Origin of the sequence: Shewanella jiangmenensis, from assembly GCF_018596335.1 — a bacterium.
Taxonomy (GTDB): Bacteria; Pseudomonadota; Gammaproteobacteria; order Enterobacterales; family Shewanellaceae; genus Shewanella; species Shewanella jiangmenensis.
Genome location: NZ_JAHEPS010000002.1, coordinates 230687 through 288357, shown reverse-complemented (window position 1 = coordinate 288357; position 57671 = coordinate 230687). Strand labels below are relative to the sequence as shown.

The window sequence follows — 57671 nt, the reverse complement described above, 5'->3', positions numbered from 1 at the left end:
CATGTTCCCGACTATTTTTACCCTGGCGATTGAAGGCCTTGGTGAGCTCACCAGCCGCGGCTCCGGCCTGCTGTGCCAGGCCATAGTCGGCGGCGCGATATTGCCGATAATTCAAGGCGTAACCGCCGACAGCATCGGCATCCAGCTCAGCTTTGTCGTGCCAACCTTCTGTTATCTTTATATTTGTTGGTATGCCTTTTACGCCCGTAAACAGGCAACCGGAGAGAATGCGTAATGAGTAACCGGGTGCTGTGCTTCGGTGAAGCCCTGATTGATTTTTTAAGTACCGGCAATGCGGAGGATGACGGCCTGAAGCTGCCATCCTTCAGGCAGTATCCGGGCGGCGCCCCCGCCAATGCGGCGGTGGCAGTCGCCAAGCTTGGCGGTGACGCCCGCTTTGCCGGACTGGTTGGAAACGACAAATTCGGCGATTTTCTCGCGGAGGCGCTTGTGCGTTACGGCGTAGACATCAGCCTGCTTGGTCGCCACGAAACCGCCCCCACCTCGCTTGCCTTTGTGCATCTGGATGACACAGGCGATCGCAGCTTCAGCTTTTACCGCGATGGCGGCGCCGACACCCTGTTTGATGCCGCCGCTGTGGATAACAGCTGGTTTGAAAACACCGCCATTTTGCATCTGTGCAGCAACACCCTGACCACGCCCCAAAGCGCCGAGGCCACGCTCGAAATCGCCGACCGGGCACTCGAGGCAAACGTCACTGTGTGTGTGGATGTCAATCTGCGCCACAACCTCTGGCCACAGGGCAAGGCCTGCAAAGAGACTGTGATGTGTCTGGTAAGTAAGGCGCAGGTGCTCAAGTTTGCCAAAGAAGAACTTGAGTATCTGGCAGGTGCAGGCACGGCGCAGTTTATCGACATGCTACTGAATCTTGGCTGCCAGCTGGTGATGGTCACCGACGGCGGCAATCCGGTAACAGCCTATACCGGCAGGCGCAGTCTTACGCTGCAGCCACCCAGAGTCAAAGTGGTCGATACCACTGCCGGCGGCGATGGCTTTATTGGCGGCCTGCTGTACCGGATAGCCAAAAGTGGGCTTGAATCCTTACTCGCCGACGAAGCCTTGCTTAAACAGGCACTTATTTTCGCCATTGCCTGCGGCGCCCTCGCGGTGAGTCGCCCCGGCGCCTTCCCGGCTCTGCCGGTGCTTGCCGAGGCCGAAGACTTCAGCGCGCAGCTTGGCGTGCAGTTTGCCGCCAAGGCGTTTAATGACATTGCGTTTTAAAAAGCTTTCTATTTTCGCCTGAACCCAGGAACACTTATGAATTTTTACAGCCGTGATTTTTTACTGTCCCACTCCCAGAGTATTCTGGATTTTTACGACCCACGGGTAATTGATGCCAGCGGCGGCTATTTCCATAACTATTATGACGACGGCAGCCTGTTTGAGCCCGGCTTTCGTCAGCTGGTAAGCAGCTGTCGCATCATTGTCAACTACGCCCGCGCCGCCGAGGTGCTGAATAAACCTGATTACTTAAACCAGGCCCGCCACGGCCTTAACTACCTGCTGAACGTGCATCTGCAGGCGGGTGAGCGCTTTGCCTGGACACTGAAAAACCATCAGAGCGACGACATGACCCAGCAGGCCTATGGCTACGCCTTTGTGCTGCTGGCTTTTGCTGCCTGTCGCAGAGCCGGGATCCTGAAAGACAACAACAAGCTGCTGTGGATTTACAATCTGCTCGAGCAGCGCTTCTGGCAGCCGGAATATGGCCTTTACGCCGATGAAATCAGTGCCGATGGCGTGCTGTCTGACTATCGCGGCCAGAACGCCAATATGCACCTGTGTGAAGCCATGATTGCGGCCTTTGAAGCCAGTGGCGAAGGCCGCTTCCTCGACCGCGCCATGGAAATTGCCGACAAGATTGCCAACCGCCAGGCGGCGCTGACCGGCGGCATCATCTGGGAACACTTCACCCCCGACTTTGCCATTGACTGGGACTACAACAAGGACGATCCCAAGAACCTCTACCGCCCCTGGGGCTTCCAGGGCGGCCACCAGACCGAGTGGGCCAAGCTGCTGCTGTCGCTTGCCCGCCACAGCCATCAGTCATGGCTGATAAGCCGCGCCAAGACCCTGTTCGACACCGCCTTTGACAAGAGCTGGGATAAAGAGCACGGCGGCATGGTGTATGGCTTCGGCCCGGATGGCAAATGGTGCGACGATGACAAGTACTTCTGGGTGCAGGCAGAGAGCTTTGCCGCAGCCGCCATGCTGTATCAGCAAACCGGCGAGCAAAAGTACCTCGATGCCTACAACGCCCTGTGGGCCTACTCGTGGCAGCATTTTGTCGACCATGAATACGGCGCCTGGTTTAGGGTGCTTTATCGCGATAACCGCAAATACTCCAACGAAAAAAGCGCCGCCGGTGCCAAGTGTGACTACCACACCCTCGGAGCCTGCTTCGACAGCCTGCGGGATTTGGCTTAAGCCCGTTTTATAAAGAGCGCAACAACAGCGCCCACACCGAGCCCAAGTTGAAGCGGTGCACCTCCCGCTTCACTTTTCGCCGCCCCTTTCATCATCTGAGGGGCGGTTTTTTTATGCGGTTATTCGGTAAGGCAAAGTAAATAGCGGGCCGAATTCGAAACGCAGCAACAAAACCAAGAGGCGGTGTGTTGTTAGGGTTTCCAAACCCCAAAAACAAATAAGCCAGCGCTAGGCTGACTTTGAGTTGGTTCCAGAGGTGGGAGCTATAGCAAACCGACGGTGCAGTAGACAGTGGGGCCGACTTTCCAGCCAACACGCGGCGTGTTGGTTTGCGTTTCCAAACACCAAAAAACAAAAAAGCCAGCACTAGGCTGACTTTTGAGTTGGTACCAGAGGTCGGACCGACGGGGCTGGCCTTCCAGCCGACACGCGGCGTGTTGGTTTGCGTTTCCAAACCCCACAAAGCAAAAAAGCCAGCTTTCGCTGACTTTTGAGTTGGTACCAGAGGTCGGACTCGAACCGACACGCTTTTAAGGGCGGGGGATTTTGAATCCCCTGTGTCTACCAATTTCACCACTCTGGCATCAAATTTTGAGGCTGGCAGGCCGTTTGGCTTGCTAACTCTGGGCATGGATTATACCTGCGCCCAATCACTTGGCAAGCCCTTTGACGGGGTTTCAGGTACATAAGTCGTCGTTCGCTTAAAAATCAGCCGCCGGCTGCTAGTCGGCGCCTTTTTGCAGTAAAAACTGGCTGTAGCCACGGTCACTGCCCTGAATATGATCGATAAGCCAGGCCTTGAGGAAGCTCATCAGTTCATCGGAAACATCTTCACCGCGGGCAACTCGCTTTTGAAAATCAAGCACCTGAGTCACCAGCCGAGCATGCTCATCTTTGTGCTCTTTACTGTGGGGATAGCCAAAGCGGGCAAACAGCTCCTCTTCGTAGCTGAAGTGATTGGCGGTGTAATCCACCAACCCCTGTACAATCCGCTTGATAACGTCGAGCCCGTATTGACCTTCCATGGCGCGGTGCAGCTCGTTAATCAGCGAGATAAGCCGCTGATGCTGGCGATTGATTTCAGACATACCAACATCGAGCGAACTGCTCCAGCTGACAAATTCCTTCGCCTCTTTAAGCTGGCGCCTGTCGATGTTAAATCGGTGCAGCAACGAACCGATTTCCTGAGACATATTGAACAGTTTCAGGCTGGCAAGATTGTTGCGGTTGGTGTTGTGGGCATTATCGGCCGCCTGCTGGGATATAGAGGCGATAGAGTCATTGATTTGCTCGGCGACCTGCTGCTGATGGCCGGAGGCTTCAGCAATCTGATGGCTCATCTGGGTCACCTCCGCCACCTGAGTCACTATCACATCAAGCGCCTCGCTGACACCTGACACCAGCTCGCGGGTCTCCTCGGCCAAGGTTACGGACGCCTTCATCACAGACACGCTTTCACGGCTGCCGGCCTGCAGCGCCTGAATTTGTTGCTGAATTTCAACCGTGGCCTCGGAGGTTCGCTTGGCCAGGTTTCGCACTTCATCGGCAACCACGGCAAAGCCGCGACCATGCTCGCCGGCGCGGGCACTTTCGATGGCGGCATTGAGTGCCAGCAGGTTGGTTTGCTCGGCCACCTGGGAAATGGTGTCGATAATACTGCCAATACTGGCGGCATCCGCGGCGAGGCGCTCAATAACCTCTTCGCTGCGGCTGATTTGCTCGGTCATGGCGTTGATGCGGCTAACGGCCTCAGCCACCACCTCCCCGCCCTGGGTGGCACGGCTCTTGGCTTCATCCACCGCGCTGGCGACCCGCGCAGCATTGGCGGAAATATCGTGGACTGTGTGCACCAGCTGCGCCATTGACTGGGCAGCATTTTCGGTGCGCTCCTCCTGCGAAGCCACCCCTTTGGCCGTCAAATCGCTGACAGTTTTAAGCTCGGCCGCCACCAGATGCATCGACTCACTGGTGTCCATTAACGCTGCGACGGTACGGCCCACGTCTTCGGACATGCGGCTAAGGCCACGGGCGGTTTGAGCAAGCTGGCCACAGCGCTCCACCGCCACGCGGTGCGCCAGGTCGCCATCCCCAAGCAGGCCTGCATCCCGCTCAAGCTGCCGAATGCTTGCCTGATGCTGGCGCAGGGCGGCAAAGGTCAGCGCCATCGAAAGCAGTAACAGTGCGCTTTCAAGCCATTGGGCGTGTAAAACCAAACTCAGCAGCACGGCTGCACCAAGCAACCCTGCCACACCGTATACTGCTTTATGTTCCAGTACCGAACTCATGCAAAACCCCTTGAATATCCATGTCCTGAAATAGCTTCACCATTAATATCTGCATCGCAAATGCCTACATCGCAATACCTGCATCAACAGAACTCACGCCAAAAAATACCCATAAAGAGGTATTCTTATTTAATGCACACCGACGCTCCACGTCAAAGTATGGTTCAGACTTCCAAAATTAAGCAAAACTTGATGCACATCAAATTTTTAACACTTGTTTATCAGGGGTGTAATCAACACACGGCTTTATTGATCAAGATCAGTTAATCACCCGCGGAGTCGGGCTACCTTTAGCTCAGACTTCACAGGAAAGAGGATTTCAATCGTGGCATTCTGGTTGGATTTAATGTTTGGTAACCCTATCGGGTTATTGTCGATGATAGTGATCTTCACCACGCTGGGGATTATCTCCTATCTGATGTGGATGTTTTATGTGAAGTCTGCGAAGCCTTAGTTTTTGCTTTCAATGTTCTTAACTGTGCATGTTTCAAGAGTGAATTAGGGGGCCAAATGGCCCCCCTTTTTTTGTCTTGGATTTTTAGCCGGCGTTATGCTCAGGCCGCGCGCTGCGGTGGTTTGCGCTGCGACAGCACATTGCTGACAAAGCCGGGCCTTGCCTTGATAAGGTTTTGCATTTCTTCCGGGCTCAGCTCGCCGTTTGGCAGGCGCAGCACGTTGCGATTCAGGTAGATGCGCGCGAGCATGCTGATTTTGTAATCTGCAGTCGAGCCATGGATGGCGTAGTGTTTTACGTTGCCAAGGCACTCAAGGATATTGGTGTTCTCAAGGCTTTTCACTGCCAGCTCGTCCATTGGCAGAGTCAGAATGGTTTTGCCCTGCAGAAAAAACTCCCGAAGCAGCGCACGCTCGGCTGGGTCAAGCAGCTGTACCTTATGTTCAATAATCTCGCGCTTACGCTTGGCACCAAGATGCCCAATTGCCTCATCCAGCAGAAAGTTAGCCAGCTGCATCACAAAAAAGGCCACCGCCAGGATTAGCCCCAACCCTATCGCCGCCGAATGGTTTGCCGCCCACTGATCAAGGCGTAAAAACGCCAGCCAGTCTGCCGGCGCAAACTTGAGTGCCGCCGTCACGATAAACAGCCACAGCATCACCTTGAATGCCCAGTCGCGGGCAGAAATACGTTTAAGAGCTCCCCAATTTGGCTTGTACATGGCAGACCCCGTCCGTCAAAAAATTGAACTTACGCCGCTATCAAGCAAATAAAATGCCAGCCTGCCACTGCCGACAAAATTACACCCATGCCACAGAAAACAGGTGATTTTTTGCAGCGCACACTATGCTTATACATATTCCGCAATCGCTCAGGACAGACACAAACCAATGCTGGGTTTTTCGCGCCAGGCGGTAAGCAGCAAAATCGGCCGCAAATTGATGCTCTCCATCGTGCTGTTCAGCTCGCTCATTACGCTGATCACCACCTGCTATCAACTTTTCAACGACTATAACGGCGATCTGCATCGTATCGACCGGGCCTTTTCCAATATCGAAAAAGTCAGCCTGGATGTGCTCGCGGCCAGCATCTGGGTGATAGATGAGCGGCTTATCAATACCCAGCTTGAAGGGCTTATTCAGCTGCCCGACATCACCTATATATCCATCGATGATGACAGCGGCCAGCACTGGAGCCGTGGTAAGCCGGTTGAGAAAAACACCATCGAAAAAGTGTTTTCCCTGACCTACAACTCAGGCACTGAGAATATTTCGGTGGGTAAGCTGACCATACAGGCTGATCTTAACGAGGTGTACGACAGGCTGTACGACAAGGCGATATTGATTTTGCTGTCAAACGCCATCAAGACCTTTCTGGTTGCGGGGATGATCCTCATTCTGGTGTGGATAAATATCACCCGCCATCTCAATACCCTGGCGTCGTACTGCCAACATATTGATGTCGATAAAGACTATGTGCCGCTACATTTTCAAAAGCGCGGCTCCCAAAACGAGTTTGATCAGGTGGCGATTGCCATCAATGAAATGCAGGAGCAGCTGCACCGCTCCTTTGGCGCGCTGAAAAAATCCAAAGCCGATTTGCAGCACGCCCTCGAAGACCGCGAACGGCTGCTGGAGCTTGAACGCTCCTACAAGGACGAACTTGCCAAGCAGGTGAAAGAGCGGACTATGGAGCTTGAGCAGTCGCTGATTATTCTGAAACGGGCCCAGGAGGCCCTGGTCGAACAGGAAAAAATGGCGGCGCTGGGTGGGCTTGTGTCCGGTGTGGCCCACGAAATCAACACCCCCATTGGCATTTGCCTCACGGCGGCCAGTGCCCAGCTTGCCCACGTCAATGAGCTTATCAAGCTAATCCACAGCGAAGATGCCACTTTGGATGAAATCAACGGCATCCTTGAGGAGTACCAGCAAAGCTGCGAGCTCATCATCAGCAACATCAACCGCGCCAGTAATCTTATCCAGAAGTTTAAAACCATCGCCGCCGAGCAAAGCCACGATGCCCACGAACCCATACTGATTGGCCAGATGTGCCGGGATATCTATGACGCAACCCAGATAATCTATGCGCCTATGTCGGCACAGATGGAGCTGATAGTGGACGAACGCCTGTGTATCGAAAGCAACTTCAATCTGCTCAATCAAATATTGGGCAATCTGATTTCCAATATTTATGCCCACGCCTTTGCCCCGGAGCGGGACAATCATTTTCGCATTGAAGTGCATCTGGACGAACAGGTGCTGACGGTGCGGCTTGAGGATGATGGCAAAGGGATAAGCGACGATGTGGCCGAGCACATGTTTGAGCCGTTTTTTACCACCAGTCGCGCCAAAGGGGGCACAGGGCTTGGATTGTCAGCCGCCTTCAATGCGGCAACGCTGCTGAAAGGCAGCGTCCGCTATGAGGGTAAATCGGCACTTGGCGGGGCCTGTTTTGTGGTTTGTATTCCCACCAGCGTAGCGGACGATGAAATCCTCTACAGCAAACCAAGCCATGCTCAATATCACATTTGAGCCAGTTGGCGCAGCTTGGCCAGCACCCGGCTCACCGCCATAAAGCCAAAGGTGCCGGTGACCACGGTCACGGCGCCAAATCCGCTCGAACAATCCATGCGCATACTGCCACCCTCGCTGGGTTTGGTCGCGCATACTTCGCCATCGGCGCCGGGGTAGGTCAATGCCTCGGTGGAAAACACCGCATCAATGGCAAACTTTCGCTCAAGGTTACGGGAGAAATTGTACTCACGGCGCAGGATATTACGCACCTTGGCAAGCAGAGGGTCCTGCACTGTGCGGGACAAATCCGTGACCTGAATTTTGGCCGGGTCCATCTGCCCGCCGGCGCCACCCACGGTCACAATGCGGATTTTATTGCGTTTGCACCAGGCAATCAGCGCCGCCTTGGGTTTAACCGCATCGATGCAGTCCACCACGTAATCAATGCCGCAATCTTTCCCCAAATACTCAGCAAGGTTATCGGGGGTGAGGAAGTCTTCGAGCTCATTGACCAGGCACTCGGGGTTGATGTCGCGGATCCGCCCGGCCATCACCGCCACCTTGGACTGACCTATAGTGGAGCTTAAGGCGTGGAGCTGACGATTACTGTTGGTCACGCAAATATCGTCCAAATCCATCAGGCTAATCTGGCCAATACCACTGCGTGCCAGCGACTCGGCCACCCAGGTGCCAACACCGCCAATTCCCACCACCAGCACATGGGCCTGCGAAAAACGCAGCAGCGCCTGCTGGCCGTATAGCCGGCCTATGCCACCAAAGCGATTGAGATAAGCGTCTGAAAGTTGCGGCGCGGCTTTTTGCTCTGAAGCGGTCTGCTCTATAGCGGTCTGCTCTATAGCGGTCTGCTCTGATGGCTGCGCTGCTTGCTGCTCTGGTTGCTGCACTTATGGCTCCCGGGTCGTGAAAACGCCGCATTTTAGCCTAATCCCGCCGCTATCGAAAGCCAAGACCAATCGGGCGCGGGCAGCCACTTTAACCGCACAGCAAAAGGTACGGACGAATAAGGCGCGCACGCAGTTAATAGCCGGGCTTAGATGACAGTCTTGTTACTGATTTTTCGTGAAATCTGTGATTCGGCGCGGCTTTTATGACCTAAATTTGTCAGTTTTATTGCAGCTATATGATGGGCTGCTAAAGTTATCACTGAGATTTCGAGCAATATCTTAACGTTAGCCGCACTGAGCCTGCTCTTGGGCGGTAAAGGCGAGAAGGCGGGAGGCCGGTCAAACCTGTCACATTAATGTCGTAAAGACTTCATACGGGACGCAAAACTTTGATCCGCACCACAACCTTTCCCCGGCAAACCTGCAAGAATTGTCCGGAGTTTTGTTACAGGAAGCGAATCTGTAGCAAAAATAGAGGAAAAACATTTAATTATATAATAATGGAACAGAACCTCGGTTCTAGGGAGCATGTAAACATGAAGAAGACCCTTATCTCTGCATCTGTTGCATCGGTGGTGGCTCTGGCATCTTTTGGCGCGCTGGCCGAAGGTCCACAGTTTTATGGCCGCATCGATCTGGCAGTAACCAACACTGACGCAAGCTCAACCGTTCAGGGCGGCACCAGCGGTGCGACCGTCGGCGAAAGCGGCACCTATTTCGAAAACAACTTCTCCAACGTGGGCGTAAAAGGCAGTGAAAACATCGCCGCCGGTTTCGACGTGGTTTATCAACTGGAATTCCAGGTCGAAAACACCTCTAACAGCGGTGACACCTTCAAGCCACGTAACTCTTACCTGGGTATCAAGACCAACGCCGGTACCTTCCTGGTAGGTCGTAACGACACAGTATTCAAGCAAGCCGAAGGCGGTATTGACCTGTTCGGCAACACCAACGCCGACATCGACCGCATGCTGGCTGCCCAAACCCGTAGCGCCGATGGTCTGTGGTACCACTCTCCAGAAATCGCCGATGTGTTGACCTTCAACGCTCACTACCTGATGGAAGACAATCAGGGCGGTGACGAAAGCCAGTACGGCCTGAGCGTAACTGCCGGTGACAAAGGCCTGAAGAAGCACAACTACTATGTTGCCGGTAGCTATGTAGCCGCCGACAAAGACAAGAAGCTGGGCTACCTCGACGCCTACCGCGCCGTGGCTCAGTTCAAGTTCGGCGAGTTCAAAGTAGGTGGTCTGTATCAGAAAACCGAAAGCACCGAGGGTAACCTGGTTGACGGTAACACCTATCTGGTGAACGTGGCTTACAACCTTAACGGTGTAAACCTGAAGGCCGAGTACATCGTTGATGACTCAGGCACTGGTATCTACTACAAAAACATCGCAGCCGTTCGCGGCGACGATATCAACGTACAGAACCTGATCCTGGGTGCTGACTACCGCATCTCCAAGTCAACTCTGCTGTTCGGTCACTACGCCATGTATGAAGGCGACCACGTAATCGCCGGTAACAAGGTTGATCTGGAAGACGATAACGTATTCACCGTAGGTATCCGTTACGACTTCTAATCTACCCTGAAACGTGCAGTAAAAAAAGGCGACCTCATGGTCGCCTTTTTACTGTCTGAATCCCAGATAAATTGAAACGCTGCAATTGAATCGCTGATAGTTTTAGTCAGCACTAGCTTGAATCACCGTTAGCTTGAATTACTGCTAGCAGCTTGAATGCCTGATAAGCGGCTGAATTTAAATAGGTGATTATTTGCGTACCAGCAAAAATGCCGCTTCAGTGAGCCAGGGCACGGCCTTTTTCACAAAGCGCGGGTTATCAGCAAGCACATCCAAAGACTCGAGCGCCGTTACCTCAAAATGGCGGCCAAGGTGGGTCTGCACCCAATCTGCCGACACCGCAAAGGGCGGGCCGCTTAAGGCTTCCTGAGGATAATCGAGGGTCACCAGCAGCCCCCTGCTGCCGCTTGGGATAAGCGCGGCGAGTTTATTGGCGTAGTCGATGCGCATTTCAGCAGGCCAGGCAATCAGCGCCGCCCGGTCGTAAAAGCCTTTGCAGCTGCCAACAAGCTCAGGGTCGATAGTGAAAAAATCGCCCTGCACCAGTTCGATGCCTTCGGCGGCATAATGGCGATGCTCGCCCTGAGTGGAGACCTTCGGCGTAACGCCGGCTTCGTCAAAAAATTGCTCCACCGCCAGCGCAGACAACTCAGAGCCCAGCACGCCGTGGCCCTTGGCCGCAATAAACTCCATATCGCGGGACTTACCGCACAGCGGCACAAACACCCGTGCATCAGGCGCAAGCCCAAGTGCGTCCCAGTGCCTTACCAGAAACGGATTGATATCCGCCTGATGAAATCCAATCTGCTGTGATTGCCACTTATCGTGCCAGAAACCCGGTTCCATACCTGCCCCCAGAGAAGAAAATTCGCCCTACTCTAGCGGTAATCCCTATCAGCGACAATCAATAGCAGCGACAATCAATTGCAGCGGCAATCCAAGCCAATAGCATCAACCCAGATGCTCAGGAATTTCCAAGCACTTCGTTGACCTGCTTCAGCCACTGGCAGTTTTCGCACTGGCACTTGCGTCTGGTGAGGTGATACGGCGACAGATTGGAATCAACAAAATCCACCGCTATCAGCAGCTGCTGCTTTAAGTCTTCGTCGGACTTTTGCTCCAGCGCCACCAGCTCGTCGTTGTGATTCATCCAGATGCACTCCATCCCCTGATGGCAATACAGGCAGCGCTCATCGACGCTGTTGTAAAAACCCGCGTGCGGGCAGTGGCGCAGTTCCATCGACTGAATAATGCGTTTGCGCGCAAATTCAAATAACTCAATCAGTTTTTCTCTGTTCTGGGCAGTCATTTCGCCCTCCTTGTCAGGCCTTAACCAGCCTTTCAAACCAAGTATTGTCCGATAAAAACACCTTAGCTTTTGCCGGATGACCACAGCTTGATGTGCATCAAAAACCCAACCAAAAAACTTGGGTAGGCACGGGGTAAATTCCTTGCCTGACAAGGGCTGATATGGCTTAAATGGGGGTTAGTCATCAGCACCGGGGATAGCGTTTGTCAGCCCATACGCCGCAACTGCAGCAGTTTTACATTTCCGAAGAACAGTCCATCTACCTGCTCAAGGCCAACGATGCCCGTAAACATAAGGCCTGGGTGCGTTTGTGTAAGCAGCAGCTGTCGAAGCTCGGCTACCGCGATATCGAGTTTATCGGCAAGGGCGCTTACGGATTTGTGTTTGCCGGCGTCAATGAAGATGGCGATGCCCATGTGTTCAAGTTTTCCCGTATCACCTTGCCACAGCACATCCAGGACCGCCTTGAAGAAGAAGCCTTTATGCTGTCGCACTGCCGCCACCCCAATGTGCCCCCACTGATTAAATTCGAGCGGGTCGGCAAACAGGGGATTTTGGTGATGGCTCGCGCCCCCGGTGAAGAGCTTGAGCAGCTGTGCCGCAAACGCGGCGCCCTGCCGGTGCCGATGATCATGAGCATCGCCCGCCAGCTTGCCGATCTGCTGGTGTACCTTCGCACCGGCAGGCCACTGGTGCATGGCGACATCAAGCCATCCAATTTAGTGTTTGATGAGAAAACCGGCCATCTGTCGCTGATTGACTGGGGCTCAGCGGTGTTTGCCCAGCGCGACGAGCATGGCAATCCGGTGGAAGAGCATGTGATGAACCTGCTCTCAAGCGATCAGCAGCACACCAACGCCCGGATGGGGGATGTGTACTTTATCGGCGAAGAGCAGCTCGGCGGCGCCCTTTCAAGCCCCCGCTTTGATGAGCAGGGCGTGGCCGCCACCCTTTATGCACTCGCATCGGGGCAGCCAAGCCGCTTTGGCTCGCGGGTGATTCCGCCCACCGCTATCGGGCTGCCGCTGGAGCTTGCCCGCACCCTTGAAGCCATGCTCAGCGACGACCCGGCCACCCGCAATCGTGGCGGCGACTATTTCCTTCGCAGCATGCGCCACAGCCACCGGCTGCTGCTGCCGCATCTGCCCCGCCCCGAGGCCATGGCCGAAATCCCGGTTTGGGTACAAAATCGCGGCAAAGAAGTCGATACCGTCACCTACAGCTCGCGCAAATCGTTCCTGCGCGAACACAATGCCGACGAACCCATAGCCCGGGTGGACGATGTGCAGCTCGACAAGTATTACCGCAACTTTTTGGCGGGCATGGGAGATACCGAAAAAGGCTTTATCGCCGCCGTGGGCAGACTGGGGCAGTATCCGATTGTGGGGGGACTCGCGATCCACTGGCAAAAAGACGGGGTGTTTATCGATTCAAATCTGGCGCTGCACGACGCCGCGCTCAAGCAGGCGCTGGCACAGGCGGTAAACAACATGGTGACACTGGCGCGGGGCATCGACCGGCTCGGCACCTTTAAGGCCTGCTTCTTTAATGCCCGCGATACTCTGCACATTAGCCGAAACCAAGACCTGGGCACCTTTATCGCAAGCGCCGATCAGCAATTGCCGTTTGAGGTGGGCGATGTGCCCATGCTGGAGGATAAATCTAGGCTGCACTCTTACTTTGAAGACGGCAAAGATCCGGATGAAAACCTGGAACTGCCGGCGGAGATCATGACCGAGCTTGGTTGGCTCAACCAAATCCACCACACCGGCTGCATTATTTTTGAAGCCCTTGGGGATCACCTGAAGATCCACAGCTACCTTAAGCTGCTGAACCCGCGTAAGCAGGCGGCGTTTCGCGCAAGCCTCGACCGGATTTTGCACCATGTGGACAAAATCCATGGCAACGGCGTGTCGGGCTTTATGAAACTGCCCTATAAAAACACCCGCCGCTTTGGCCGCATCGATCAATTGCCGCCGCAGTTTTACCCCAAGGATCCCCGTGAACTGGTGAAAGAAAGTTGATTACAGAGCACTGATTAATCAACCCTTTTTAATCAACCCTCTTTAATTAACGTAGCACCGCCAGTTACTGGCGGTCATTGCCTTGCGGACCGCGTCCGGCATCACCACGTCCAGTATCACCACGTTCAGCATCGCCATCCTCGGAATAAAAGGGTTGGTTATCCAAACGCTTACGCGCATCACGCTCGTCGGTGCGCTCAAAATCACCTTCAAAGGTATTGCCGCCGTCATAGTTATCACGGCCGTGCGGCTTGTGATTAAACGGGTCCTGACCAAAGGGGCCTTGGCCGAACGGCCCCTGCCCGAACGGGCCTTGTCCAAATGGGCCCTGACCGGCGCCATTGACCACCTTCAGCTGCATGCGCTTGAATGCGAGTTTGGCCAGCGGCTTGCGGGTAAAGGGCGACAGTAACAGCAGGCCGATAAAGTCGGTCACAAAGCCCGGAATAAGCAGCAGCACCCCGGCCATGGCAAGCATAATGCCTTCGACCAGCTCGCCGGTCGGTGCCTCACCGCGGGACAGTTTTTCCTGAGCGGCCATCAGGGTCGATACCCCCTGACTGCGCACCAAAGACACCCCGACCACAGCGGTCAGCAATACCAAAGCTACAGTGCTCCAGGTGCCGAGTACTTCGCCAACCCGAATGAGAACCCACAGCTCAACTACGGGTATTACGATAAAAATCAGTACTAAAGGAAAAAACATATCGGCCTCATCGGGGTGGGTATGTAAGATAAATGGGGGCGCGCCGGTCAGTTATCAAGTGTGTGCAGTCTGCGCACAGCGCCTGCGCCGCAACAGGAGCCAAGACGGAAACAACCGGTATCACTATTTCAGTCTTATCCTGATGCAAGCCTTGGCCAAAACACGTAAAGTGTTGCCATCTTTTCTGCCCCCAAGGCTAACGCCGTTGCCTTAAGGGAGTTTTAAACTTTGGGAGAGATCATGGCATCACAGCTTGATGACGCGATTCTGGTTATGACCAGCTGCCCGTCACAGCAGGTCGGGCTCGACATAGGTCGGCGCCTGGTTACCGATGGACTGGCCGCCTGCGTGCAACTTGGCAGCCCGTCGGTATCCCTTTACCGCTGGCAGGGCAAGTTGTGTGAAGACACAGAATTCCCCTTATTCATCAAGACCCGGCAAGCAAGGTACAGCGAGGTCGAGCAGGCTATTTTGGCGCAACATCCCTATGAGTTGCCCGAAATCATCGCCCTGCCCATCAGCCATGCCCTGCCCGGCTATTTGAACTGGATAAAAGATAATACTGAATTATGAAGAAAATCCTTACCCTGATGCTCAGCTTTGTGCTGCTGCTCGCACCAAACGCGTTTGCCAACGATCCTTTCAGTAAAAAATTCGATTTCCTCAAGGGCGAGCCCGATCTGATGCCGGTGAACGAAGCCTTTGTGTTTGATGCTGCCCAGCAGGGCAATCAACTCAGATTATCCTTCGTGATTGCCGATGGTTACTACCTCTACCGCGACAAACTCAAGTTTGAGTTAAGTGGCGGCGAGCTTGGCGAGATTGCCCTGCCCGAAGGCAAGATGCATCAGGATGAGTATTTTGGCGAGCAAATGGTGTACTACACCTTTGTTGAGCTGCCGCTGGCACTGAAGTCCGCCGCAGCCGGCAGCGAACTGACTGTCACCTTTATGGGCTGCGCCGAAGGCAAGCTGTGCTTCCCGCCGACCAAGGTCAGCACCCCGCTCAACGAAGTCGCCGCCAACGACGGCAAGCTCGAAGGTGTGGCCAGCGCCACATCGGCATCGTCCGAAACAGCCACAGCCCCGCTGACACAGCAGGATAGCCTGGCGCAAATGCTCTCTGAGGGCAGCCTCGGCTGGACCTTGTTGATTTTCTTCGGTCTCGGGGTTGGTCTTGCGCTCACTCCCTGCGTGTTTCCCATGTATCCCATCCTCTCCGGCATCATAGTCGGACAGGGTAAAAAGCTGTCCACCGGCCGCGCCTTTACCCTGTCGATGGCCTATGTGCAGGGTATGGCCATCACTTATTCGCTGCTGGGTTTGGTGGTGGCATCCGCTGGGATGAAATACCAGGCCGCGCTGCAACATCCGGCGGTACTGATTGGCCTTGCTATCCTGTTCTTTGTGCTCAGTCTGTCGATGTTTGGCCTGTACGACCTTAAACTGCCCTCCTCCTGGCAGGAGAAGATGAACAGCCTGTCCAACAATCAACAGGGCGGCAGCCTTGCCGGCGTGTTTGTGATGGGCGTGATTTCGGGTTTGGTTGCCTCTCCCTGCACCACGGCGCCATTGTCCGGTGCGCTGATTTATGTGGCCCAGAGCGGCGACTTGCTGCAGGGCTTTGCCGCGCTGTATGTGCTCAGCATGGGTATGGGCCTGCCGCTGCTGCTGATGGGCACTTCAGGTGGTAAGCTGCTGCCCCGCGCCGGCGCCTGGATGGAAGTTATCAAGACCATCTTCGGCTTCCTGCTGATTGCCGTGTCTGTGATGATGATTGGCCGCATCTGGCCGGGTATGGTGTCGGATCTGCTGTGGGCGGTGTGGGGCGTGGCCCTTGCCGGTTATTTGCTGCATCAGAACAAAAAGACCGAATTCAACTGGAAGCAAACCGTGCGCTCTGTGCTGCTGATGCTGGGTCTGCTCGGCGCCGTGTCTTACGGCTTCCAGGCGGTGATGGGTGGCCTTGGCTACCAGACCCCAAGCGTCAGCGCCCAGAAAAAGGCTGAGCTGGTTGAGTTTAAGCGCATCAAGTCCCTTGGCGACCTGAATGCTGAGCTTGCCATTGCCCGCCTTGAGGGCAAGTTTGTGATGCTCGACCTTTACGCCGACTGGTGCGTGGCCTGTAAAGAGTTTGAGCACATCACCTTCCCCGATGCCGAAGTGAAAAAGCGCCTCGACAACATGCTGCTGCTGCAGGCCGACGTGACCAAATCCGATGCGGTGGACGTAGAGCTTCTGGAAAACTTTGGTGTGCTGGGCCTGCCAACCCTGCTGATGTTCGATCCGCAAAGTGGCCTGCGTGACGACCTGCGCGTTACCGGCTTTATGGGGCCGAAGGAATTTGCCGCTCATCTGGATCTGCTGCACAAACCCAAGCAGTAATCCTTTGATCTGAGTCTCAAAACGGGCAAACTGTTGCGACAAAGTTTGCCCTTTTTCATTTTCAGCTAACCCAGATGCTATAAGCTGGTTGATTTGCTGACAAAAGCAGACTTTACCTTCGCCTGAATTCGTGGCGGCACATCGGTGGATGTTGCCGCTGGCACACTATGACAAGGAGTATCATGGAACCGGCCATTCTCATCATCACTCTTGCCTGCGGTTTATTGGTCAACCGCGTAGGCTTGCCGCCGCTGATTGGTTATCTGGTGGCAGGCTTCGTCCTGTTTATGTTTGGCATCGAAGAGTCGAGCCTGCCGCTGCTGCAGCAGTTTGCCGACCTCGGTGTTACCCTGCTGCTGTTCGCCATCGGTCTTAAGCTCGATATCCGCAGCCTGTTCAAGGCCGAAGTCTGGGCCGGTGCCAGCTTGCATCTGGTCGGCACCATGCTGTTTCTGGTGCCTGTGCTCAAGCTCTTTGGCCTGCTTGGCTTAAGTCAGTTGACCGACCTTGACCTGTCGCAGCTGTCGCTGCTGGCCTTTGCCTTAAGCTTCTCGTCCACCGTATTTGCGGTCAAGGTATTGGAAGACAAGGGCGATATGCAGACCCTCTACGGCCGGGTCGCCATCGGTATCCTGATTATGCAGGACATCTTTGCGGTGGCCTTTCTTACCGTCTCCAAGGGCGAAGTGCCATCGGTATGGGCCTTCGGCCTGCTGTTGCTGCCATTTGCCAAACCACTGATTTACCGCGCCTTTGACCGCGTTGGCCATGGCGAACTCTTGGTACTGTTTGGCCTGGTTATGGCACTGGTGCTGGGCGCCTGGCTGTTTGAAGCCGTCGGCCTTAAGCCCGACCTCGGCGCACTGCTCATCGGCGTGCTGCTCGCAGGGCACCCCAAGGCATCCGAGCTTGCCAAGTCGCTGTTTTATTTTAAAGAACTCTTCCTGGTCGCCTTCTTCCTCACCATTGGCCTGAACGGCCTGCCGAGCCTTGAAGATGTGGCACTGGCCGGTCTTTTGGTGGCGCTGCTGCCGTTTAAAGTGTGGCTGTTTGTGGTGCTGCTGACCCGCTTCAAGCTGCGTTCGCGCACCTCGATGCTGGCCTCATTCAACCTTGGCAACTACAGCGAATTCGGTTTGATTGTGGCGGCGGTGGCGGCCTCCAAGGGCTGGTTGCCATCCCAGTGGCTGATTATCATCGCGGTGGCACTGTCGTTCAGCTTTTTGCTGGCGGCGCCGCTTAACAATCTGGTCGGACAGATTTATCAGCGTTATCAAAGCCCGCTCAGACGCATGGAGCGTCCGCCGCTGCACCCTGAAGACAGACCCATTCCCATCGGCAACCCACGCTTTTTGATTCTGGGTATGGGCCGGATTGGCTCCGGCGCCTATGACGAACTGCGCCAGCGCTTCGATGGTGAAATCCTCGGCATCGAGCACAAACAGGAGCTGGTTGAGTACCACCGCGCACAGGGCCGCAACGTGGTGCAGGGTGATGCCTCGGATACCGACTTCTGGGAAAAGCTCGACCGCGCCCCCAATCTGGAGCTGGTGCTGCTTGCCATGCCGCACCACACAGGCAACCTGTTTGCGGTAGAGCAGCTTAAAAAGCAGGACTATCAGGGCAAGATAAGCGCCATTGTCCAGTACGCCGAACACGTTGAATCCCTTAAAGAGTCTGGCGTTCACAGTGTTTACAACCTGTACGAAGCGGCCGGTGCCGGTTTTGTGGATCACGTATCCGAAGAGCTGCTGGCGCCGACGGCAAAATAACGGCCGCCACTGCACCTCGAAACGCCGCCACTGTGCGGCGTTTTTGTTTGTTCGCGTCACGCAAAAATCTCAGTTTTCCACCTCGGTCAGACATGGTATAACTCAGAAAAGTATGGCTTTCGTGCCATACATAAGAATAACCCGGTTATCAATGGGATCAGTGAGCATGTCGAACCCTGCGCAGCGCGCCACCAAGCTGTTTGTTCAAACCTTCGGAACCAAGGCCGATGCCTGCTATCAGGCGCCGGGACGGGTCAATTTGATTGGCGACCACACCGACTACAACGACGGTTTTGTGCTGCCGGCGGCCATTAACTTTCATACCGTGATTGCGGTAAAACGCCGCGATGACTATTTGTTCCGGGTCGTGACCGAAGCCTTTCCGGGTGAGCTGCGCGAATGGGTGTTTGAAGAAGAAGGGGAAGTGACCGCCGGTGGCGACTGGGTTAACTACCTCAAAAGCTTCACTCAGGCATTGGCCCACACCGGACTGACCCCAAAAGGGCTGGATTTGGCCGTGGTCAGCAGCGTGCCCATGGGCGCCGGGCTTTCTTCCTCAGGAGCGCTGGAAATCGCCTTTGGCACCGCCATCAACGACACCAGCCAACTGCACCTGTCACCTATGGCCATAGCCCAGCTTGCCCAACGCGGCGAAAGCCGGGCTCAGGGTTATGCCTGCGGCATTATGGATCACATGACCAGCGCGCTCGCCGAAGCCGACGCGGCGCTGCTTATCGACTGCCTCGACCTTGACTGCGAAGCGGTACCCATTCCTGAAAATTTAAGCCTTATCATTGTGCACTCGCCGCTGGATCCCAAGCAGCTCGAGGGCGCGTTTCGCGATCGCGTCGATGAATGCCGCGCCGCCGCCGACTTTTTCGGTCTTGATTCCCTCAGAGATTTGCAATGGAGCGACCTTGAAGGCGCCAAAGGCACCCTCGCCGAGCCGCTGTTCAAACGAGCCCGCCATGTGGTGACTGAAAATCAACGCACCCAAAGCGCCTGCCGCGCCCTCAAACGGGGTGATGTGGCGCGCCTTTCTGAACTGATGGCCCAATCCCACGCCTCGCTGCGGGACGACTTTGACCTCAAGGTACCGGAAATCGACATTCTGGTGCAGGTTATCGCGAGCGCCGTAGGCGAGCGCGGCGGCGTGCGCATGACCGACAGCTGCAGCGTGGTGGCCCTGGTGGAGCATGATTTGACCGACGCGGTGATCCACGCGGTAGAATCTGAATACCCGCAAAAGACCGGACTTGAGCCGCAGGTGTACATGTGCGCCGCCAGCGAAGGCGCCGGACGCATCGACGCCTGAGCCAGCCTCTGAAACAAAAAGCGCCTGCCGCGAGGCACTGGCGCTGTGACGCTAAGGCGCGGCAGCAGTATTATCGCCGCGCATACGTTTGCACTCACTTCAGCGCCAATGGCCTTTGGGTTATATTGCCAAGCCTTACCCTGACTGGCGTTACGACAGGCTTTAGCGTGTCCTTTAGCGTGTCAGAGTGCGTTGACTTAACGCGCTTTCTCTAAGCCGCTACGCTGACTCTTAAGCCGCTACGCTAAGTCGGCTGTTCACACAACAAGGAAGACAGACATGGTGCGTCATACGGTGCTTGAGCCCTGGCAGGATCCCAGAGGCGGCGAAATCGAACGAATTCAGCTGGATAACGGCCAGCTTGCCATTGAAGTGCTGAGCCTTGGCGGCATCATCCGCTCCCTGTGGGTGCCGGGTGCTGACGGCGAGCGCGCCAACATAGTGCTTGGCTGCGACAGCGCCGAAGACTACCTTGCCCAAAACGCCCACCTTGGCGCCATAGCCGGCCGCTTCGCCAACCGCATCGCCGGCGGCAAACTCACCCACGCAGGCGCGCAGTGGCAGCTCAAGGTGAATCAGGCGGGCAACTGCCTGCACGGCGGCACCGAAGGCTTCAACCGCAAAAACTGGGCTTTGGGACTGCTCAACGACGGCGTGCGCTTAAGCCTGAAGAGTCCCGACGGTGACATGGGCTTTCCCGGCAATTGCTCGGTGCAGCTCGACTACCGCCTCGCAGGCAACAATCTCTATGTTGAAATCATGGCCGTGACCGACAAACCCTGCCCGGTGAGTCTGACACAGCACAGCTATTTCAATCTCGATGGTCGGGAGACCACAGACGATAATCTGGTGTGTATGCACAGTCAGCGCTTCCTGACCATGGACCCCAGCGGCATTCCGACCTCGGTGGCCGATGTCGCAGGCACAGCCCTCGATTTACGTCGCCCGACCCGCCTGGGCGATGGTCGCCACGCGCCGCAAATTGCCGATACCAAAGGGTTCGATCATTGCTATTTGCTGGATAATCCTGGCAATGAACTCATCCTTGCCGCCGAGCTTGCCGCGCCCCACGCAGGTCGGTTAATGCGGCTTTACACCAATCAACCGAGCATTCAGCTCTATGGCGCCAATTTCCTCGAAGGTGAACCCGGACGCCAGGGCAAGCGGCTCAGGTCATATCAGGCCGTGTGCCTCGAGCCGCAGCTTATCCCCGACAGCCCCAATCAACCCCATCTGGGCAAGGGCTGGCTGATGCCGGGCGACATTTACCACCACATCAGCCGCTATCAGTTTGATACGACAGAGTAAGACCAATCGAAAGCCAGGCGCCGTGGCAGCTTAGCGCGGCGCAAAGCCTGACAGATTTGGGCGGAGCTGTTGCTGGCGGAGCTGTTGCTGGCTGGGCTATGTTGGCAGGGTTGTTGTTGATTCAATGCTCAGCGAGCATCAAGGATGAGTGCAATTCGCGGTTAAAAGACCACAGCGGTGGACTGAAGTCCGAATAGCGGGTAATGACAGGGGCCTGCGCTGACAAGCGGCAGAGACCTCATAGGGCAACACGGAGAAAAACAGCGTTTGAGATAAAACGCGTCAAGCGGGAAAAAGCGCGGTTTCAGGCAATGGCCGCGTCGGCCCGGGCGGGCCGACAGCGTCACCGAAGCCAAGCATCAATCGTCGAAATCTTCAGCCCACTCGTCACTAAAGTCTTCGCCGCCTTCGCTCAAGTCTTCATACTCAGGCTCTACATCTGCCTTGGCCTTACTGCGGCCGCCGCCTGAGGTTTCTTTCACGTTGGACAGGTTAACACGTGTTTGATGCTTATCCATGAAAGCAGCGCGAGCGGCCTTCCATTCACCACCGAACTTACCTTCAGCAGACTTGGCTGAAGCATCGTCAAGGTCGTGCAGGTTTGGCTTAACTATGTCTTCGACATACTCAATGATGGTTTTGCGCTCAGTGTTATACAGATAGATACGTCCAGCAGAGGCTTCGGGCAGCTGATTGTCATGAACGACAACAGCAGTGCCGCGGGCCGTTCTTAACTCGCCCCACCAAATCTGTTTCTTCGCCGTGTTATACATATATGCCAATACCTTTTAATCAACACATACAGGAGTTTGCTATCAGAGAAAGTTCGCTTGGGAAGCACACCGCCCCAGCAACAAAGCGTACGAATAGTTCGGACGTTTCAAGTTGGGTATTCTTACAGAATCTTTCCGAGAATCAATGCCAAATTTACCGATTTTTAAGGGTATTTGAGATATTTTTCCATGGGAATTTTTCAATTTTCCGCACAATCCCGACTTTAGTCGAAAAAATCAGCAATTCAACCCGCCTCTGACAGCAATAAACAGACTTTGCCCTGATGGGATTTGGACTCCATCAAACGGTGCGCCTCGGCCACCTCAGCGAGGGGAAAAGTGGCAAAAATCGGCAACCGACATTCACCGCGTTCAAGCAGTGGCCAAACATGGGTAAAAAGCTCGGCCGCAATCGCCGCCTTGGCGGCGTCAGACTGAGGCCGCAACGTCGAGCCGGTCCAGACCAGACGCTTCATCATCAGCCTGAAAATATCCACTTCGGCTTTGGGGCCGGATTGCATCGCCACCGACACCAAGCGGCCATCGTCGGCAAGCAGCTTAAAGTTAGTGTTTATCATGGCGCCGCCGGCCATATCCAGCACCAGATCCACACCGCGGCCATGGGTGGCGGCAAGCACCTTGTCGATGAGCTGATCGTCGCGGTAATCAAACGCGAGCTCAGCCCCCAGGCCAAGGCAATACTCGCGCTTCTCGTCAGTGGAGCAGGTCACCAGCACCCGCGCGCCAAAGGCGCGGGCAAGCAAAATCGCCGTCGAGCCAATGCCACCACTGCCGCCCTGCACCAACAGGGTTTCACCGGCCTTAAGCTTGCCGCGCATAAAGAGATTGCCCCAGACGGTGAAAAAGGTTTCCGGCAAACAGGCAGCTTCGGTCATCGACATACCGCGCGGCAGCGGCAGACAATGGCTGGCATGGGTAAGCACATACTCACCGTAGCCGCCGCCCGGCACCAGGGCGCAGACCTTATCGCCAAGCGCTAAACGCCTCACACCGGCGGCTGTGTCAACATCGGTGCCTAGCGCTACGACCTCACCGGCCACTTCCAGCCCCAAAATCGGCGATGCCCCCGGCGGCGGCGGGTACGCGCCTTTGCGCTGCGCCAAATCCGGGCCATTAACACCGGCAGCGGCAACTCGGATCAGCACCTGTCCGGCTCCCGGGCTTGGCAGCGCACTGCGCTTAAGGGACATCACCTCGGGGCTGCCCGGGGTATCAAAATGAATATGCTCATAAAAAGCAGGTAGTTGGCTCATAGCTGTGCTCCATGCAGATTCAACCCAGCATAGCATTTTAGCCGCCACACTGAAGCAGGCCGATCGATAAGCACTAAACGGGCAAGCATTCCGTATAAAATTTAACCGCACCCCATTTTTTTATCCCGTTGTTTTGGTTTGAGTTCTTGAAAGATAACCCTCCTGCGCTGTCGCATCTGTATCACCGACACATAAATTACATATTGTATATTTTATTTTGCATCTATATTGTTACACGAGTTTAACAATAGACCGGTAATTCAAGCCGGCAAAACCACTCTCTGCCTTACAGACATCTACATTGGAGCAAATATGAAATTGAATTCCCTGGTCATGGCGATGGGGCTTTTTGCCGCGCCATTGGCACTGGCCGCCCACACCGGACTTAATTCCAACACGCCCCCAAGCATGCCACAGGCTGAAACGGGTGCGGCGCAAGTTAAAAAGGACATGCAACGCGCCCAAATGCACATGCAGCACGGCCAAATGCAGCACGGACAAATGCAGCAAGGCCAAATTCAGAACGGCAATGCAGGGCCGCTGGGCATGCCCGGCGCGACAGGCCCAATGGCCGCCGCCGACTGCTCATCCTTTATCGGCTTAAACGGTGCGGCGCTGGTCAGCAAGCTTGCAAGCTCAAGCCCCGAGTGCGTAAGCCCCCTTTATAACCTCAAAGGCAGCGATGCCACCGCGCTGTTTGCCGAAAGCAACATGCGCGCTGTGATGCAGGGCGTTAACAGCCGCGCGGCCAGCTACACAGGCACCGACAGCAGCGGCATCGAGTCGCTGATTTACTTCCTGCGCGCCGGTTTGTACGTGCAGTGGTATAACCCGCAGTTAGTACCCGCTTACTCCAGCGCCTTTGGCATCGATGTAAAGGCAGGTCTTGGTACCCTGTTTAATAACCCAGGCAGCTGGGTTGCGGCCGACAGCAACGCCGGTGTGCTCAAAGAGGCGCTGATCCTGGTTGACTCCGCGGGCCTTGGCGCCCACTTCAACTGGGTCACCATCAAGGTGCTGAACGAATACAACTCGGCCTGGCAGGCAAGCTTTGGCATGAATGCCGCAGCCAATGCGGTGTTCACCACCCTGTTCCGCGCCCAGTGGGACGAGCCGATGAAGACGCTGTTTGCCAGCGATTCGAGCATTCTGGACGCGCTGAACAACTTCCAGAATCGTAACCGCCAGCTGCTTGGCACCAATGCCGAGTATGTGCTGGTTAATGCGGTGCGGGAGATGTCGCGCCTCTACTATATTGAGGCGATGAAGAGCCGTGTCACCTCACTGGTTAAGGGCGTGCTCAGCTCCACCAGCAAGGATGACGCCAGCAAGACCCTGTGGCTTGCCGCCGCCGAAATGGCCGATTATTACGATCGCGCCAACTGCAACGACTACAACATCTGCGGTTTCAAAGCCCTGCTCGAAGCCGAAACCTTAAGCTTCAACCACAAATGTTCCGACACCCTGAAGATGCGCGCCCAGCAGATGTATCTGGATCAGGCCAACTGGGCCTGTGAGGTGCTGACCGCGCAGGAAGACTACTTCCACCAAATCCTGGAAACCGGCCACACCCCGGTCGCCAACGACAACAACGACGACCTCGAACTGGTGGTGTTCAACAGCTCAGAAGACTACGGCTCCTTTGCCGGTACCTTCTTTGGTATCGATACCAACAACGGCGGCATGTACCTCGAAGGCGCGCCGGCCGGCCTCAAAAACCAGGCCCGCTTTATCGCCTACGAGGCCGAGTGGCGCCGCCCGGACTTCCACGTCTGGAACCTGCAGCACGAATACGTGCACTACCTCGATGGCCGCTTCAACCTGCACGGCGACTTTGCCCGCGGCATGTCGGCCAACACAGTATGGTGGGTCGAAGGTCTGGCGGAGTACATCTCTTATCGCAACGGCAACCAGCGCGCCATTGAGCTTGGTGAAACCAAGGCCTATGCCCTGTCCACCATCTTTAAAAACAACTACGAGTCGGGGCAGGATCGCGTCTACCGCTGGGGTTACCTCGCAGTGCGGTTTATGTTTGAAAACCATCGCGACGACGTGCGCACCATACTCAACTACCTGCGAAATGATAAGTACACAGAATATCAAGCATTTATCGACAGCATCGGCACCCGCTACGACAACGAATGGTATGGCTGGCTCAGCAGCGGCCTGTCTTCCACGCCAAACGGCATAGTCGATAAAGGGCCGGACGACAGCGCCGCCGAAGCGAGCGGCAGCAAAGGCAACTGGACTGGCCCCGGCAGCAGCATCAGCACCGATTACAGCCCCTGCCAGGTTTCAAGCGAAGCCTACCGCTACAGCAAAGATGCCCAGCTTGCCATCGAAGTACCGATGGAGTGCATCGACTCGCAAAATGGCCGTGCCAGCTTCGCCTTTGCCAACGACAGCCGCTCAGACGCAGAGCTTTGGATCAAGATTGGCGGCGGCTGGGGCGATGCCGACATTTATTTCAATGCCGGTAACTGGGCCAGCGCAGAAAACAATCAGGGCTTTGGCATAGGCAATGGCAACTACGAAGTCATCAAGGTGCGCCTGAACCCCAACGAGTACTGGCATTATCTGACGCTGGAAGGCGACTTTGGCGGCGTGAAACTGCTGATGTCCAATTCTGAACTGGTGGCCGACAAGGATCCGGCCCAGGGCGGCGGCGATAACGGTGGCGGAGACAATGGCGGTGGCGATAATGGCGGCGGCGACAATGGTGGTGGCACGCCAAGCGACTGCGGCGCAGCCACCAAGGATTACGGCAAGCTCGAATTTGGCCAGAATGAATGCGTCGCCGGCGGTCGCAGCAGCTTCTATTTCTGGGTCGATGAAGACAACACCCAAATCACCGTCAGCACCGCCGGCGGCAGCGGCAATGCCAACCTCTACTTCCACGCCGACAGCTGGCCGGATGCAAGCAATGCGCAAAAGCGCAGTGAAAATGCCGGTAACAGCGAAAGCATCACCACCACAGCCAATCGCGGCTGGCGCTATGTGTCGGTCAATACCGACAGTGAGTACAGCGGCGTGACCTTAAGCCTCAAGCTTGGCGCCGGTAACACTGATGGCGGCAGCACTGATGGCGGCACTTCTGGCAGCCTCATCAACGCCTGCAGCAGCCAAAGCCCGATAAGTTACACCGCGCTGCAGTCCGGTGTGCCTGTGTGCGCCAGTGAAGGCCGCAACGACTATTATGTGTGGGTGCCCGAAGGCAGCAGCAAGCTCACGCTGCGCTCGGCCCACGGCAGCGGTGATATCAGCCTGTATGGCGCGAGCGGTTACTGGCCGACGGCATCTAACTATCAGACGGTGTCGGCCACTCCCGGCAGCAACACCGAAGCCTTCAGCGTCAGTAATCCCGCCAGCGGCTGGTACTACTTTATGGTTCAGGGCGACACAGGCACCAAGGGCGTGACTGTGCAGCTGGATTTACAATAATCGCCGCAGCGCTGGCGCTTTATTTCGCCGACAACAGTAGCTCAGCGACAGCAGTATTTCGGTGAAAACGGTATCGCGCCGACAGCAAAAAGCCCGCAATCGCGGGCTTTTTTACCGGGTAAGGCGGTGAACAGGTCAGAACGGATGATCCACCATCAGCCACAGGTTTGTGCCTTCATCACTTTTGGCCAAATCCGCCCGCACCACCAGCCCGGCGGTGAGCGCCCGCAGCGACAGGCCATAGTCAAACTTCATCTCGTCGGTCAGGGTACTCAATTTGTACTCAGGTGCTACCCTGCCCGCTTCTACAAAGCCCACCAACTGGAACCAGTCCAGACGCAGGAACCTTAACCAGTGCACATCCTCAAGCGGATTGTATTTGAGGGTATAGCGGTACTCGGCGCTGGCGTAGAGCGCGGCCTTGTCGTGGAAACGGTTTAAGTCGTAACCGCGCATGCGGGTAAAGCCGCCGAGGGTCGCGCCTTCGTTGTAAGGCGCGCCGTGACGCACCATGCGCGAGCCATCCGACAGCACCTCAAGCTCCCAGCTCGGCGAATAGCCGGTCCACATATTGAGGGCCAGCACCCGCTGATGGGCATAATCGGACTCACCGAAAGAGAAAAACTTACTCGCCGACAGCTGCCAGAAGTCCCAGTCTGACGCCACGGTGGAGGGAATAGCGCTTGAATAGGAAAACCACTGACGACTGCCGTAACTCGGGTTAGTGGCAAAGTCGGTGTTGTCATACAAAAGCCCAAGCTCCCACGCGCTGAAGTCGCCATCCAGCTTCTGGCTTTCAAATTCAAAGCTTTGATAGCGGGAAAACAGCCTGAGCATTGCCACAGTCACGCCGCTATCAAGGGGGTTCCAGTCGCCGCCACCGGACGGCTCTGACACCAGCAGGCCGTCTTTCAGCTGATACTCGAGCATGCCCCGCTCTTTACCGGCACCAAGCGGCAGGGTGTATTCCACCCGCGAATCAAACCAGTTGGAATTGCCGTCGGCTTCAAAATATTGCTCGGGGGAAGAATCGTTGCTGCCCGGCAGCGGTTTATCCGCAGCAATAGGCACCACAGAGCCACCGGCGTAGGCGCGCTGATCCGGATAATAGGCCCAAAGGCCATGGGCGCTGACAAACCAGCGCTCCGTGCTTGGCAGGCGGTAGTTGAAGACCCCGGCCCAGCCGCCCTTGCTGACATCGCCGCCAAAGGCCGTGGCGCCGAGGGTCATCTGATCCTGATGCCAGCCTTTAATCATGCCGCCGACACCGAGGTTAAGCCCCATGGTTTCGGTGCTGAAGGCGTAAGGCAGAATAAGCGATTCGCGCACCCTGTCCGGGCTCTCGGCGCGGTTGATACTGGCCTTGACCCGTGGACTGGCCGCCAGAGCGCTGGTGCTGGTCACAAGTCCGGCACCCAGCAGGGTAAAAAGTAGCAGGCGCTGCGAAACAGATGTCTTCATTAAGCCTCCGGGAGTTATCAGCAAAAAGCTAACACAAACAGGGCACTGCCTCCACCAACTCCCTACCTGAAGGTCAGAATTCAGTCTTGCGGTCAGTCTGGATACTGACAGGGCGCGGCGGCTTGCGTGTAAATCGTAAGTATCTCCAGCACCGGCTCAGTCGCGGATATCGGCAAACTTGCCACGGCACAGGCTGGCAAGGGCGGCAGGGGCGAGCGACAACTCAAGCCCGCGCCGCCCGGCGCTCACATGGATGCGCGCCAGAGCCTCGGCGCTGGCATCGATTAAGGTCGGCAGCGGCTTTTTTTGCCCAAGCGGGCTGATACCGCCGACCAGATAACCGCTTGAGCGCTCGGCCGCCGCCGCATTTGCCATAACCAGTTTTTTCTGCCCAAGCGCCTTGGCGGCGAGCTTTAAATTGAGCTGACAGGCCACCGGCACCAACGCTACCGCCAGCGGCGCACTCTTTTCATCGGCCGCCACCAGCAGGGTTTTGAAAACAGTTTCAGGCGCGAGGCCCAGCTTGTCGGCCGCTTCGAGGCCGTAGGAAGGTGCGCGGCTGTCGTGTTGATACGACAGCACCTCAAACTCAACGCCGGCTTTTTCAGCCTGTTTAATAGCAGGGGTCATGAAGTTAGCTCCGCTCTCGTAAGCCGCACTCGTAAACCTAAGGCAGCAAATAAATACAGTGTGCCAGCAGCATAAGCGGCGCGAAAGGGATGGAAAAGTACCCTATCGGCAAACGTGCCGGTAATGGGCGGCGGCGCACAAAAGCCCGGGCCTCGCCCCACTGAAAAACACCTTAAAGCGTCGCCCCGGCTAAAAGTTAACCCCGAGTCCTAAGCCATAGGAGATGTCGCGGTTGTGGCTGACACTGGATTTACTTTCATTGATATCATATTTAAACGACAGGTAAATATGCTGCGTCAGCAGATACTTAAGCCCGAAGGTCGCGTCCGACAGGTAATCTATGGTGGGTACATCGATAAAGGCGACCTGATAGTCGGCAAAGGTTTCCAGCACTCCGTCAAACCAATATTGCTTGTAGTTCAAGGTTGCCGCCCAGGCATTGAGCTGATAGCTGAAAAAGTCGTTATCCAGCCAAAAGCGGTTGTAGGTCAGCACCAAATCCAGCTTGTCACGATCCACGCCCCACAGCCGGTAGCCCGGCCCCAGCGCAAAATAATAGCTGCGGGTATTAATGCCGAGGTGGTCCTGCTGGTAAAAGTCCTCCTGACGCACAAACCAGTAATCATTCACCAGATAGTCGAGGCTGTACTGACCCTGCAGGGTGTTGCGCTTGGTAACGTCATCCTCAAGCTCGTAATGTACTTCGGTTTTAAGGTTATGGCGCCAGTTAAGGGTTTCGGCGGTGAGGTCAGTTTTGGCGCGCAGTTTTTGGGTATCGCGGCTGTTATGGGTGCCATCGAGCGCCGCCTCAATACTGCCGCTGTAGCGCCAGGGCTCGCTGTCGTCGGCCACCGGAAACAGCAGCTCATGCAAAGGAACCGGCTCGTTATCCACCAGCACCATGCCGATGTCGGTGCTTGCCTCAATCGTCACTTCCTGCACGCTGCGGTTGATGCTCCACTGGCGTTTTTCTGTGGTTTCAAAGCTTTGAATTGCGCTGCGCTCAATGGTTATGGCCGAAGTGTAGCCCGGCTTAATCCTGAGTGAGCTGGCATCGAGAGCAAGAATATCGCCACTGATTTTATCGCCGTTTTTCAAATGGACAGTGTCGGCGCTGGCGCTCAGGCTGACCAGACTCAAGCTTAACAGGCTTAGGCTGAACAGGCTCAAGCTAACCGCGAACCCACTGAAAAACCCTGACAGCGCCTGACGCCAAGCCGCTGGCCCTGACCTTTGTAGAGCAGTCATTTTTGCAGCTGGCACTTGCAGAGCAGGCGCATCAATCGGAGATACTCGGCGAGGCGGAAGCAGGGTCAAGGCGCGTAACCTCGGCAGAAAGGATGCCACTGATATTCAGCCATTGGCGGGCGGATGTCAAAAGCCGCCGCCAAGCCACCTAAACGAGGCGTTCTTATTCAGGCAAGGCTCTGTTAAGCAAACGATCTGCTGAACAAAGTCAGTTCAGCAAAGTCAGCTCAGCAAACCGCGCTCAGCTCAAAACCATTGTGATAGGCCACCCGGTCGCGGCCTGTTTCTTTGGCGTGATACAGGGCCGCATCGGCACGCTCGAAAATCTGGCTCCAGCTTTCATCCTGCTCGCGCCGCTGGGCAAAGCCGATGCTGACAGTGCAGCGCACCTCGTGCTGGGCGTGGTTAAGCACGCTGTTTTGGACTTTCCAGCGCAGGCGATTGCTTAGATGACTGCTCGAAAGCTCGTCGCTCTGGGGCAGCAAAATTACAAATTCTTCGCCGCCAAAACGGAACAAATAGTCATAGCCGCGCAGCTGCTGCTCGCAGATACGGGTGACATGCTTCAGCGCCGCATCGCCAACGGCATGGCCATATTGGTCGTTGATTTTCTTGAAATGATCTATGTCGATAATCAGCAGGCTCAGCGCCGACGAGGTGCGGTGGCTGCGCTCAAACTCCCGCGCGGCAATGTCCGACAGCACCCGGCGGTTAAACCAGCCGGTGAGCGGGTCGCGGGTGGTAAGATGTTGCAGCGACAGCTCCTGGCGGCGAACCACCATCAGCGCGCAGGCAATAGTGCCCCAGCTGGCAAACACAAACACCGCCAGGGTACCGGCGGTCTGGAGCAGTTGGTTGCCACCTTCAGTTAAATGAAGCTCCACTTCACTGGTCGCCATGATGTAGGTGCGAAGCGCAAGCTGCGAGGCAAACACCAGCTCCAGCAGCATCAGCGGCAAGCAGGCAAGCCGAAGCTCAGGCGCGTTGCCAGCCGAGGTATGCCGCCACAGCTGCCAGGCAATCACCAGACTCAGCACTATCAACAGCGGAAAAAACACCAACAGGCGGTTAGTGACTGATGCCTGCATCCAGGGCAAGGTCTGCAGCAAAGCCAGCATTGGAATAAACAGCAGATACAGCTGCCAGTAGGTTTTAAGGCCAAAGTAGCGCCGCACGCCCATCAGCATGGCGCCGTGACCGGCAAGGTAACAGAGATTTGCCGCCGCAGGGGCTATCCAGAAAGGCAGGTCGAAGTGGTAGGTCGCAAGCGATAAGCCGGTGGTGGCCATAAACAGCATACCGGCCAGCGACCAATTGAGCAGGCTGTATTCGCGCGGGCTTGCGATAAAGAGACCAAGCATACTGATGGTCATCATGACACTGGCAAAGGCGGTTGCTATATGCAGGGTGTAAGCATCCATTCTCACTCTCTTATTCGGCGCAATAACAGCAGAACGCAGTTCTGTTTATTAAGGCATATCGGCCATCTTACTCAGCGCCGAGTGAAAACTCCATAAAACTTTTCGATTGCTTTCATCCATTTATATCAAGAATTGCTGAAGTAAGCCGCTACTGGCCGCCACGCTTACTCCACATCAGCCATAGGGTTGAAAACCGCCAAAACAATCGACTCAGCCCGCCCGCCGATGCGATAAAGGCAACTTAAGGCGCGGCGCCGGAAAAAAGAATGATGTACTGCTCGCGATTATTAGACCGAGATCCGCTTTCTATATGATATCCAAGGGTCTGGTGTCACATTATTGGTATACTTTGGCCTCAGGGCTGCACCGCAGCAGCCAGTGCCAGAGCAGCCAGTGCCAGCTCAACCCTAAATGCTCAGCCCTAAATGCTCAGTCGCTCAGTTGTAAGGACAGACAGATGACAAATCCACTGCGCACTTTTGCCTCTCTCTACAGCACTACCCTGCTGACAGTGCTGGCCGGTGGCCTGCTCACCACCTATCTGGGGCTTAAGCTCTCAGCCATGGCAGTGCCACAGATTTGGATTGGCGCCATGATGTCGGCCTATTACGCCGGTCTGGTGGCGGGCTCCAAAATCGGCCATCGGCTGATTGCCCAGGTTGGGCACATCCGCGCCTTTGCCGCCAGCGCCGGGATAGTCGCCGCCTCGGCCCTTGGACATGCACTGGTGGATAACCTACAGGTGTGGATAGTGCTGCGTCTGCTGGTCGGGCTTGGGATGATGTGCCAGTACATGGTGCTTGAAAGCTGGCTTAACGAGCAGGCCGACAACAGCCAGCGCGGCATAGTGTTCGCAAGCTATATGATTGTCTCGTATCTGGCGCTGATCCTCGGTCAGGGCGCCATCAGCCTGTATCCGGATTTGGGGCTTGAGCCCTTGCTGTTGGTCGCCATCTGTTTTGCCCTCTGCATAGTGCCGATTGCTATCACCCGCCGTATTCACCCGGCGCCGCTGGTGCCTGCGCCGCTTAATATCACCCATTACTGGAAAAAGGCGCCCCAGGCGCTGACCACTGTCGCCATTGGCAGCATGATAGTGGGCTCTTTTTATGGTCTGGCGCCTGCCTATGCCAGCAACCTTGGCCTGCATCCTCAGCAGGTCGCAACCTTTATGACAGCCACCATAGCCGCAGGTTTGTTGGCCCAGTGGCCAATGGGAAAACTGTCTGACCGCATGTCCCGCAGCCGCCTTATCCGCATCAATTGCCTTATTCTTGCGGTGCTGACGCTGGGGCTCGCGCTACTGCCCTACCACCCCAGCCTCACGCTGGTGCTGACCTTTTTGTTTGGTATTCTTGGCTTTACCCTGTACCCACTCGCCACCGCGCTGGCCAATTCGCGGGTCGAGCAAAGCGAGCGGGTTGGCCTGTCGGCCACGATTCTGCTCACCTTCGGCCTTGGCGCCTGTATCGGGCCGCTGATTGCCTCCACCCTGATGCAGTGGTTTGGCAACAGTATGCTTTACGGCTTTATGACCGCCTGTACCCTGGTGCTGTTTGCCGTGCTTAAGTACATCAACTCCCAGCAACGCGCCGAAGTGCCAAGCACAGACGACTATATGATGGCTACCGGCGACCTGGTGTCATCGCCCCTTGCCGCCGCCCTCGACCCACGGCTCGACATCGAATCGGTGCAGGAGCAAATGACCCCGGCCCCGACCGACCCAGATGAAACGGATGCTGATTCTGATGAAACAGATGACGCTGATTCTGACTCTGTTGAAACAAATGAGGCAGATGAAGCTGACTCAGATAAGAATGCTGCTGACGAGCCTGATAACAGCGAGGCGCTGGATGACCAGCAGGCGCGGACCGAATATCTGGCCGCAGGCGCGACACCTGAAAGCACCAGCGCAGAACCCTTGGAAACCAGCAAGCCTGCCAAAGACCAGCCCTGAGATATCAAGGCCAAGCCTGCGACATCGCCCTGGAGCCTGGGGCAAATGCGCTAAAAAAATGATAAAAAAGTGCGGCCGCTGAGGGCCGCACTTCTACATACGCAATCAATACAGTCTCGCCGGGTTATTTCACCACCTTCAGGGCCGGGAACTCATACCCACCTTCCTGAACTTCTTTGCTAGGACCGTACATTCGCATAATGATGTAGGCGTCCTTTTCGGGGATAGGCAACCAGTTCGGATTATCGGCCGAGCCTTTAGCACCAAGTTCAATGGTATACATACCATCGGCATCCGGTTTCAGGGTACGGTCACCACGGCTGTGACGGTTGATTTCGTTATGAGCCATCAGGCGGTTGTCCGAGCCGTACACAGTGAAAGACCAGAACTGACTCACATCCGGCGCCTTAAACCGCATTTGATAGGTTTTGCCATTGGCGCCATTGATGTTTTGACCATCGTCACCCACCTCGGCCTTGAGATACACAGATTCATCCGGTGGCAATCCCCACTGGCCAAGATAGGTTCCCTCGGCAAACAAATCGCGGGCGCCATCAGCAAGCTGCTCTCGGGTACCCAGCAGCTTTCCGGCGTTGGCCATCTTGGGTGCCAGCTCCACCAGATGCTTCATCCCCAGCGTTTCCCCCACCTTGGCGGCTGCCAGTTGCTCCTGACTGAACTCGGTTTTACAGGGCTCAACTCCCACACTCTTATATTGGTCCAGCCATTTTTTGTCGGCCGTACCCATGTCGCCATCACACAAAACAAAATTCACCCGCTCAAGCCAGGTCGACTTTTCCGGATCAGGATAGGTACGCACCTTTTCCTTGGGGCCGGACACGCCAAGATAGGCCGACAGCGGCCGAATATTCCACTGATCCATATAATTGAGGGCGAGTTTCTCATCTTCTTTGCCCACCGCCATAATGCGCCCCATCAGTTTGATGAGGTTGGAGTCGACCCGGATCACCTCATCCACACTGGCAGGCACCTCACCCTGCCACGAGCGCGGCGCAAACATAAAGGCACCGCCTTCGTTTTTACGCAGCCTCGAACCAATCATCGAGGTGGTGTAGTGACCCATGTCCATGGTGTGCAAAATCCAATAACGGCCTGGGTCCATATCCGGGATACTCACCACCACGGGCTCGGCGGCCACATCAAGCCACCCCATCAAATGCAGCGTGTCGTTGTTGATGGTCACGTGGGCAGTGTAGCTGTCGTCCGCAATGTGACGGATGTTCTGGAATCGATTCAGCGGCGTGTCAGTCTTCACTGCGGTCTCATAGAAAAACTTATACGCTTCATCGATGGAGTAGCCATAAATAAAGGCATCCTTGGCCAACTCATCTGCGATAGGCTTGGCCTGCAATGCAGGGGCAGTCGCCAGCGCCACCAGGGAAAGCAATACACTTTTTTTCATCAAAAACTCCTTTTAACGGCCTGAGCGGCCATAAACAACCTGCACAGGCGCAGCCAGCACGCAAGGGCAATTGTTGAGCAAGTATCTCAAGAGTCACCATACCCGCCGTGAACTGAGCTGTAAAATCAGCACATTGCCTTAGAGTTAAGATGTAAATCGTCCATCTCTGACTATATCAGCCCTCCCTAACATAAGCACCGCACAGGAAAAAGCTCGCCAGCACAGGCACTGGAGCCAGGCAGCTCCCGTCCGAAATGTCATCTAAATGGAGTTGCACCGCGCTGCAGTCGCGTCGCCTGACGCTTGTAAATCAATCCATAGTGTTAAAGTGCCCACTACATTGCGCCAACATTAACGCCCGAAAGCAATGACGCAGCGAAACCTGCAACTTACACGGTCACAAGTGCCGTTACATTTACGGTTTCTATCAGCTGCCGCCGACCTGAGCGCAGCCATCACCGTTAAAAAGTGGCCGATTGAGCACTATTGATGAAGCGGTGAAATCGAATTCGGCATTACAGCGCCAAAAGATCAGGATTCAAATAACGCCGCAGTTAGCCGGGGGAATACAGATATTGGGGAGGGCAGCAACGCGGCTAAAAAGAAAAGCTCGACTTTGGCATGGCTGTTTGTGCGCCAGGCAAAGCCTGCGCAAGTGCTATGGACAGATAGCCTTTTTCCCGTCCACAATCAGGAGTCATTGGCACTGGAATTGTCACAGCTGTAATTCAGGACATAATAAAACCGGACGCCAAGAATCAAAGCCAACGTCCCCTTAAGCCAAAGCACCCGAAAGCCAAAGCACCCTAAAGCGCCGGTGTACCCTAAAGCGGCCGCAAACCATCAGGGAGAAGATGAATGATGCCTGTTACGCCTGCCACACCAACATACAGCACCCGAATCAAAGACGTCTGTCACTCGGGAGCTCAGACCAAACGGCATGCAAGATTACTAAGCGCCGCCCTTGTCACCGGTCTGCTGCTTGGTGGCTGCGCCGCCGCCCCTGATGACAATCCCATGGTGACGGTGGCCGAACTGCGCCCCGGCTATCTCACGGGTTACCTTGATGGCAACACCCTGCCAAACAGCCTTGAGCTGGTTGCCCCGCCACCCGCAGAGGGCTCGGCAAGTGCAGCGCTCGACCTCGACATAGCCACGCGGATGCAGGCACTTAAAGGCACCCCGCGCTGGCAGCTTGCCATCAGCGACGCCAATCTGCACTTCCCCGCTGCGGCCGGTATTTTCAGCTGCGCCCTCAACGCCCCCATCAGCGAAGCGCAAACCCCAAGGCTGTATCAATTGCTGCGCCGCACCCTGACTGACGCCGGGCTCTCGACCTACAAGGCGAAGAACCACTACCAGCGCAGCCGCCCCTTTATGGTAAATCAGCAAGGCAGCTGCTCCCCGGATGAAGAAGCTGCCCTGGCAAAAAATGGCTCTTATCCGTCTGGCCATACCGCCATTGGCTGGGCCTGGGCCCTGGTGCTTGCCGAAATCGCCCCCGAGCAGGCCGACGCCCTGCTGGCGCGTGGGCTCGCTTTCGGTGAAAGCCGTAATGTCTGCAATGTGCACTGGCACAGCGACGTAGTCACCGGCCGCACCCTCGGCGCCGCCACAGTTGCCAGACTGCACGCCAATCCGCAGTTTCAGGCAGATCTTGCCGCCGCCAAGGCCGAAGTGGCAGCACTTCACGCCGCTAATACAAAGGCAGGCAAGGATTTCAACACGGGCAGCGCATCGCCCACCGATTGCGCCGCCGAGGCCGCCGCGCTGGCCATTCGCCCCTGAGCGCCGCTGCATAGAGGTCAGCACCGGTGCAGCTCTGAAACGGCTCAAGAGGCGATTGGCGATTGGTGATTCGAGATTAGAATCTGGCACTGTTTGCGCGGCACTTACGAAAGAAATTACGCACGGCCAGCGGCCAGTAAGCTCGACACTATGCTTCTGCACACGACATTCTGCATCTGCGCACGAGACACGGCACCGGCGCCCAGCGTAAAACCAAACTATCGGGCAAGCCGGTGCTTGCCTTTTTTCGCCTTTTATCGTCTGCTTTGAAACGCCGCCCTAAATGACGGCCTGATGTTGTTGATACTCAGTGAGCTTAACGTCATTGCTGTCCGTCAAGGCTATCCATCAGAACAGTGCATCAGAGCTGTAAATCAGGGCTGTAAATCAGTGCTTACCATAAGCAACGCCGGGCCAGTTGTTTCGGCCGACGATAAGGGGCTTGGCTCATTTTGCGCCGGGCATAGCCTGCAATCCAAGGATGATTCGCTGACATGCTTTTTATCAATGCATTCAAATACAAACAATGGGCTAACGAGGAATTGCTCGCCTTTGGCGAGCGTCAGTTGCATTTACTGGCGCCGAATGATGCCACCTTCTTTGTGAGAATACTCAACCACACGACCGTGGTGGACAGTTTGTTTATCAGCCGGGTTTCAGGCACGCCGGAGCTTTATCAGGCCGACAATACCCCAGAGACCCCGAGCTTTGCCGAGTTACGGCAACGGATAGCGTCCAACGACGCCTGGCTGGTCACGTTTTGCGAAACCCTCACTCCGGAGCGCCTCAGCCAGACTATTCACTTCCGCTTTACCGACGGTGATGCTGGGCTCATGTCCATCGAAGAGATCCTCCTGCACCTGCTGACCCATGGCAGTAACCACAGGGGCATGGCGTCGCGCACCCTGGCCGCCAACGCGCTTGAGCGTCCGGCGGATACCTTCTGCCGGTTTCTGCATCAGCAGGAGCCATGGCGAAGGGACGCAGAAAAAACGAAATAACCGATGCTTTAACAACTTAGCGGGTTGCAGGCGAGTTCAGCTGATCTTGGATCAAGCCCAACTTGCCAATGACCGCGGCTTACGAGCCTTGGTCGGTCACTGACATGCCGCGGGGGTCGCCTTCCCAGCACTCCCGCGTTTTGGCTTTGCTTTCCGGGTCAAGCCCGGCCAACGGGAATTCGCCAAGCAGCAGACTCTTGACCGAGTGCACTTTGCAGTCGGATGCCACTTCGCTGGTGTAAATGGCGACATCGGCCCAGCGGACTTTGCCTTCCCGATCCAAAATCACGGCGGTGGCCGATACGGCAGTTTGCTCCAGATAAACCGCTGTACCAGCCGACAACATGGCTAAGGCAATCTGCACATTCTGAGTCGTTGGGTTAGCTTTTAACCCAATCAGCTGCACATACATCACCACTTCATTGTCATTCAGTGCCAGGGTGAGAATATCGCTTTGCGGCCCCTGCTGCAGGCGGGCAAGGTAGTCCTGTTTACGGCCGTAATTGAGAATTTGTTGACTCAGATTGGCTGACACCCGATTGTGCACCAGCCGCATATTGTCATCGCTGCTGTTGTCCCTTGCGATGACCGGCAACAACAGCTGCCCTTGCGTTTCGTCGGTGGCCGCGATGGTTCGTGATGGCCCGGCCTGCAAACCTGCCGTTACCAGTTGAGTTTCTACGCTAAGCGGCGTCTGGCGCTCAATCAGCTCTTCAAGCTTATCTGCCAGCCGTTCGCAGATCCCAAGATTGTATGCTGCATCCAGTGTCTGAGTGTCACTGACATCGTCCAGCATAAAACAGTCTGTGACCAGATAAAGCTTGGTCACGCCGCTTTCATGCAAATCGAACTTCTCAAATTTGACCGGCATGATGCAACCTGAAAGTAAAACACTGCCGGAAGCCAGCACCCAGGCCATTGTGGCCGTAATCCTTTTCATATCAACAACGTCCCTGCGCTATCTATGATGCTTAATTCTGATTTTGAGGCCGCATCATACTTTATTTGGTCAAGCAGACCCAGTAACACAAGCCCCAAGCTGATGGTAAAGAGATTGCAGCAGCGAGTGCAAATAAACGACACCGTAGAGCCCGTGCGACCAGTAGTGCAGGCAAAACGCTCATGCGGTTTTAGCGTCAAAGCGGTCATTTCGACTGGGGGCAGGTCGCTTATTCCTGCTGTAAGCGCTTGAGGTGATGGCGAAGCAGGGCATCGAGTTCGCCGTTTGCGCGCATGGTTTCGACCTTTTGGTTAAACCGCTCGCGGATAAGCGCTGCATGGGGGGATTTGGGTGAAATCAGCATATGGAAGGGTTCGGGCGCAATGCCGGGCACAGGCTGGGCGCTGAGCTCCCGCACCAGGGCATTACTTTGATTCAGCAATAAGGTGCCGGTCAGGGTCTCCATCCGCTCCAGAAAAAAGCGGCAGCGCTTAAGCTTAAGCATCGACGGCAGCAATGACAGTTCGTTGATTTTATTTAGCTTATCCGCATCAAGCCAACCAAAATTCACGTAGTTAAAGCCCTTGATACCGCACACAGGGCCATGCTGGGCGAGGTCATAAACTGACTTGATATCAGGCGGCTTAGGAACATCGGCCGTGAGGTAGAAGTAACTTGGTGTCAGGTAATAATAGGCGTCGGACGGGAGATACAGCCGCCGGCGCTCGTCATTAAGCGACGCGCTCATGGCGCCATCGATAAGCCCTTCCTGCACTTCTTTCAGGCAGCGCCGCCACGGCAGGGCGATGACTTTGTGGCCGACACCTGTCTTACCAAACACCTGCTCAAGCAGGTCGATGTCGTAACCGGCAAGCTCGCCGGTTCGCGCGCCTTCTTTACGGACAAAATAGTTATAGGGTGGAAACTCAGTCGCTTCGACGCAAAAAGTCAGCACAGGCGCGGCGGCCTTAGCCAGCGTAGCTGGCGCAGCATAAGCCAGCGTAACTGGCGCTGCATAAGCAAGCGTAGCTGGAGCGGCATTAGCCTCAGTGTTAGACATAGCAGTGCCAGAAAAAGCGGCGCCGGCAGGAGCAGCTAACAGCAGCAAACTTAACAGAAAAATGGCGATGACACGGCACATCTGCCCTGCCCCCAAGTGTAATTACAGACCTGCAACCAGTATAGTCCCTGCGCCCAGCTCACTGCCAAAGCTCACTGCCAAAGCTCACTGCCAAAGCTCACTGCCAAAGCTCACTGTAAAAGCGCACTGTAAAAGCGCACTGTGAAAGCGCACTGTGAAAGCTCACTGCCAAAGCGCACTGTGAAAGCGCCCTGTGAAAGCATCCAGTGAAAGAGTACCAAAACGCCAGCGCAGCTTTGCCCCAAAACCTTAGCCAGAGCCGTTTTGCAAGAACAGCATTGCCCACCTCAGAGCAGCAAGGACTCATCTATCGGATGAAAGCGGCTTGCCGCCTCCATCAGGGATTTTGCAGTCAGCGCAGGCACGCCATACACCTCGGCTTCAACGCCGTATTTTTGCCTTATCTTTGACAGCAATAGCGCAAAATCGCCATCGCCGGACAGCAGTATCACGCAATCCACCTCGGGCGCTGTCTCCAGCACATCTATGGTGATGCCCACATCCCAATCGCCCTTGGCCGAGCCATCGCTGCGCTGAATAAAGGGTTTAAGCTTAAGCTCAAACCCTATATGCCTCATGGCGTCCTGAAACTTTAACTGGCCATCGTCACCCCGATGAATGGCGTAGGCAAAGGCGCTGACAATCTCCCCCTCGGCACAGAGCTGCTGCCAGAGTTTGCGATAGTTAAACTGGCGCTGATACGCCTCACGGCAGGTGTAATAGATGTTTTGTACATCGACAAACAGGGCGATTTTTTTCAAAGGATGATTCTTATAACAGGCCGATTCATATTAAAGACGAGTAGGCTTTCAGCATTCGGCTGTCAGCGGCGAGACTCTGTGCACTTTAGCACAGCTAGAAACTGATGGCGCGCACCGGACAAGTACACCTTCCCTACTCCACCGGCCTCAACACAAACGAAGCAGCCAGCCCTACGTCTGTGGCTCGCCAAAAAACTCTCGATTTCGCTGGTATCGCAGCATTATCGAGGCGCGTATTTATGTTTTTCTGGCTAATATTCCAGGCATTCCTTCCGGTTAATTTAATAATCCAGGCAAGACGTTTTATAATCACAATGCTGACTAAAAATACTGACTAAAATTAAACCAACTGAATACACAATACCTTAATAGCAAGATAAAAGTTCAATACGCAATAAAGAGCGTGACGAGCCACTGCCATCTTACTCATTAAAAATACAACAACCCAAAACCACCATTAATAGCAACTTAATAAAAGTCACGAAGCTAAATCGATATCACACTGATATTATTGCTTTTTAAGCATATTTATTCTAAAAATCACACCTTAACCACCTGCAACACTGGTAGCTTAAAAAGACGCAGCACGACTCACTCAGGCACTTTACCTAAGGGGTTTGAACACCCAAATCTTAAGCCAACCTTAAATTAAACTGCGGGATTTTTAATATTCAGTGCTTTGTTATTATTGCGACTTTTTTCACCATTGACATGAACTAACATGACGCTATGATGCCTGTCATTCGGTGTTCAAAATAGAGATGGAATAAATGAAAAAGTTATTCATTATGTTGGCGATGTTTTTTGCCGTCAGCCTGGCAACCAGCCCCGTGGTGGAAGCAAAGAAATTCGGCAGCAATAAATCTGCCGGTAAGACTCAGGAAACGGCACAGTCGCAGCCTGCGGCCACCAATACCGCTGCCCCCAACACCACTGCTGCGCCTGCCACGGCAGCACCTGCGGCTAAAAAAGGCATGATGGGCGGTATGCTCGGCGGCCTGCTGGCGGGTGGATTACTGGCGGCACTCTTTATGGGCGAAGGTTTTGAAAACATCCAGATTATGGACATAGTGATCATCGCCTTGCTCGCCTTCGTGCTGTTTAAAGTCATCCGCATGCTGATGGCCTCCAAAGCACAGGCGCAGCCAAGACCAGCCTATTCAGGTGTAGGGCAAGCCAGCCCCACGCCTGGCCAGGACCTTTATCGCCAGCAGTCTGAGCCTGCCGCCTTTGGTGGCCATAGCGGCAACAGCGGTTTTGCCCAGCCCCAGAGCACAGTGCCATTTCACTTGCCACCGGGTTTCGACTTAGCCGCCTTTTTGGAAGGCGCCCGCGGCCACTACAAAACCCTGCAACAGGCCTGGAATGAGGGCGATCTGAACAAAATTCAGGAATACGTGTCGATTGAGCTCTTTAACGAACTCAGCCAGCAGCGCCGTGAACTCGATGGCCAGCAGCACACCGAAGTAATGTACCTCGACGCCGAACTGGTGCGCGCCACCTACAACAACGCGCTTGCCGAAGTGAGCGTAAAATTCAGCGGCCGCTACCGCGATGCCGTTGAAGGGGTAGAAGAAGACATCAAGGAAGTCTGGCATTTGGAGCGTAACCTGACTCAGGCCAACGCACCCTGGCTGATTGTGGGCATCCAGCAATAACAGCGCGCAGTGACACCCAGCAAAACCCCGGCACAGTCCGGGGTTTTCTTTTTACGGCCCGAAAGTCGATAGCAGCCGCTTGCAGAGCTCCCCTCTCTCAAGGAAGGAAGAAAGGAAGGAAGAAAGAAAGAAAGAAAGAAACAAAGACAGGAGCAAGCACCAGCCCCTTATCTGCTTGGTGATTTACCGCAGCCAACACTTGCCTGTTAAAACACCATACGGTAGTCTGGGGCGTCTGTTTGATTGGCATACTTTTGGCCGATAAGCGTATGATTATTAGGCCAAGATTAAGCTTTTACTGAATCAATTGCGGTTCAGATAAGCCACAGGCTTTGCAGGCCGCTTTGCAGCCAAAAGCGAAGGTCGCAATCAAGGCTCTTCACTAAGAGCCAGGCAATTAATAAACAGTTATCACAACAACAGTGTGGATCAGGGAAGATGCGCAGCGCCGTTAGCGCCTGGCTATTCGGCTCCAAGCAGCAAGGAAGGCTTTCAGTTACCCTCCTCGCTCTTCTGCCATCGAATGCTATCACGCCCCTCCAATCCACCACGCTCGGCTTTGGCGTGTTTTTTGACCTCAACCAAGGTTTAGCCACCGCCAAACTGTTAGCTTTGATGTTGTTTTAAAAATGATTTTTTATGAAGTTTGGTGTGCTGTCTGGTAGCGAGAACCAGTGCGGAAACCATCTCTTTTGGAAGTGATAGTAGTGGAACCAGACTCCAAGCTGCGCTAAGGGTGTTCGCACTCTTCTTTACTTTGGCACATCCCTTCTTATGGGAGTCCTCACGCTCGAATTAAGATAATAAAATGGTAGGAATGAAAAATGGAACCTGTCTCAATAGCCGTTGGTGGAGTAGCTTATTACGTAGCTACGAAATTCGTAGACCAATTCATAACACAAGAAGGATATGGTTGGCTTAGAAAGCTATTATTTCAAAAGAAAAGTTATGTAGACAGACTCTATCAACTTATTGAGGAAGCCGCGTCAGAATTTGAAGCTAAATATCCGATAGATTCTGAAAAGGTTCCGTTCTATCAATCTCGCCCACTATTTGATGCTCTGAATAAATATATCTTATTTCGAGATTTACCAGAAAAATCGGAATTAGTTAATAAGTTTAATGACTACCAAAATGTATTGCCTCCAACACATCAGCAACTTGAACTTTTTTATTCGATTTTAACGCTTAAGATAAACAAATGTGAAAAGTTGAAAAAGCTTCACTTTGAAGAAACTTATAAAGAAAAGATTTTTGATATCAGTGATGAAATATTACAGATAAAGCTCATGCTGAAATCATTAGATGACAAGTTAACATTTCACTTGAGCAATGATTGGTTAAATGAAAAAAATGCACTAGCAATTGCGGATTTAGGTGGGCGATATACACCTGAGCTCAACGTAAAACTTGATATTTCAAAAGTGTTTGATGGCCTTGGGAGGACGCAAGAATTCTCTGATGTTTTCTACTCGCATATCGACAGTTTTCTGATAATAGGAAATAAGCTTAGTCAACGTGATGAAATTGCAACGCCATTATCTAATATAGCTCAATCGTTAAAAAACATTTCTAAATTATATCAAGAAGTCGATATATCTAGATTGAGTGAAGTTCCAACCGATAAATATATAGATAATATTTCTCGATGTCAGGAAGCTATTAATGAGGCAGAATCAGTACTGTGGGATTTACGGGAAGAGGCCAAAAAAGAAGGAAAAGCTAATAACTACAGCGATAAGTATTCGCTAACTTTTAGAGAACTCCGCGATCTTGATTATGCGTGCATCGATTTACTTTCGTTCATAAACTCAATAACAGTCAAGCTAGCGAACAATCCCTTCTTACTTCTCGAAGGAAGAGCTGGAATAGGTAAGTCTCATTTACTTGCTGACGTGATTAAAGCACGAATTTCTTTGGATTATCCTTCTCTATTTATACTAGGGCAACAACTTACTTTAGATGAATCACCTTGGTCACAAATCTTTAAGAGGTTACAGATTAAAGTTACTTCACGTGAGTTCCTGGAGAAGCTGAATTTACTTGGTCAAAAGATGGGAAAAAAAGCCTTAATCTTTATTGATGCTATTAATGAAGGAAATGGCAATAAATTCTGGAATGATAACATTAACAGTTTTGTAGATGAAATCAAGCAGTTTGAATGGCTTGGTCTAGCTATGTCAATCAGAACAACATATAAAAGTGTGACAATTTCGGATAATAACTTGGAACGAAATAATTTTGAAATTCATGAGCACATTGGATTTCAAAATGTCGAATTGGAAGCAGTAAATTTATTTTATAACTATTACAACATAGAGAGACCTTCGTCACCAAATCTTAATCCAGAGTATAAAAACCCTTTATTCCTCAAACTGTTATGCGAGGGAATCACGAAAAACGGCTTAACTAAAGTTCCTGTTGGATTTAATGGTATTTCAAACATTCTGAATTTTTTAGTGGAAGGTGTAAATAAGTCATTAGCATCACCAAAAAAATACGCATTTGACCCCAGCTTCCCCCTTGTAAGAGACGCCCTTAACGAAATAATAAAAGTTAAACTGAGTATCGGTAGTAGTAATATTTCACTTAAAGATGCTCATTCGGCGGTTCAATCTGTTGTTTGTGATTATGTTACTGATAAAAACTTTCTAAGCGCTTTAATTGACGAAGGATTACTGACAAAAGGTATAGTGAGAAAAGATGATAACTCTACCGAGGAAGTGGTGTATGTGGCCTTTGAAAGGTTTGATGACCATTTAACAGTTAAGTTATTATTAGAAGATATTGAAAATATCGAAAATGAATTTAAAACTGATGGTCGACTTAAGAAATATTTTAAAGATGAGTATGACTTTTACAGACACTCGGGGATAGTAGAGGCACTTTCAATTCAATTACCAGAAAAATTTGGGAAAGAGCTTTATGAATTATTACCGGAGTTTAGTGATAATCATAATTTACTAGAAGCATTTATTGAAAGCTTGGTGTGGCGTGATATTAATGCTATTAATTTCGAAAAAATCAAACCTTTCATCGACAAGCAAGTGTTTGGGTATGACTATAGCTTTGATCGTTTTCTAGAAACAATTATCTCTATTTCAGGGTTAGTTGATCACCCCTTTAATGCTAATTTCTTACATATTTGGTTAATGCAACATACTTTAGCCGATCGAGATGCATTTTGGACTACACAACTTAAATATAAATATAGTGAAGACTCCGCATTTAGGCACCTAATAGATTGGGCGTGGGCTAGAACAGATAAAAGCTACATTTCAAACGAATCGATAGAGTTGGTGGCAACTAGTTTATGTTGGTTTTTATCTTCGAGTAACAGAGAGCTTCGCGATTGTTCTACCAAGGCTTTAGTGAGTTTACTCGAAAATAGAATATCTGTTTTGATAAATATTATTGACAAATTTGATGGGGTGAACGACCCGTATGTTTGGGAAAGAATATTTGCTGTTGCAGTAGGATGTGCATTAAGAACTAGTAATATTCAGACATTAAAACATTTATCCGAAACTGTTTATAAGAAGATATTTTGTACTGAATATGTGTATCCAAATATCTTACTTAGAGATTATGCGAGAGAGATCATAGAATATTCTACTCACTCTGGACTGTTGCTTGATGGTGTTGAACTGACGAAGACTAAGCCTCCATACAATAGTAGTTGGCCTGATGATATCCCGTCAAAGGAGGAATTAGCATCCCTCTATGACAAAGAACCTTACTGGACACTTTGGAGTTCGATCATGGGAGGTGGTGACTTCTCACGATATACTATTGGGACAAATTACCATAACTCGGATTGGTCTGGTTGCAAGTTTGGTGAAGTCCTTATCGACCGGGAGCAATCCTTTAAAAATTTTAAAAGTAAATTATCTGATATCCAGAAAGAGCTTTATGATGCGACAGACCCTGTTATTTATGATGATAGAGCCAAAAAAATTACAATTGGTGACACTACGATTAGTCTAGGTGGCGCAATAGGCAGAAAAGATCAGAATGAAATAAACTCAAACAAAGAGCTTTTTAAGAAGTCATTAACGGACAACCTATTAATTGAGTTTGAAAAAGATATAGAGCCGTATCTTGATCACAATAATAAATTGCTAGAAACTAATAAATATTTTGATCTTAGAATAGCAGAGTGCTTTATATTAAATCGGGTTATGGATTTAGGTTGGGATCCTCACAAACATGGTAATTTTGACCGAGAAATAGGCACCGGTCGTGGGCGAAGAGATTCATTTCAAGAACGGATAGGTAAGAAGTATCAGTGGATTGCATATTATGAATACATGGCAAAACTAGCCGACAATTTCATTCGTTTTGAAGGCTATGGTGACGAGCGAAAGGAAAGTCCATATCAAGGGCCATGGGAGCCTTACGTAAGAGATATAGATCCTACGATTTTACTCAAAGAGACAGGAACTAAGGTGGTAAGAAATCAAGACATGTGGTGGCTCAATAATGAAGTATTTGATTGGGCCTGCTCTTATGATGAATGGGTTAAAAGCTCGACTACATTAACTCAACCATGTGGTTTGATTGAAGTTAAAGACAACAACGGTGATGAATGGTTGGTATTAGAAAGTTATCCATCATGGAAGGAGCCCAAAATTATTGGCAATGTTGACTGGGGGCATCCACGAAAAGAGGTTTGGTGCCATATCAGAAGTTATATCGTTAAACTAGAAGGATTTGAAAAATTTAGAGACTGGGCATTAAGTCAACACTTCATGGGTAGATGGATGCCTGAAGCCAGTAATATATACCAGTTATTTGATAGAGAGTTTTATTGGTCAAAAGCATTCCAGTTTTTTAAATCAGACTATTATGGTAACTCAGATTGGACCTCTGTATCGGACCCAGAATCCAGAGCTAAGATAGCTGACGTTAGTATAACTTCTATTAATTATTTATGGGAAGAAGAGTTCGATAAATCAAAAATTGAAACCTTGAGCTTCCTTAAGCCCAGTAATTTAATCTTCGAAAAGATGGGGTTAAAAAATGGTGAAACAGAAGGTAGTTTTACGGATCAAAATGGAACCGTAGTTTGTTTTTCAGCCGAAGCAATACATGCGTCAAAGACACATTTGCTTGTAAAAAAAGAGCCATTTTTATCAATGTTAAAGGAAAATGGACTCGAAATAGTGTGGACACTATTGGGTGAGAAAGGTGTTATAGGAGGCTCCCTTACTTCGAATCATCATTATGGTCGACAGGAATTTAGTGGAGCGTATTATTTTGATAATAACCAGCTACGTGGAAGTCATAAAACTTACTCCGAATAGAGAAAGACAGGACAGCCAAAACACTTATGCCGAGGGTTACACCAATCCCGCTCGAAGCGGCCGCAGGGCGTTTGAGCACATGGCGTAGCTGAGACAGGACGTCGAAGCACGAGGGTCGAGCAGGATGCGAGTCTCTCGTGTAGCCAATGGGCTCAAAAACGCACAAGGAGTTGTCCGCTTCGTCGCGGGTCGCTGGGGGATTGGACAAGGGGGCAAGTCGATACTGCCCCCCTTTCCTCGGGTGTGGGGCGAAGCTCCACGACGTTAAGCCGCTGCAAGCGGCTACCATGCATAGAAGTGGTTCCCGATAAAGCCGGAAGCCATTCCAATCACAACCAACTCCCCCGCCCCCAGCAGAAACCACTGAAATGGAAAAGGCCCGCGTTCGATACGCGGGCCTTTTCCTGTGCCGTAAAAACTAAACCCAGCCGAAGCTGGGTTTAGTTGTGGTCTCAGAGAGACCAAGGCAACCGCCTTGATCAATCTGCGGCGAGGCAGATGCTTACATCATGCCCATGCCGCCCATACCACCACCCATACCACCCATATCCGGGGCATCTTTCTTCGGCAGCTCAGCTACCATGGCTTCGGTGGTGATCATCAGACCGGCTACAGAGGCCGCGAACTGCAGCGCTGAGCGGGTTACCTTGGTTGGGTCCAGGATACCCATTTCCAGCATGTCGCCGTAGCTGTCGTTACCGGCGTTGTAACCGAAGTTACCAGTGCCGTTCTTCACAGTGTTGGCCACTACAGAGGCTTCTTCACCGGCGTTGGTGGCGATTTGGCGCAGTGGGGCTTCCATGGCGCGCAGGGCGATAACCACACCGTGCTTCTGATCTTCGTTGGTAACGTCTACGTTGGCAATCTTGGAAGCAACGCGCACCAGGGCTACACCGCCGCCTGGTACCACGCCTTCTTCAACGGCGGCGCGGGTGGCGTGCAGGGCGTCTTCAACGCGGGCTTTCTTCTCTTTCATTTCCACTTCGGTGGCAGCGCCAACCTTGATTACGGCAACACCGCCAGCCAGCTTGGCCATACGCTCTTGCAGTTTTTCACGGTCGTAATCGGAAGAAGTTTCTTCGATTTGCTGTTTGATCTGGGTTACGCGAGCCTTGATCTGCTCCTCGGCACCGTTGCCATCGATGATGGTGGTGTTGTCCTTGGTGATCACAACGCGCTTGGCAGTACCCAGGTCTTCCAGAGTGGCTTTTTCCAGCTCCAGACCGATTTCTTCAGCGATAACAGTACCACCGGTGAGGATGGCGATATCCTGCAGCATGGCCTTGCGACGGTCACCAAAGCCCGGGGCTTTAACGGCAGCAACCTTCACGATACCGCGCATGTTGTTCACAACCAGAGTCGCCAGGGCTTCGCCTTCGACGTCTTCGGCAACGATGAGCAGTGGCTTGCCGGTCTTGGCCAGACCTTCGAGGATTGGCAGCAGTTCGCGGATGTTGGAGATCTTCTTGTCAACGAGCAGCACGAATGGGTTGTCCAGTTCAACAGAGCCGGTTTCTGGCTTGTTGATGAAGTAAGGAGACAGGTAGCCGCGGTCAAACTGCATACCTTCTACTACGTCCAGTTCGTTTTCCAGCGCAGTGCCTTCTTCAACTGTGATAACGCCTTCTTTGCCCACTTTTTCCATGGCGGTGGCAATGATTTCACCGATGGACTCGTCAGAGTTGGCAGAGATGGTACCTACCTGAGCAATGGCCTTGGAGTCGGCACATTCCTGAGACAGGGCTTTGAGTTCGATAACGGCGGCGGCAACGGCTTTGTCGATACCGCGCTTCAGATCCATTGGGTTCATGCCAGCGGCAACGGCCTTCAGACCTTCGTTAACAATGGCCTGAGCCAGTACGGTGGCGGTGGTGGTGCCGTCACCGGCAGCGTCGTTGGCCTTGGAAGCCACTTCCTTCACCATCTGGGCGCCCATGTTCTCGAACTTGTCTTCCAGTTCGATTTCTTTGGCCACAGATACACCGTCTTTGGTGATGAGCGGGGCGCCGAAGCTCTTTTCCAGCACCACGTTGCGGCCTTTTGGACCCAGGGTCACTTTAACGGCGTTGGCCAGAATGTTTACACCGGCCAGCATTTTTACGCGGGCGTCATTACCAAATACTACTTCTTTAGCTGCCATGTTCGATTTCCTTTAAATACTTTGCGTTAGACTGAAATTTCACAATTGGAGTGGATTAGCCCACTACAGCCATCAGATCCATTTCCGACAGGATCAGCACTTCCTGACCGTCGATTTTTTCTTTCTTCACGCCGTAACCTTCGTTGAAGATCACCACGTCACCCACCTTCACGTCCAGCGGACGCACGGTGCCGTTCTCAAGGATCCGGCCATTGCCTACCGCCAGCACTTCGCCACGGGTAGACTTTTCAGCCGCGCTGCCAGTCAGCACAATGCCACCAGCTGAAGTGGATTCCACTTCCAGACGCTTAACGATGACGCGGTCATGTAATGGACGAATATTCATCTATGGATTCTCCTAATGATTTTTGCCCAGCAATGAGGCGGTTATGTTTATATCGCCGCCCACCTTGCAAGTGAGCGACTCGATGAGTGCTATATGGGGACAAGGGCCGTGGGACTCAAGGGGGATTTACAAAAATTTTTTGGATTTTTTGGTGCCGATTTCCTATCCCTTGGCTCATTCCTGTTAGAATCGCGCCTCGAAACCCAGCAAATAAAGTAAGAGTGAACCCGGCCCCATGAGAGACAGACACGGCCTTTTAACAGCGCCCATCGGCTCAGTACTGTTAAAAATGACCCTGCCCAATATGCTGGGGATTTTGACCATTCTGGGTTTCAGCCTGGTGGATACCTTTTTTGTCAGCCAGCTTGGCACCGAAGCGCTGGCCGCCATCAGCTTTACCTTTCCGGTTACCTTGCTGCTGTCCAGCATTGCCGTGGGCATAGGCGCCGGGGTCTCGACCAACCTTGGCCGCCTGATTGGCTCGGGCAACGCCCCCGAGGCCAAGGTGTTTTTACACGATGCGCTGCTTATCACCTTTGCCCTTATCGGCACCCTGGCCTCGCTGGGGCTGATGTTTATCGACCCGCTGTTCAGCTTGCTTGGCGCCAATCAATCGAGCCTGCCGCTTATCCATGAGTACATGCTGGTGTGGTACCTCGGCAGCCCGCTGCTGGTGCTGTTAATGGTGGGGAATCAGGGGCTTCGCGCCACCGGCGATACCAAGTCACCCGCGCAGATTATGGCCCTTGCCGCCATCATCAACCTTATTCTCGACCCCTTGCTGATTTTTGGTCTTGGCCCCTTCCCGAGGCTTGAAATGCAGGGCGCGGCAATAGCGACTGTGATTTCCTGGATGGTGGCCATGTCGCTCTCGGGCTATCTGCTGATTGTTAAACGGCGGATGCTGAGCCTGACTGAAATCGCCTGGGGCCGGCTTAAGGAGAACTGGCGCAGGCTTGCCCATATCGCCCGCCCCGCCGCGCTGATGAACCTGATGAACCCCATCGCCAACGCAGTGATTATGGCGATGCTGGCACGCATCGACCATGGCGCGGTGGCCGCCTTTGGTGCCGGTACCCGGCTTGAATCTGTGCTTTTGATTGTGGTGATGGCGCTGTCATCGAGCCTGATGCCCTTTATCGCCCAAAACCTTGGCGCGGGTCAGCCCGAGCGGGCGCGTGACGCCTTGATGATGTCGCTGCGCTTTGTGCTCTTGTTCCAGTTTTTGCTGTATCTGCCATTGCTGCTGCTGGCAGCGCCGATTGCCGGGCTTTTCAGTGACGATCCCAAGGTGGTGGAGTGGCTCACCTTTTACATCATCGCCCTGCCCGCCGCCTACGGCCCGCTGGGGGTGGTGATTATTGTCGCGACCTCACTCAATGCCTTTCACCGCCCCATGGCGTCGCTCACCATCAACATCTGCCGCTTGTTTTTGCTGATGCTGCCTTTGTGTGCGCTGGGGATGTTTATCTATGGCGTGAAGGGGCTGATGCTGGCGCTGCCGCTGACCAACGTGCTGATGGGCATCGCCTGTTATTATCTGGCGAGCCGGGTTACCGAGCATGAAAATGCGCCGGGAGCGGGTTCCAGAGTCTAGGCCCTAGAACCTAGAACCCAGAACCTAGAACCTAGAACCTAGAACCTAGAACCTAGAACCTAGAACCTAGAACCTAGAACCTCGTCTATCGTCTCTGTCAGACTCTTTCAAACTATTTCAAAGAAACTCGACCGAATCGAGGAAGGCGAGCGCGGTTTTTTTCTCGCGATCGTTTTCGTTGTAGGTGGCCATAAGCAGCAGCAGATGGTTGTTGTGGGTGTACACATGCTGCACCATCTCGCCCTTATCATTGCCTAGATTGACCACCAGCTCATAGCCCTTTTTACCCTGATGGCGGATAAAGCCGCGCCGGACTATGGCGGCGTTGATGCCCATGTCGGTACCAAAACGGCGGCTGATGCTGTCAAAATCTTCCAGCGACAACTCGTCGATATCCTGATCGTCAAACTCATCAAAGGCCGTGCCCATGGCGAGCACTATCAGGCTCATGTCTTTGTATTCGGCCTGCTGATTAATCACCTGCTCCACGCTCACCTGCCCTGTCATGCGCGAGGCGACATGGGGCGAAGGCAACATGCGAACCTTTACCGGAATACTGGACAGGAAGTGGCTTTCGAGTGGCAGTGGGGCCAAAAAATGGCGGTAGCCGTAAAAGGCGCCGACCATCAGTGAGATAATCAATATCAATCGGGTCATTGTTCAATCCTTTGAAAAATGGACTCTTTACACTAGAAAGGAATAGTAACAGCCTTTTGCGTATCGGGCGCGCAACCAAAGTATGAGATGCCAGCTTTGTGCGGCTGCTCAAAAAAGAACCCGCCAGTGCGGGTTCTGTCAGTTTTTACGCCAAGCTCTGTCAGCTTTAGGCCAAGTATTGGCTCACGTAACCGATAAGCCGCTTATATCGGGGAACCGGGCGGCATCGGCAGCGGCGCGCTGATGATACGCTGGTTTGCATCATCCAGCCCGCGGGTAATGCCACGGGTAAGGAAGTTGAAATGGGCGGCATCGGCCTCGCTGGAGCGGGCAGATTTGCGCTCAAGCTGAGTGCGGGCGTAGGCAAGCCTTGCACCAAGCACGGCTTTCACTTCCGGGCTGCTGTCTTTGCTGTGAAACGCCTCGAGCAAGCCATCGATGGCCACGGCGTTAACCCGCATCCAGATGCCACGCTCTACACCGGCCTTGCCTTCCTGGAACAGGGTGACGGCAAAAAGCTTATCGACAATGGCAGTGACTGACAGCTGCTCGCCGTCATTCTGGAACCCCTGCTCAACCCGGTTAAGGCGCTTGGGCGCAAGCAGCGCAGACACTGTGTGGCGCGAGAGCACTTCGGCCATGCCCACAGGATCTGTCACCACCCCGAGGGATGAAGCGAAGCTTTCGCGGGTGGCGCTGTAATTGCCGGCCTTGGGGAGCAGGCTTTCGCTGAGCCCCTGAGGCAGCGCAAGTTCGGCGGTATCGAGTGTGGTCAGCAAGGTGCCGAGTGCCTGCTTTTGCAGATCCGGCGCTATGTAGTTCCAGCTGTAAGCGCCATCGTAGGCGTAATCGGTACCGCCAATCAGCTTGGCGGCGGCTTCAATCTGATAGCGGGTCAGCAGGTAGATGGGCACCAGCGCATCGGCAAGCTCGCCGAGCGGCTCACCGTCACGCATTAAGGCAGGGTTGAAGTCATTGAGCGCCTGACGGCGCACCAGCTGCAGCCGGGCAAGCTCGGCCACAGGGTCCGGACCATTGTCCCAAAGACTGGCGTAGGCGTGGCTCGCATCCGCGCTGCGGGAGTCGTTTTCGCCTATGTAACGCAGGCCCTTGGTTTGCACCTCGGTTAACAGCTTTTTCAGCGCCGCCGCTTCGTTGCTGCCAAAGTCGCCGTAGCCGTAGGCGATGGCAAACTTGTCCCACTCGCCCACACCGGGGCTGTAGGGGGTGCTGATATCAATTTTGCTTTCTTTGATGGTGATAAGCGGATGGGGGTAATCCATCACAGAGGCATTGTTGTTGCCGGAGGCGGCAAAGTTATGGTCAAGGCCGAGGGTATGGCCAATCTCGTGGGCCGACAGCTGACGGATGCGCTCAAGCGCGAGATGCGAAGCGGCCTTGGCGGCGGCGTCGCGGTCTTCCCATCCGGCGGTAAGACCTCGGGCAATCAGGTGATCCTGACGTACCCGCAGGCTGCCGAGGGTGACATGGCCCTTGATGATTTCGCCGCTGCGGGGATCGGCAATAAAGGAGCCGTAAGACCAGCCACGGCTGGCGCGGTGCACCCACTGCACTACGTTGTAGCGTACGTCCTGCGGGTCGGCATCTTCCGGCAGCAGCTCCATCTTGAAGCCATTGATAAATCCGGCGGCGTTAAAGGCCTCGGTCCACCAGCGGCCGCCGTCCAAAAGCGCACTGCGGATAGGCTCAGGCACGCCCGGGTCGAGGTAATAGACTATGGGCTCAACCACTTCGGATGGCGCTGGGCCGGGGTTCTTTTTCACCAGCCGGTGACGCAGCAGGTGGCGCTTGACCACACTCTCATCGATTGCGGTGGCAAAGTCGGTGTATTGGTCAGAAAGGTAGCCGCTTTGCGGGTGATAGTCCCTCGGGCTGTAACCCTGCTCCGGCAGCGCGATAAAAGAGTAACGCATGCGGATGGACACGGCTTTGGGGTCCGGCGTCACTTCGGCGACTCTGGCACCGGCTTCGCCCGAGGCGAAGGTCAGCTGCACATCGATGTCGCTGTTTTTGGGAAAAGATTTAACGTATTCAGGCAGTATCATCGAGCGGGAGGCATCGAGCTGATAACTGCCCTGGCCTGTGGCTTTAAGGGCATCGGCCACGCCGTGCAGGTCGTTGATAACCAGGCCACTCAAAGGCGCCCGTGCGCCTTTGCCATCGAGCGGCGCACGCCACAGAATTGAGTCGGCAAAGGCTTCTTTTACGGCTCTTTGCTCGGGGGCATAGTCGGTATCGGCGCGGTAACGGGTGTTAAGCTCGCGCAGGATAAGGTCGGGGCCGATGCGCTCAAACTGCACCATGCGGGTGCGGCCAAGCTGGCCACGGTCGAGCCCTATGTCGTTGGAGCCCACGCCCTGAGGCAGGCTGGTCACCAGCAAAAACGGCTTGTTGAGCCGGTTTGCCTCCACATAGACCTCGCCCTTGTTGTCGTATTGAAGCGTCAAAAAACCCTGCTCTGACTTACTCTGCCTGACACCTGTGGCATCGGCGGCCATCAGCGCAGGCACCGGCAAAAAGACTAGCATCAGGGCAAGCGCGAGGGGTGAGGGTTTCATGTGTTCTCCTTTACAAACTTGAGTCAGGGGTTTTGTGTTGCTCTTTATGGCCAATCCAGTGACTTAAGGTTTCAAACAATTCAGTGAGCACTATCGGCTTGGTAATGTGGGCATTCATGCCCGCCGCGAGGCTCTTTTCCCTGTCACCGGACATGGCGTGGGCGGTCATGGCGATAATCGGCAGCGCATCGAAACTGTAACGCTTACGCAGCTCAGCCGCCGCGGTGAGACCATCCATCACCGGCATTTGTATATCCATGAGTACCGCATCGTAGCTGCGCTTTTCAACCATCTCGAGTGAAATCTGGCCATTGTCGGCCACATCCACTTCATATCCGGCACTCTTCAGAAGCTCGGTCGCCACCTGCTGGTTGATAAAGTTATCTTCCACCAGGAGCACCACGCCGCGATGCTCGCCATCGGCGGCCACCTCAGGCTCGGGCAGCGCCTCGGGAGCCGAAGGCGCAAAGGCGCGCATGATTTCATCAAACAGGGTCGAGGCCTTGAACGGCTTTTGCAGCATGGCAAAAATCCGCTCGCCGTCCATGTCCATCCGCATCGGCTCGGCGGCGTAGGCGGTCATCACTATCACCACCGGCCGTTTGGCAAGCTTGCCGTCGGCCACCAGCTGGTCGATGGCATCGATTACCTGCATGCCGTCCATCTCGGGCATCATCCAGTCGAGCAGCACCAGATCCACCGGATTACGTACCAGTTTATAGAGTGCCTCGGCGCCACTGGCGGCGCTATCCACCTCAAAGTGGAAATCGCGCATCACGGTGGAATAGATTTGCAGCGCTGTGGGGTTATCGTCCACCACCAGGGTGCGCAGGCTCGCGAGGCGCTCGGGCACTATCATAGGCTCGAGCTTGGCTTCTTCGGCTATCTCAAAGCTTACGGTAAAGCTGAAGGTGGAACCGGCGCCGGGTTCACTCTCTACCTGCATGGTGCCGCCCATCATGGACACCAGATGCTTACTGATGGACAGGCCAAGGCCGGTGCCGCCGTATTTGCGGGTGGTGGAGCCGTCGGCCTGAGCAAACGCGTCAAACAGCTTGTCCTGCTGCTCGCGGCTGATACCTATGCCTGTATCACGCACCCAAAACTTAAGGGTAATGCGATGGTCACGCTCGCCAACGTCTTCACAGCCAAGTTCAATCTCACCGTGCTGGGTAAATTTAACCGCGTTGGAGAGAAGATTAATCAGCACCTGCCCGAGGCGCAGCGGGTCGCCCTTGAGCATCAGCCCGGCGGTGACAGGGGCGTACAGCAAGAGCTCAATGCCCTTCTCCTGCGCCTTGAGGGCGTTGAGATCCAGGGTGTGGTCCAGCACCTTGTCGAGCGGGAAGGAGACTTTTTCAAGCTCAAGCTTACCGGCTTCGATTTTGGAGAAGTCGAGGATGTCGTTGATGATCCTAAGCAGCGACTGGGCCGAGAAGCTCGCCTTGTCGAGGTAATCCTTTTGCTGCTCGGTAAGGCTGGTGCGCCCGGCAAGCTGCAACATACCGATGATGGCGTTCATCGGGGTGCGGATTTCGTGGCTCATGTTGGCCAGGAATTCACTCTTGTACAGGTTGGCAAGCTCGGCGTCCTGCTTGGCTTCCAGCAGCGCCACTTCGTTGCTCTTGTGACGGGTGATGTCTTTGTGGGTACCGACCATCCGCTTGGGCTGGGCATCCTGGGTAAATTCCACCACCCGGCCACGGCTCAGCATCCAGTGGTACTGGCCGGTTTTGGCGCGCATGCGGAACTCAATCTCGTAGGCGCCAATCGGGTCTTTAAGGTACTGCTCGCGGTATTCCTGCACCCGGATGCGATCGTCAGGATGAATAAGGCTGTCGATGGTGGATAACAGCGCCGGAAACTCGTTGGTCTTGTAGCCGAGCATGGAGTAATACGCCGGGTTACAGATGATTTGCTCTGAGTCGAGGTACCAGTCCCACAGGCCGTCTTCCACCGCGTCCATGGCGAGGTGGTAACGCTCTTCCGAAAGCCTGAGCTGCTCGGCGGATTCGTATTCGCGGGTCACGTCACGCCATACCGCAATCAGACCCATCAGCTCGCCGCGGCGGTTGTAAAACGGCAGCTTGAGCGTATCGAGCAGCACCGGCTTGCCGGCGAGCTCAATCTTTTCCTGATAGCGCAGCGGCGTGCGCTCGGCCAGCACCTGCTCGTCTTCGGCGCGGATACGGCTGGCAAGTTCAGGGGTGGTCAGCTCGTCGCTGGACAGGCCAATCATCTCGGCTTCGCTGAAGCCCAGCATGCGCTCGGCCGACTTGTTACAGCCAAGGTACTGACCTTCTTTGTCTTTAAAGACAATCGCTTCGGGAATGGAGTCGAGCAAGGAGCGCAGCAGCGCATATTCCCGCTCGCGCTTCTCGGTGGTTTCTTTAAGCCGCTCGGTGCGGCGCGCCACCAGCTTGTCGAGGCGCTTGTTCTGCTCGGCAAGGTGCTTGGTATATTGCTGGTTTTCTTCAAAAATACGGCTGATGAGCTGGAACCATGGCTCCCAGCCAGGGGTAATCACCTCAGGCACGCCACGGGGCTGCTGCGAGCAGCCTTCGAGGTGCGACAGCAGCTTGGAGGCCGGGCTTACGAAGGAGCGGCGGGTCTGCCAGTGCACTATGGTCACCAGAATCGATAAGGCCAGCACCACCAGAATAAAGGTCAGCTGCAGCTTCTCCCAGCTGTCGTTGAACAGCTCATCCACGTCCTGAATGTACAGCAAACGCCAGGGCGCGTTATGCAGCGCCACCGCGTGAATGTAATAGCCGTTGCGAATAACCCCGCCGGAGGCATCAAAAAGCTCCGACTCCGGCAGCGAATGCAGCTCCGACGGAATGCGCTGGCTGATGTGATACACCCGCTTGATATCGTCATTGGCCATGTCGGAGTGCGACAGTATGTTGTTGCTCTGGTCGAGCAAAATCACTGTGCCCGGCATCTTGAAGTAGAGCCGGATTTGCCGCGCCAGCGACGCCAGCGTCATGTCGAGGTTGATGGAGCCGATAAACTCATCTTCAAGGTAAATCGGCACCCCGAGGGTGGTCAAAAGCCCCTTGTCGCTGGAGTCGAGGTAGGCCTCACTCCAAAACACGCTGCGCTGGGGGTTCATGGCGGGGG

The 57671-nt window shown here is 54.1% G+C and carries 41 protein-coding genes and 1 tRNA gene (2 of these 42 running past the window's edge); 20 read left to right on the top strand and 22 right to left on the bottom strand.

What is annotated here, in order from left to right; genetic code table 11:
* The 3 genes in view from KJI95_RS06760 to KJI95_RS06750 are tightly spaced (at most 36 nt apart) and all read left to right on the top strand, a layout consistent with a single transcriptional unit that may run on beyond the window.
* A protein-coding gene (locus KJI95_RS06760) for a sugar MFS transporter (protein ID WP_214506423.1) crosses the window boundary here: on the top strand, positions 1–235 show its 3' end. The gene continues 1004 nt to the left of window position 1, outside the view; only the last 235 of its 1239 coding nucleotides appear in the window; the start codon falls outside the window, past its left edge; its stop codon occupies positions 233–235.
* Positions 235–1242, top strand: a complete 1008-nt coding sequence (locus KJI95_RS06755) for a carbohydrate kinase family protein (protein ID WP_214506422.1) — start codon at positions 235–237, stop codon at positions 1240–1242. Before KJI95_RS06760 ends, KJI95_RS06755 begins: the two co-directional genes overlap by 1 nt.
* 36 nt (positions 1243–1278) lie before the next feature.
* Positions 1279–2448, top strand: a complete 1170-nt coding sequence (locus KJI95_RS06750; RefSeq protein WP_214506421.1) for an AGE family epimerase/isomerase — start codon at positions 1279–1281, stop codon at positions 2446–2448.
* Positions 2449–2944: 496 nt separating this feature from the next.
* Here KJI95_RS06750 and KJI95_RS06745 read toward each other — a convergent pair.
* Positions 2945–3031, bottom strand: a tRNA-Leu gene (locus KJI95_RS06745).
* A 139-nt stretch (positions 3032–3170) separates the two neighbouring features.
* Positions 3171–4733, bottom strand: coding sequence for a bacteriohemerythrin (locus tag KJI95_RS06740; protein WP_214506420.1), 1563 nt, complete (start codon positions 4731–4733; stop codon positions 3171–3173).
* A gap of 325 nt (positions 4734–5058) precedes the next feature.
* On the opposite strand from KJI95_RS06740, the gene KJI95_RS06735 reads away from it, so the two are divergent.
* On the top strand, positions 5059–5187 hold the full coding sequence (locus tag KJI95_RS06735) for a DUF3149 domain-containing protein (protein ID WP_214506419.1): 129 nt from the start codon (positions 5059–5061) through the stop codon (positions 5185–5187).
* A gap of 100 nt (positions 5188–5287) precedes the next feature.
* On the opposite strand, the gene KJI95_RS06730 is transcribed toward KJI95_RS06735, so the two are convergent.
* The gene (locus KJI95_RS06730; protein ID WP_214506418.1) at positions 5288–5908 is read right to left on the bottom strand and encodes a superinfection exclusion B family protein; all 621 of its coding nucleotides are present in this window, start codon (positions 5906–5908) and stop codon (positions 5288–5290) included.
* Positions 5909–6077: 169 nt separating this feature from the next.
* Here KJI95_RS06730 and KJI95_RS06725 point away from each other — a divergent pair, with 169 nt between their 5' ends.
* The gene (locus tag KJI95_RS06725) at positions 6078–7718 is read left to right on the top strand and encodes a sensor histidine kinase (RefSeq protein WP_214506417.1); all 1641 of its coding nucleotides are present in this window, start codon (positions 6078–6080) and stop codon (positions 7716–7718) included.
* Here KJI95_RS06725 and tcdA read toward each other — a convergent pair.
* On the bottom strand, positions 7709–8542 hold the full coding sequence (gene tcdA, locus KJI95_RS06720) for a tRNA cyclic N6-threonylcarbamoyladenosine(37) synthase TcdA (RefSeq protein WP_214506810.1): 834 nt from the start codon (positions 8540–8542) through the stop codon (positions 7709–7711). The two genes, KJI95_RS06725 and tcdA, sit on opposite strands and share 10 nt — an antisense overlap.
* 599 nt (positions 8543–9141) lie before the next feature.
* On the opposite strand from tcdA, the gene KJI95_RS06715 reads away from it, so the two are divergent.
* Complete coding sequence (locus tag KJI95_RS06715; protein WP_214506416.1) at positions 9142–10188, top strand: porin; 1047 nt, start codon at positions 9142–9144, stop codon at positions 10186–10188.
* Positions 10189–10377: 189 nt separating this feature from the next.
* Here KJI95_RS06715 and KJI95_RS06710 read toward each other — a convergent pair whose 3' ends face one another.
* Positions 10378–11034, bottom strand: a complete 657-nt coding sequence (locus tag KJI95_RS06710; protein ID WP_214506415.1) for a thiopurine S-methyltransferase — start codon at positions 11032–11034, stop codon at positions 10378–10380.
* Positions 11035–11152: 118 nt separating this feature from the next.
* Positions 11153–11497, bottom strand: a complete 345-nt coding sequence (locus tag KJI95_RS06705) for a hypothetical protein (RefSeq protein WP_214506414.1) — start codon at positions 11495–11497, stop codon at positions 11153–11155.
* 203 nt (positions 11498–11700) lie between these two features.
* Here KJI95_RS06705 and KJI95_RS06700 point away from each other — a divergent pair, with 203 nt between their 5' ends.
* Complete coding sequence (locus KJI95_RS06700) at positions 11701–13521, top strand: protein kinase domain-containing protein (RefSeq protein WP_214506413.1); 1821 nt, start codon at positions 11701–11703, stop codon at positions 13519–13521.
* A 64-nt stretch (positions 13522–13585) separates the two neighbouring features.
* Here KJI95_RS06700 and KJI95_RS06695 read toward each other — a convergent pair whose 3' ends face one another.
* Positions 13586–14227: an FxsA family protein gene (locus tag KJI95_RS06695; RefSeq protein ID WP_214506412.1), complete on the bottom strand. Its 642-nt coding sequence runs from the start codon at positions 14225–14227 to the stop codon at positions 13586–13588.
* A gap of 240 nt (positions 14228–14467) precedes the next feature.
* Here KJI95_RS06695 and cutA point away from each other — a divergent pair, with 240 nt between their 5' ends.
* The 5 genes from cutA to KJI95_RS06670 all read left to right on the top strand — a co-directional run bounded on the left by cutA (position 14468) and on the right by KJI95_RS06670 (position 21006).
* A complete protein-coding gene (cutA, locus tag KJI95_RS06690) occupies positions 14468–14800 on the top strand; it encodes a divalent-cation tolerance protein CutA (protein ID WP_214506411.1) in 333 nt (110 codons plus the stop codon).
* Entirely contained in the window at positions 14797–16611 is a 1815-nt protein-coding gene (locus tag KJI95_RS06685; protein ID WP_214506410.1) for a protein-disulfide reductase DsbD, read from the top strand. Before cutA ends, KJI95_RS06685 begins: the two co-directional genes overlap by 4 nt.
* A gap of 182 nt (positions 16612–16793) precedes the next feature.
* The gene (locus KJI95_RS06680; RefSeq protein WP_214506409.1) at positions 16794–18383 is read left to right on the top strand and encodes a cation:proton antiporter family protein; all 1590 of its coding nucleotides are present in this window, start codon (positions 16794–16796) and stop codon (positions 18381–18383) included.
* Between the two features lie 166 nt (positions 18384–18549).
* The gene (gene galK, locus KJI95_RS06675) at positions 18550–19698 is read left to right on the top strand and encodes a galactokinase (protein WP_214506408.1); all 1149 of its coding nucleotides are present in this window, start codon (positions 18550–18552) and stop codon (positions 19696–19698) included.
* A 279-nt stretch (positions 19699–19977) separates the two neighbouring features.
* The gene (locus KJI95_RS06670; RefSeq protein WP_214506407.1) at positions 19978–21006 is read left to right on the top strand and encodes an aldose epimerase family protein; all 1029 of its coding nucleotides are present in this window, start codon (positions 19978–19980) and stop codon (positions 21004–21006) included.
* A gap of 359 nt (positions 21007–21365) precedes the next feature.
* Here the strand turns inward: KJI95_RS06670 and KJI95_RS06665 are convergent, their stop codons facing one another.
* Both KJI95_RS06665 and KJI95_RS06660 read right to left on the bottom strand, forming a co-directional pair.
* On the bottom strand, positions 21366–21779 hold the full coding sequence (locus KJI95_RS06665; protein ID WP_214506406.1) for a hypothetical protein: 414 nt from the start codon (positions 21777–21779) through the stop codon (positions 21366–21368).
* Between the two features lie 245 nt (positions 21780–22024).
* On the bottom strand, positions 22025–23053 hold the full coding sequence (locus tag KJI95_RS06660) for an NAD(P)H-quinone oxidoreductase (protein WP_214506405.1): 1029 nt from the start codon (positions 23051–23053) through the stop codon (positions 22025–22027).
* Positions 23054–23365: 312 nt separating this feature from the next.
* Here KJI95_RS06660 and KJI95_RS06655 point away from each other — a divergent pair, with 312 nt between their 5' ends.
* Entirely contained in the window at positions 23366–26494 is a 3129-nt protein-coding gene (locus KJI95_RS06655; protein ID WP_214506404.1) for a M9 family metallopeptidase, read from the top strand.
* Between the two features lie 135 nt (positions 26495–26629).
* Here the strand turns inward: KJI95_RS06655 and KJI95_RS06650 are convergent, their stop codons facing one another.
* From KJI95_RS06650 to KJI95_RS06635, 4 genes are all read right to left on the bottom strand, one after another.
* A complete protein-coding gene (locus KJI95_RS06650; RefSeq protein ID WP_214506403.1) occupies positions 26630–27955 on the bottom strand; it encodes a BamA/TamA family outer membrane protein in 1326 nt (441 codons plus the stop codon).
* 156 nt (positions 27956–28111) lie between these two features.
* A complete protein-coding gene (ybaK, locus tag KJI95_RS06645; RefSeq protein ID WP_214506402.1) occupies positions 28112–28585 on the bottom strand; it encodes a Cys-tRNA(Pro) deacylase in 474 nt (157 codons plus the stop codon).
* 189 nt (positions 28586–28774) lie between these two features.
* Positions 28775–29755: a DUF481 domain-containing protein gene (locus KJI95_RS06640; RefSeq protein ID WP_250885689.1), complete on the bottom strand. Its 981-nt coding sequence runs from the start codon at positions 29753–29755 to the stop codon at positions 28775–28777.
* Between the two features lie 305 nt (positions 29756–30060).
* Positions 30061–31254, bottom strand: a complete 1194-nt coding sequence (locus tag KJI95_RS06635) for a GGDEF domain-containing protein (RefSeq protein WP_214506400.1) — start codon at positions 31252–31254, stop codon at positions 30061–30063.
* Positions 31255–31711: 457 nt separating this feature from the next.
* On the opposite strand from KJI95_RS06635, the gene KJI95_RS06630 reads away from it, so the two are divergent.
* A complete protein-coding gene (locus KJI95_RS06630; RefSeq protein WP_214506399.1) occupies positions 31712–33211 on the top strand; it encodes an MFS transporter in 1500 nt (499 codons plus the stop codon).
* Positions 33212–33335: 124 nt separating this feature from the next.
* Here the strand turns inward: KJI95_RS06630 and KJI95_RS06625 are convergent, their stop codons facing one another.
* On the bottom strand, positions 33336–34634 hold the full coding sequence (locus KJI95_RS06625) for a DUF1254 domain-containing protein (RefSeq protein ID WP_214506398.1): 1299 nt from the start codon (positions 34632–34634) through the stop codon (positions 33336–33338).
* Between the two features lie 858 nt (positions 34635–35492).
* On the opposite strand from KJI95_RS06625, the gene KJI95_RS06620 reads away from it, so the two are divergent.
* Entirely contained in the window at positions 35493–36422 is a 930-nt protein-coding gene (locus KJI95_RS06620) for an acid phosphatase (RefSeq protein ID WP_250885688.1), read from the top strand.
* A 494-nt stretch (positions 36423–36916) separates the two neighbouring features.
* Complete coding sequence (locus KJI95_RS06615) at positions 36917–37423, top strand: DinB family protein (RefSeq protein ID WP_214506397.1); 507 nt, start codon at positions 36917–36919, stop codon at positions 37421–37423.
* A 79-nt stretch (positions 37424–37502) separates the two neighbouring features.
* On the opposite strand, the gene KJI95_RS06610 is transcribed toward KJI95_RS06615, so the two are convergent.
* The 3 genes from KJI95_RS06610 to KJI95_RS06600 form a co-directional block, all read right to left on the bottom strand.
* Positions 37503–38294, bottom strand: a complete 792-nt coding sequence (locus KJI95_RS06610) for a hypothetical protein (RefSeq protein ID WP_214506396.1) — start codon at positions 38292–38294, stop codon at positions 37503–37505.
* Positions 38295–38592: 298 nt separating this feature from the next.
* Positions 38593–39423: a substrate-binding periplasmic protein gene (locus KJI95_RS06605; RefSeq protein WP_214506395.1), complete on the bottom strand. Its 831-nt coding sequence runs from the start codon at positions 39421–39423 to the stop codon at positions 38593–38595.
* Positions 39424–39791: 368 nt separating this feature from the next.
* On the bottom strand, positions 39792–40265 hold the full coding sequence (locus tag KJI95_RS06600; RefSeq protein ID WP_214506394.1) for a LabA-like NYN domain-containing protein: 474 nt from the start codon (positions 40263–40265) through the stop codon (positions 39792–39794).
* Positions 40266–41035: 770 nt separating this feature from the next.
* On the opposite strand from KJI95_RS06600, the gene KJI95_RS06595 reads away from it, so the two are divergent.
* The 3 genes from KJI95_RS06595 (at position 41036) to avs2 (ending at position 47229) form a co-directional block, all read left to right on the top strand.
* Positions 41036–41923, top strand: coding sequence for a Tim44 domain-containing protein (locus KJI95_RS06595; RefSeq protein WP_214506393.1), 888 nt, complete (start codon positions 41036–41038; stop codon positions 41921–41923).
* A 438-nt stretch (positions 41924–42361) separates the two neighbouring features.
* On the top strand, positions 42362–42550 hold the full coding sequence (locus KJI95_RS06590) for a hypothetical protein (protein WP_214506392.1): 189 nt from the start codon (positions 42362–42364) through the stop codon (positions 42548–42550).
* Between the two features lie 197 nt (positions 42551–42747).
* A complete protein-coding gene (gene avs2, locus KJI95_RS06585; protein ID WP_214506391.1) occupies positions 42748–47229 on the top strand; it encodes an AVAST type 2 anti-phage system protein Avs2 in 4482 nt (1493 codons plus the stop codon).
* A gap of 502 nt (positions 47230–47731) precedes the next feature.
* Here the strand turns inward: avs2 and groL are convergent.
* Both groL and KJI95_RS06575 read right to left on the bottom strand, forming a co-directional pair.
* Complete coding sequence (gene groL, locus KJI95_RS06580) at positions 47732–49369, bottom strand: chaperonin GroEL (RefSeq protein WP_214506390.1); 1638 nt, start codon at positions 49367–49369, stop codon at positions 47732–47734.
* 55 nt (positions 49370–49424) lie between these two features.
* Positions 49425–49715: a co-chaperone GroES gene (locus KJI95_RS06575; RefSeq protein WP_203325018.1), complete on the bottom strand. Its 291-nt coding sequence runs from the start codon at positions 49713–49715 to the stop codon at positions 49425–49427.
* A gap of 235 nt (positions 49716–49950) precedes the next feature.
* On the opposite strand from KJI95_RS06575, the gene KJI95_RS06570 reads away from it, so the two are divergent.
* Positions 49951–51312 carry an MATE family efflux transporter gene (locus KJI95_RS06570; RefSeq protein WP_214506389.1) on the top strand — a complete coding sequence of 454 codons (1362 nt, stop codon included), beginning with the start codon at positions 49951–49953 and terminating at the stop codon, positions 51310–51312.
* 117 nt (positions 51313–51429) lie between these two features.
* On the opposite strand, the gene KJI95_RS06565 is transcribed toward KJI95_RS06570, so the two are convergent.
* From KJI95_RS06565 to KJI95_RS06555, 3 genes are all read right to left on the bottom strand, one after another.
* The gene (locus tag KJI95_RS06565; RefSeq protein WP_214506388.1) at positions 51430–51969 is read right to left on the bottom strand and encodes a hypothetical protein; all 540 of its coding nucleotides are present in this window, start codon (positions 51967–51969) and stop codon (positions 51430–51432) included.
* A 203-nt stretch (positions 51970–52172) separates the two neighbouring features.
* Positions 52173–54548, bottom strand: a complete 2376-nt coding sequence (locus KJI95_RS06560) for a zinc-dependent metalloprotease (RefSeq protein WP_214506387.1) — start codon at positions 54546–54548, stop codon at positions 52173–52175.
* 10 nt (positions 54549–54558) lie between these two features.
* Positions 54559–57671, bottom strand: the 3' portion of a protein-coding gene (locus tag KJI95_RS06555) for a response regulator (RefSeq protein WP_214506386.1). The gene runs 607 nt beyond the window's last position; only the last 3113 of its 3720 coding nucleotides appear in the window; its start codon lies beyond the right edge, outside the window — the gene reads right to left on this strand; it ends in the stop codon at positions 54559–54561.

Excerpts from the sequence above, each read along its gene's own strand:
- KJI95_RS06685 (WP_214506410.1), top strand. The coding sequence starts at position 14,797 with ATGAAGAAAATCCTTACCCTGATGCTCAGCTTTGTGCTGCTGCTCGCA.
- KJI95_RS06560 (WP_214506387.1), bottom strand. The coding sequence starts at position 54,548 with ATGAAACCCTCACCCCTCGCGCTTGCCCTGATGCTAGTCTTTTTGCCG.
- groL (WP_214506390.1), bottom strand. The coding sequence starts at position 49,369 with ATGGCAGCTAAAGAAGTAGTATTTGGTAATGACGCCCGCGTAAAAATG.
- KJI95_RS06730 (WP_214506418.1), bottom strand. The coding sequence starts at position 5,908 with ATGTACAAGCCAAATTGGGGAGCTCTTAAACGTATTTCTGCCCGCGAC.
- KJI95_RS06665 (WP_214506406.1), bottom strand. The coding sequence starts at position 21,779 with ATGTATAACACGGCGAAGAAACAGATTTGGTGGGGCGAGTTAAGAACG.
- KJI95_RS06565 (WP_214506388.1), bottom strand. The coding sequence starts at position 51,969 with ATGACCCGATTGATATTGATTATCTCACTGATGGTCGGCGCCTTTTAC.
- KJI95_RS06630 (WP_214506399.1), top strand. The coding sequence starts at position 31,712 with ATGACAAATCCACTGCGCACTTTTGCCTCTCTCTACAGCACTACCCTG.
- KJI95_RS06605 (WP_214506395.1), bottom strand. The coding sequence starts at position 39,423 with ATGTCTAACACTGAGGCTAATGCCGCTCCAGCTACGCTTGCTTATGCA.
- avs2 (WP_214506391.1), top strand. The coding sequence starts at position 42,748 with ATGGAACCTGTCTCAATAGCCGTTGGTGGAGTAGCTTATTACGTAGCT.
- KJI95_RS06750 (WP_214506421.1), top strand. The coding sequence starts at position 1,279 with ATGAATTTTTACAGCCGTGATTTTTTACTGTCCCACTCCCAGAGTATT.
- KJI95_RS06740 (WP_214506420.1), bottom strand. The coding sequence starts at position 4,733 with ATGAGTTCGGTACTGGAACATAAAGCAGTATACGGTGTGGCAGGGTTG.
- KJI95_RS06610 (WP_214506396.1), bottom strand. The coding sequence starts at position 38,294 with ATGCCGGTCAAATTTGAGAAGTTCGATTTGCATGAAAGCGGCGTGACC.
- KJI95_RS06655 (WP_214506404.1), top strand. The coding sequence starts at position 23,366 with ATGAAATTGAATTCCCTGGTCATGGCGATGGGGCTTTTTGCCGCGCCA.
- KJI95_RS06635 (WP_214506400.1), bottom strand. The coding sequence starts at position 31,254 with ATGGATGCTTACACCCTGCATATAGCAACCGCCTTTGCCAGTGTCATG.
- KJI95_RS06650 (WP_214506403.1), bottom strand. The coding sequence starts at position 27,955 with ATGAAGACATCTGTTTCGCAGCGCCTGCTACTTTTTACCCTGCTGGGT.
- cutA (WP_214506411.1), top strand. The coding sequence starts at position 14,468 with ATGGCATCACAGCTTGATGACGCGATTCTGGTTATGACCAGCTGCCCG.
- KJI95_RS06615 (WP_214506397.1), top strand. The coding sequence starts at position 36,917 with ATGCTTTTTATCAATGCATTCAAATACAAACAATGGGCTAACGAGGAA.
- KJI95_RS06695 (WP_214506412.1), bottom strand. The coding sequence starts at position 14,227 with ATGTTTTTTCCTTTAGTACTGATTTTTATCGTAATACCCGTAGTTGAG.
- KJI95_RS06620 (WP_250885688.1), top strand. The coding sequence starts at position 35,493 with ATGATGCCTGTTACGCCTGCCACACCAACATACAGCACCCGAATCAAA.
- KJI95_RS06710 (WP_214506415.1), bottom strand. The coding sequence starts at position 11,034 with ATGGAACCGGGTTTCTGGCACGATAAGTGGCAATCACAGCAGATTGGA.
- KJI95_RS06705 (WP_214506414.1), bottom strand. The coding sequence starts at position 11,497 with ATGACTGCCCAGAACAGAGAAAAACTGATTGAGTTATTTGAATTTGCG.
- KJI95_RS06715 (WP_214506416.1), top strand. The coding sequence starts at position 9,142 with ATGAAGAAGACCCTTATCTCTGCATCTGTTGCATCGGTGGTGGCTCTG.
- KJI95_RS06595 (WP_214506393.1), top strand. The coding sequence starts at position 41,036 with ATGAAAAAGTTATTCATTATGTTGGCGATGTTTTTTGCCGTCAGCCTG.
- KJI95_RS06590 (WP_214506392.1), top strand. The coding sequence starts at position 42,362 with ATGCGCAGCGCCGTTAGCGCCTGGCTATTCGGCTCCAAGCAGCAAGGA.
- KJI95_RS06725 (WP_214506417.1), top strand. The coding sequence starts at position 6,078 with ATGCTGGGTTTTTCGCGCCAGGCGGTAAGCAGCAAAATCGGCCGCAAA.
- KJI95_RS06570 (WP_214506389.1), top strand. The coding sequence starts at position 49,951 with ATGAGAGACAGACACGGCCTTTTAACAGCGCCCATCGGCTCAGTACTG.
- KJI95_RS06575 (WP_203325018.1), bottom strand. The coding sequence starts at position 49,715 with ATGAATATTCGTCCATTACATGACCGCGTCATCGTTAAGCGTCTGGAA.
- galK (WP_214506408.1), top strand. The coding sequence starts at position 18,550 with ATGTCGAACCCTGCGCAGCGCGCCACCAAGCTGTTTGTTCAAACCTTC.
- KJI95_RS06755 (WP_214506422.1), top strand. The coding sequence starts at position 235 with ATGAGTAACCGGGTGCTGTGCTTCGGTGAAGCCCTGATTGATTTTTTA.
- KJI95_RS06660 (WP_214506405.1), bottom strand. The coding sequence starts at position 23,053 with ATGAGCCAACTACCTGCTTTTTATGAGCATATTCATTTTGATACCCCG.
- ybaK (WP_214506402.1), bottom strand. The coding sequence starts at position 28,585 with ATGACCCCTGCTATTAAACAGGCTGAAAAAGCCGGCGTTGAGTTTGAG.
- KJI95_RS06680 (WP_214506409.1), top strand. The coding sequence starts at position 16,794 with ATGGAACCGGCCATTCTCATCATCACTCTTGCCTGCGGTTTATTGGTC.
- KJI95_RS06670 (WP_214506407.1), top strand. The coding sequence starts at position 19,978 with ATGGTGCGTCATACGGTGCTTGAGCCCTGGCAGGATCCCAGAGGCGGC.
- KJI95_RS06625 (WP_214506398.1), bottom strand. The coding sequence starts at position 34,634 with ATGAAAAAAAGTGTATTGCTTTCCCTGGTGGCGCTGGCGACTGCCCCT.